This window comes from Dietzia sp. ANT_WB102 (genome assembly GCF_008369165.1).
Taxonomy (GTDB): Bacteria; Actinomycetota; Actinomycetes; order Mycobacteriales; family Mycobacteriaceae; genus Dietzia.
In genome coordinates this window covers 1,708,907-1,765,059 of sequence record NZ_VOBA01000001.1, presented here as the reverse complement: position 1 = coordinate 1,765,059, position 56,153 = coordinate 1,708,907, and the positions used below count along the sequence as shown (strand labels likewise).

Sequence of the window (56,153 nt, the reverse complement as noted above, 5' to 3'; positions counted from 1 at the left end):
CGACGCCACCGAGGACCTCGCGCGGGGGCGGGCCCGCCTCGTGCGCACAACAGCCCGCAACGTCGGCATCGCCCGCGCGCGCGGGTTCGACCAGGCGGAGCAGTCCTCGTCGTCGTCGTCGGCATCCTCGCCGCATCCCACCGGGCGGCGCTGGTACGCGACCACCGACGCCGACTCGCGCGTGCCCCGAACATGGCTGACCGACCAGCTGAACCTGGCCCGCTCCGGCGCCGAGGTGGTGGCCGGGCTGGTGCGAGTCGACGACTGGTCGGACTGGACCCCCGCCACCCGGCTGCGCTACCTCGAGGGCTACCACCCGGGCCCCGGCCACCGGCACATCCACGGCGCGAACCTCGGGATCTCCGCCCGCGCCTACCGCGACCTCGGCGGCTTCGACCCGCTCCCCGTCCATGAGGACGTCCAACTGATCCGGCGCGCGCAGGACGCCGGCCTGGCGGTGGCCTGGTCCACGGCCACACCCGTGACGACCTCGGCCCGACGGTCCGCCCGCGCCCCCGCGGGTTTCGCCGCACACCTCGCCGCCACGGAAGGGACCACCACACCATGACCGTGCCCCACGCTTCCCCGGCCACCCCCGACCCCACACGATCCGCCGCCCTGGCCCGCGACTGGGTGCGCGCGGGACGCGCCGACCTGCCGCTGCCCGCCCGCGGCGACACCCGCACCCGGTGGTCCGAGCTCACCGTGATGTGCGCGACCGACGTCTCCGCCGGCCGCCTGGCGGAGGCGCACGCCGACGCCGACGCGATCCTCGCCGAGATCGACGGCACCCGCGTGGGACGCGACGAACTGTGGGGCGTGTGGGCGGCCGAGCCGCCGACACCAGTACTCACCGCCCGCCGCGCGGACGGCGGGTGGGTGCTCGACGGGGTCAAGGCCTGGTGCTCCGGCGGCGACGTGTGCACGCACGCCCTGGTCACCGCGCTCGACGACGACGAGCCGCGCCTCTTCGCCGTCGACCTGCGCCAGCCCGGTGTCGCGCCCCGGGGCGGCGGCTGGGCGCACCCGGGGATGTCCGGAAGCCGCACCACCAGCGTGGAGTTCACCGACGCGGCGGCCCGCACCATCGGCGACCACCGCTCCTACCTCGACCGGCCCGGGTTCTGGCACGGCGGGATCGGGGTGGCCGCCTGCTGGCTCGGTGCCGGGATCGCCGTGGCCCGGCCCCTCCTCGCGCGGGCGACCCGGCCCGACGCCGAGGCCCACGCCCTGGCCCACCTCGGCGGGGTGGACGTGGCCCTGGGCGGGGCCTCGTGGGCGCTGGACGCGGCCGCTGCGGAGGTCGACCGCGACGGGCCCGGAGCGGACCTCGCCACCGCCCGCCACCGGGCCGTGCGCGTGCGGGCGCTGGTCGAGGCCGCGGTAGACGAGACCATCCGGCGCGTCGGCCGGGCACTCGGCGCCGGGCCACTCGCGATGGACCCGCGGCACGCACAGAACGTGCTCGACGCCCAGGTGTACATCCGGCAGTTCCACGCCGAGCGGGACCTGGCCGGACTGGGCGCCACCGCCGCCACCCACGGCGGGTGGGCGCGGTGACCGGCGGGGCGGCAGGAGCCGCCGGGGACGGTTCCACGGACTGGGCCGGCATCGGACCCGGCGACCGCGGCACGCCCCACGCCCGGTGGGACACCTGGCTGCGCGATCGGCCCCCGGACGCCGAGCTGGATATCCCGTCCGAGATCCGGCGGCTGGTCGTCGTCGCGCCTCACCCCGACGACGAGATCCTCGGCGTGGGCATCACCGCAGCCCGGTTCGCCGCCGCCGGGGTCGAGGTGGAGATCGTGGCCGTCACCGACGGCGACGCCTCGCACCCTGAGTCCCCCACCGTGTGCCCGCAGCGCCTCGCGTCCCTGAGGGTCTCCGAGAGCCGGCGCGCCTGCTCCGTACTGGGACTACCCGAGCCAGTGCGTCTCGGCCTCCCCGACGGCGGTGTCCGTACTCAGGAATCGCGTCTGACAGACGCGATCACCGACGTCATCGGCCGTGGTGGCGGCGCCGACTGCCTGGTGCTGAGCACCTGGAGCGGAGACGGCCACCCGGACCACGAGGCCTCCGGCCGCGCAGCCGCCCGGGCGTGCGCCACCACCGGGGCGCGCCTCGCGGAATACCCCGTGTGGACGTGGCACTGGGCCGCACCAGCCGATCCGCGCGTGCCGTGGCACCGCCGGCACCGTGTGGTGCTCACCGCTGCCGAACTCGCCGCCAAGCACACGGCCGTCAGCGAGTTCCGCACTCAGATCGCTCCCCTGTCCGACCAACCCGGGGATGAGGCGATCCTCCCCGACTGGATCCTCGACCGGCTGATCACCCGCGAGGAGACGATCTTCTTGTGAGCACCCCGGGCCATTACTTCCGGCAGATGTACTCCGGGGCGGACGACCCCTGGGACTTCGCCGGCTCCTGGTACGAACTGCGACGCTACGGACTGCTGCTCGCCTCCCTGCCCGACCAGCGTTACCGGGTGTGCTTCGAGCCCGCCTGCTCGGTGGGGGTACTCACCGAGATGCTTGCCGGGCGGTGCGACGAGGTCCATGCGGTGGACGTTATCGACACCGCCGCGGACCAGGCCCGCCGCCGCGCCGACGGGGCGGGGCTGGACCACGTCCACGTGCGTACCGCCGACGCGCTGGACCCGTGGCCGAGACAGTCCTGCGACCTGCTCGTGCTCTCGGAGTTCCTCTACTACACGCCGGTCGACGGACTCGACGAGCTCATCACCGCGCTACTGCAACTGGCAGAACCCGGCGGGACGGTCGCGGCGTGCCACTGGCTGGGGCGCTCGGAGGATCACGCCTGCCATGGAGAGGACGTCCACGCCGCACTGGCGCGCCGGACCGACCTCACTCGGCTCGTCCACCACCGGGAAGAGGGCTTCCTCCTGGACGTGTTCCGGCGCGACTGACCACTCGACCGGCGGGTCCGGTGCTGCGTTGAGCAGATGCCCGGCGTGTACAGCCAGTTACTGTAGTGATCATTACCGAAACCCGTGGCAGGGCCCGATCGCATCCGCGCACGCGCCCTGCCCGCCTCAGAAAGGTGGACCAATGATCGAAACCCTCGTCCGGAACTGGTGGGTGCAGCTCATCCGCGGCGCGCTGGCGATCGCCCTCGGCGCGACCGCTCTCGTTTCCCCCGGCACGAGTATGACTCTCGCGATATTCCTCGTCGCTGCATTCGCAATCGGGGACGGCGCCATGGCTGTGACGACGGGGCTGGCTATGCCCAACGGCGCCAACGGCCGCAATGGCATGATTTTCGCTGGCGTGGGCTTCATCATTCTCGGCCTGGTCGTCCTGTTCTGGCCCGGGCTCACAACCACCGCTCTGACACTGCTCTTCGCCGCCTGGCTGGTGGCCTCCGGCGTGCTTGTGATCGTCGGTGCCCGCACGTTGAGCGCCGAGATCTCCAACTCGTGGATGATGGCGGTCCTGGGAGCGGTCCTGGTCGTGCTGGGGATCGGACTCGCCCTGGTGGGCCCGGACGCGATCACCACCTTCGTCAACTTTGCCGGATGGTTCGGACTCGCCGTGGGCGCGATCATGGTCGCGGTGGCGTTCCGTCTCCGCGCCGACACCGGCCAGCTGGGAGCGCGCAGGACCGACGCAGCCTGAGACCCGTCGCCCAGAGGCCGGGTGCCGCCGAACGCGGCACCCGGCCTCTGCCTCGGCCTACGGTTGGCCCGGCCTCGGCCTACGGTTGGCCCGGCCCCGGGCGAAGATCGCGACCGGCCGAGATTCCGTCCTGATGGCTCTCCTCGGAATACTTGGCCAGCACCTCGCCCTCCAGCGACGGCGCCGGGTCGAGGTGCGACAAGCCGTTGAAGCAGAGATTGACGATGTGCGCCGCCACCGCTTCCTTGGGGGGCGTGCGGACGTCGAGCCACCACTGGGCCGTGCCTGAGACCATCCCCACCAGCGCCTGCGCGTAGACGCTCGTGGTGACGGGATCGAATCCGCGGACGACGAACTCTTCCTCGAGGATGTAGGTCACGCTCGCGGTGGCGTCATTGAGCAGGGTCGAATACGAGCTTCCGCCCGCCGGGGATGATTCGCGCACCAGGATCCGGAAGCCGTCCGTCCGCTCTTCGACATAACGCAGTAGCGCCATTGCCGCACGCTCGATGCGCCGCCGTGAACCCTCGCCCTGCAAAGCCTCGGTGATCTCCGCGCCCAGGTAGGCCAACTCGCGGTCGCATACCACCGCGTACAGCCCCTCTTTGCCGCCGAAGTGCTCGTAGACCACGGGTTTGGACACTCCCGCCGCCGCGGCGATGTCCTCCACCGTCGCGGCGTCGTAGCCGTTCTCGGCAAAGATCCGTCGCCCGACCTCCACCAGCTGCTGCCGCCGCTTGGCTGCCGGCATTCTCACCCTCGGCGCCGGCACATCCTCGCCCGTCATGTTCCACCCTTCCGCTGATCCCCCGAGCCTAGACGGGCCAATGGCCCGCACCGGTCACAGCCCGCTCCGGTCAGCACTCCCGCGTATGCCACACTGGTAGCGGCTCGTTCGCGGGCCGGTCCCCCGTGGTGTAATCGGCAACACTCCTGATTTTGGTTCAGGCATTTCAGGTTCGAGTCCTGGCGGGGGAGCTCCATTTTCACGCCGAGTCACTCTGTCCAGCCCCTGGCTCGGCGTCCCTGGGAAAACGCTGCACGCAGTGACTCCGCGCAGGGGCGGGAGAGCCGCGCGGGGCCGCAGGCCGGGCCGTGGGGGGCGGATCAGAAGATCCCGCCGAAGATGCCCACCGCCAGCACGAGCAGCAGCACGAGGCCGATGGCCAGGACCGTCAGCGCCGGCTGACGCGCGCGCCGCGGAACCCGCTCCACCTCGGCGTCGGGTCGGAAGTCCGGATCGTCCTCGGGCCGACCCGGTCCGTTTATTCCAGTCACGTGACTCGCTCCTGTTCCCTCCGGGTTGTCCACGTCGACCCGGTGCACTCGGCGCGTAGACGGCAGCACACCCGCCGCCACACGCTGTGCCCCATTCCGCTCGGCAGTCATCGTTGCCCTCACCGTAGGGGCTGCCTCCGGGCCCCTCCACCGGTCACTGTCGAGGAACTCGGCGCTCTACCCCTGTGCTCCCCGCTCGATCGCGCTGCGGACGGTGTAGCGCAGGAACGCCGGGAAGGCGATCGCGCAGATCACGACGCCGATCACCACCAGCACGCCGCCCCCGGCCGCGGCGGCCGCGGTGCCGAGTGAGGCCGCGGCGACACCATGGGCCACGTCGCCGAGCCGTGGGCCGCCGGCCACCACGACGATGAACACGCCCTGCAGGCGACCTCGCATCTCGTCGGTGGCCGAGTCCAGCAGGATCGCCTGCCGGAACGCAGCCGAGATCATGTCGACGGCGCCGCCGAACGCGAGCGCGGCCAGGGCCAGCCACAGCCACCAGACGGAGCCACCCGGTGAGGACGCGGCCACCACCACTCCGAACGCCACCATCGCCAGGCCCCACAGCGCCACGCACACCAGTACCGCCAGCCCCTGCCGGCGCACTCGTGGGATCCAGCCGGAGAACACGCCACCGAGTACGGCTCCCACGCTCATCGCGGCGAAGAGCAGCCCGAGGGCGGTCCCGCCGGTCGCGGGGTCGCCGAACGAGTCGGCGGCGATCTGCGGGAACAGTGCCCGTGGCATGCCGAAGACCATCGCGATGATGTCCACGAGGAACGAGGCCAACAGGATGCGGCGGGTGGCGAGGTAGGCGAACCCGTCGATCACCGACCTGAGCCCCACGGACTTGCCCTTCCCCGCGACCGGCTGCGGTGGGAGCCGGAACACCGCGTACAGGGTGGCCAGGAGCGCGACGGCGGTGAACAAGTACATCGTCGACAGTCCCAGGACAGGGATGAGGATGCCCGCAGACAGTGGCCCAACGATCGCGCCGAACTGCATCACGGTCATGTTCAACGCCGAGGCGGAGGCCAACTGGTCGGAGGGGACGATCCGCGGGATGATCGCCGAGCGGGTGGGTTGGTTGACCGCGAAGAACGCCTGCTGCACCGAGAGCAGCACCATCACCACCCATACGTTCCGGTTGCCGGCCGCGGCCTGCGCCCAGAACAGCAGCGAGGTGACGATCAGCCCGACGGTGGTGACCATGAGCAGGCGCCGCCGGTCGAGCGCGTCGGCCAGGGCGCCGCCCCACAAGCCGAAGACGACCAGGGGCACGAGAGCGAACACGCCTGTAAGCCCCACGTACGCGGAGCTGCGGGTGATCTCGAAGACCTGCTGCGGCACCGCGACGACCGAAAGTTGCGAGCCGATGACCGTGATGATGTTGGCGAACCACAGTCTGCGAAAGTCCGGCTCCTGTAGCGGTCGGGTATCTGCCAGCTGGCGCCTCAGAACTGACACGCCGGGCAGGCTACCCCGCAGCGAACCGATTCGGATCGTCGGAGTGACCCTCTATTCTGGGATGCGGTCCGCTCGCCGGACGCACCCGGAACATCTATCCGTCACCCGCCTCACCACCCACCCCATCACCCACCACCGTGCGCGCGGGGCGCGCCGAGGAGTATTGATGACGACACCGCAGACCGATCGCGCGCACACCGCGGTCATCGTCCTGGCCGCCGGTTCCGGCACCCGGATGAAGAGCGCCACCCCCAAGATGCTGCACAGCGTGTGCGGGCGGACGATGCTCGGCCACGCGCTGCACGCCGCGGCGGGGCTCGAGCCGGACGCGATCGTCGTGGTTGTCGGGCATCAGCGCGAGCAGGTCTCTGCGGCGGTCGAGCAGCTGTCGGTCGAGATCGGCGTGCCGGTTTCCACCGCGGTGCAGCACGAGCAGAAGGGCACTGGCGACGCGGTCGCCGCCGGGCTAGCCGGGCTGCCCGTCGATTTCTCGGGGACCGTCCTGGTCACCACCTCGGACATCCCCCTGCTTGACGCCGACACCCTGCGAGAGGTGGTGTCCCGGCACGACATGCGCCCGCGCGCCGCGGTCACCGTGCTGACGTCGACCGCTCCCGACCCCACGGGGTACGGCCGCATTGTGCGTAACGACGACGGCGAGGTGCTCAGGATCGTCGAGCATAAGGACGCCTCGCAGGACGAGCGGGCCATCGACGAGGTCAACTCCGGCATCTACGCCTTCGACGCGCAGGTCCTGCGGGACAAGCTCGGAAAACTGAGCACCGACAATTCGCAGGGCGAGCTGTACCTCACCGACGTCATCCAGCTGGCCCGGCGGGCAAACGGCCTCATCCGCGGACACCGCATCGAGGACGCCGATCTGGTTGCGGGCGTCAACGACCGCGTACAGCTGGCGGCGCTGGCAGGTGAGATGAACCGTCGCCTCTGCGAGTCGGCGATGCGGGCCGGAGCGACGATCGTCGACCCGGCCAGTACGTGGCTCGACGTGGATGTGCGTGTGGGCCGCGACGTGACGATCCTGCCCGGTACCCATCTGTCCGGCGCGACGGCGATCGGCGACGGCGCGACCGTCGGTCCGGACACCACCCTGCAGGACACTGTGGTCGGCGAGGGCGCGTCCGTCGTGCGTTCACATGCAGTGAACGCCATAGTCGGGGCCGGCGCGGAAGTCGGTCCGTTCGCGTACTTACGGCCCGAGGCGGACCTGGGCGAACAGAGCAAGATCGGCGCCTTCGTTGAGGTCAAAAAGTCGACGATCGGCTCCCACACCAAGGTCCCGCACTTGACCTACGTGGGTGACGCGACGATCGGTGAGCACACCAACATCGGGGCATCGAGCGTGTTCGTCAATTACGACGGGGTGAGCAAGAACCGTACAGTGATCGGCGATCACTGCCGCACCGGTTCGGACACCATGTTCGTCGCACCGGTGACCGTCGGAGACGGCGCCTATTCGGGCGCGGGTACCGTGATCAAGGACGACGTCCCTCCCGGGGCCCTCGCGGTCTCGGGCGGACGGCAGAGGAACATCGACGACTGGGTGATCGAGAACCGGCCGGATTCCGGTTCGGCGGAGGCCGCCCGTCGTGCCCGGAACGACTCCCAGAAGGACGGGTTCACGCAGTGAGCGAGTGGATCGACAACCAGAAGAATCTGATGTTTTTCGCGGGTCGCGCGCACCCCGAACTCTCCGATCAGGTAGCCGCCGAGTTGGGAGTCGAGGTCACTCCTCAGACTGCCCGAGACTTCGCCAACGGAGAGATCTTCGTCCGCTTCGAGGAGTCCGTCCGCGGGTGCGACGCGTTCGTCCTCCAGAGCGCCCCGGCTCCACTGAACAAGTGGATCATGGAGCAGCTCATCATGATCGATGCGCTCAAGCGGGGTTCCGCCAAGCGGATCACCGCCGTGCTGCCGTTCTACCCGTACGCGCGCCAGGACAAGAAGCACCGCGGACGCGAGCCCATCTCGGCTCGCCTCATCGCGGACCTGCTCAAGGCTGCCGGCGCCGACCGCATCATCACGGTCGACCTGCACACCGACCAGATCCAGGGCTTCTTCGACGGACCCGTGGACCACATGCACGCGCAGGGCCAGCTGTCGGACTACGTGCGTCAGCACTACGGCACGGACAACATCGTCGTGGTCTCCCCCGACGCCGGCCGCGTCAAGGTGGGCGAGAAGTGGGCCGACGCCCTTGACGGTGCACCGCTGGCGTTCGTCCACAAGACGCGCGATCCCAACGTGCCCAACCAGGTCAAGTCCAACCGCGTCGTCGGTGACGTCGAGGGCCGCACGTGCGTCCTCATGGACGACATGATCGACACCGGCGGCACCATCGCCGGCGCGGTCAAGGTGCTCAAGGATGCCGGTGCCGGTGACGTCATCATCGCCACCACCCACGGCATCTTCTCCGACCCGGCCGCCGAGCGTCTCGCCACCTGCGGCGCCAAGGAGGTCATCACGACCGACACGCTGCCGATCCCGCCGGAGAAGCGGTTCGAGAACCTCACCGTGCTGTCCATCGCGCCGCTGCTGGCCCGGACCATCCACGAGGTGTTCGAGAACGGCTCGGTGACCAGCCTATTCAACGGTGTTGCCTGAGGCGGTGACGATGGACGCGACGATCTACCACAACCCCCGCTGCTCCAAGTCCCGTCAGGCGCTGGAACTGCTGCGGGAGCGGGGTGTGGAGCCGACGATCATCAAGTACCTCGACACTCCCCCGGACGTCGAGCAGTTGCGCACACTCATCACCGACGCCGGCCTGACGGTGCGGCAGGCGGTGCGTGTCAAGGAAGCCGAGTTCACCGAACTCGATCTCATCGATGCGTCCGATGAGGATCTGCTCGCGGCGATGGTCGCGCACCCCCGGCTCATCGAGCGGCCTTTCGTCGTCACCGACAAGGGCACCCGCCTCGCGCGCCCCACGGCGGCGGTCGAGGAGATCCTCTGACGCCTCGACGCTGACATCGCGCTGCAGTGCTCGGCACCGGAACCCGCCGCCTCTATCCCGGGAGCGGCGGGTTCCGGCGATTTTGGGTGCAGCACCGCGCGGGGCTAGGCTGGGCGGGTCATCTCGGCGAGGGAGGACCCGAATCAACCCGGGTCGCTCCGTTATCGACGCGATCATTGTCGGCGTGGTCCCCGGTGGACCGCCCTCGGCGATCGTTTCGGTCACCGAGGAGGTCACCACCCGCAGAGCGTCACGCGCTCCCACCCCGACGAAAAGGCAGTCATGGCCAAGGAAATCAACAACCTCAAGACCATCACCCGCACCGAGTTCGGCAAGGGCTCCGCCCGCCGCGCCCGCCGCGAGGGCCAGGTCCCCGCGGTGCTGTACGGCCACCACACCGAGCCGCGCCACCTGCTGCTCAATGCGCTCGACTTTGCTGCCGTTCTGCGTAACCACGGCACCAACTCGCTCCTCACGCTCGAGGTCGACGGCAAGGAGCAGCTCGCGCTTCCCAAGCAGATCGATGTGCACCCGCTGACGCGCGTCATCGAGCACACCGACCTGCTCGTGGTGAAGAAGGGCGAGAAGGTCGTCGTCGAGATCGCCATCCTGGTTGTCGGCGAGGCCGCCCCCGGCACTCTCGTCACCACCGATGCCGACTTCATCGAGATCGAGGTCGAGGCGACCGACATCCCCGAGGACTTCGAGCTCTCGGTCGCGGGCGTCGAGGCCGGCACCCAGTTCACTGCCGCCGACATCACGCTGCCGTCCGGTGCCACCCTGATCTCCGACCCGGAGACCCTGCTGGTCAACGTCATCGAGGCCCCGACGGGCGACGACCTGGGCGACGATGAGGAGTCGGACGAAGAGGGCGAGTCCGCCGAGGACTCCGGCAAGGCCGGCGAGTAACACCGATCCCCGCGCGTGATACACGCGTATGCCGCCTGAGAGGCGGCGAGGGGCCGCGGGCCCGGGTCGACCACGGTGTCGATCCGGGCCCGTTCTGTATTTTTCCGACTTCCGTGCCCGCAGCCGCCCCGCATCCGCGGCGGCGCACTGTCGTCCGAGACTGCGCGGACTCAGCCGCGGACGAGACCGATCGCGAGAACGAGCATCATCACGGCGATGCCGGCGTCGAGCACCCGCCACGCCCCCGGGGTGGAGAAAAGCCCCCGCAGTGCCTTGCCCCCAAAGCCGATGAGCGTGAACCACAGCACGCCCGCGATAAAGGCCCCGGCCGCGAACACCCACCGCAGGTCGGCGCCCTGCTGATTGGCGAGCGTCCCGAGAAACACCACCGAGTCGAGGTAGGCGTGCGGGTTGAGCCAGGTGAACGCCGCGCATGCCGCCACCGCCCCGAGCGTCGACGGGACCCGTCCACCGCCATCAACCTTCAATCCGTCGCCGGGGCGGATCGCGCGCGACGCCGCGAACACCCCATAGGCCAACAGGAACACGACCCCGATCCACTTCATCACCGTGATCGCCCCGGGCGCCGTCTCGGTGAGCACGCCCACACCGGCGACCCCGAGCAGGATGAGCGCCGCCTCGGACCCCACGCAGAACGCGACGATCGGCATCATCGACACGTCGCCACGGATCGATCGTTGCAACACGTAGGCGTTTTGCGCGCCGACGGCGGCGATGAGCCCGAGGCCCATGCCGACGCCCATGAGAAGTGTGGAAGTAATGGTCACGGGTTCAGATTAGGAGCGCGAGACCCAGTAGTTCCACTACACGATTTGCACTAGCATTAGCTGTGCTTATGAACTCACTTCAGCTTGATCACCTCCGCACCCTCGTGGCCGTGGTGGACCTTGGCTCGTTCGAGGCGGCCGCGACCCACCTGCACCTCACCCAGTCGGCGGTGTCGCAGAGGATCCGGGCACTCGAGGAGTCGGCGGGGCGGATCCTGGTCCGCCGCGAGCGACCGATCACTGCGACGGACTCCGGCGAGATCGTGCTGCGCACGGCTCGCCAGATGCTTCATCTCGAGGAGTCGTTGGCCGGCGAACTCGACCCGTCCGCATCCGCCCAGGAGCACGTGTTGCTGGCCGTGGCGTGCAACTCGGACTCGCTGGCCACGTGGTTCCTCGACGCCATGACCGAGGTCCACGGGGCGGGCCGGGTGGTCTTCGATATCCGCCGCGAGGACGAGTCGCTGTCCAGCGAGCTGCTACGCCGCGGTGAGGTGATGGCCGCGGTGACCAGCCAGTCCCGGGTGGTCCAGGGGTGCCGCTCAGAACCGCTCGGCTCGATGCGGTATCGGGCGTGTGCGAGCCCGGGTTTCGTGTCGCGGCACCTGCGGGACGGGTCGATGACCGCCGCGCTCGGCCGGGCCCCCATCGTCGATTTCGACCGCAGCGACGGCCACCAGAACCACCACTACCGCCGCCTCGCCCGCCGCGAGCCCACCGGGCCGCGCCACTACATCCCCAGCTCACACGATCACGTCCGCGCGATCGTCGCAGGACTGGGCTGGGGCCTGATCCCCGAGCAACTCGCCACCCCATGGCTGGTCTCCGGAGAGATCGTCGACGTCTCCCCCGACCGCGTCCTCGACGTCCCGCTGTTCTGGCAGCACTGGAAACTGCAGTCGCCCGACCTCGACGCCCTCACCGCCGCGGTCCTCGACACGGCCCGCATCGAGCTGCGCAGTTGAGGCGACCCGGTGCACCCGGGCTGCCGGGCGGCGGCGTCTGGGATCATGGGCCGTGTGACTACCGCTGAGCCGTCCGGCCCCACGCTCATCGTGGGTCTGGCCAACCCCGGACCTGACTACGAGGCTACCCGCCACAACATCGGCTGGGACGTCCTGCGGGAGTTGGCGTCCCGCGCCCTGCCTATGCCGGCAAGTTTCTCCACGCACAAACGGACGAACTGCGAGATCGCCCAGACCCGCCTCGCCGACACGGCGGTGGTGCTGGCACGCCCCCGCAGCTACATGAACCTCTCCGGCGGGCCGGTCGCGGCCGTGGCCAAGTACTTTTCCGTCAACCCCACCGACATCATCGTGATCCACGACGAGATCGATATCGACTTCGGCCAGGTCCGACTCAAGCGCGGCGGCGGGGAGGGCGGGCACAACGGACTGCGCTCGATGTCCACCTCGCTGGGGACGAAGGACTACATCCGGGTCCGCGCCGGTGTCGGCCGACCGCCCGGCCGTATGGCAGTGGCCGACTTCGTCCTCAAGCGCTTCTCCAAGCTCGAGCAGCCCGATGTGCCGTTCCTCGTCCAGGACGCGGCCGATGCCGTCGAGCTCCTACTCAAACACGGGCTGGAGACGGCGCAGAACCAGGTCCACTCGGTGTGACGCGGTCCCGGAGGTTCGAGCACGAGGCCCACCTGGGCGCCGGGGCCGACCTCTTCGAACGCGCGAGCCGCGCCCTCGTCAACTGGGACATGCACCGCCGGGCGGGCCTCGTCGTCGTTGCCACCGGACCCGCGACCCCCGGCCGCACCGTCACTCTCCGACCCCGAACAGGTCCCGGCGCCTGGCTCCGACTCGCCGCCCCGTGCGAGGTCACCGCCGTGACCAACCGGCCCGACGCGCGCGGGTTCACCTATCGCGCCCTGCCCGGCCACCCCGAACGCGGTTGGGAAACTTTCCTCGTACAGCACGATCGCGCCACCGACGCCGTGACGCTGACCATCACCGGCGAGTCGGCGCACGCTTCGCTCCTGCCTCGACTCGCCGCGCCCGTCGCTCGCGCCGAGCAGAAGCGGATCACCCGCCGATACCTCGACGCACTCCGCGAGGAGCGCTGAGGGGGCGCGTGCGGCGTCCCGCCGACACAGTCACTCCCCGTACAGTTCCCGCAGCCGGTCGAGGAGCGCCACGAGCGCCCCGTTCTCCAGCGCCGCCGCGACGTCACCTGCGCCGAACCTCTCGGATCGCATGATCCAGGTGAGCAACGCGACGATGAGATCCTCGTCCGAGTCGCGCGCCAATGCTACGAAGTCAGGTGCCTGACTCCCCAGACCGTGCCCACCATGACGTTCCAGCGTTCGCCTGTAGTCGAAGTCGGTCAGCGCTCCCCCATTGCAGACCTCCATGACCTTCTGCGTGTCGCGGTCGTAGATCGGATACCGGAAGGTGAACGAGCCGTCCTCCTGCTGGTCACCCCCTGACCACTCGACCTCGCCGTGCCCGCGCAACCGCTCGATCGCCGGGACCAGGTCCCGAAGCGCCGCCCTCCGCTCCTGCCGTACCCGTCCGTCCTCGACTACTGATCTGTCCCTGCTCGCGCCCATACGCCGTCTCCGCTCCCGCGCGTCCCGTGACGCTGCTGGTGCGCACCGTAGCGCCCGAGTCCGACAGCGCGCCCGTGTGACCTCGACTTTCCCGCGCGTGCGCCGTCTCCGCGCGGTGCACCGCCGGATTGGGTGGTCGAACGTGCGCGCACGTACCCTGGAAAGACGACGGCGAGGCGCCGGCGGAGCTGGAGGAGGACGCGTGACGGAGACCGCCGAGGACACTGGGGCGACCGGACTAGCTGCAGGTCCGAACGGGTCCGGGGCCGGCACCGACGTACGCTCCGAGGTCGCCAGGCGCCGCACCTTTGCCGTGATCGCTCACCCGGACGCCGGTAAGTCCACGCTCACCGAGGCGCTCGCGCTGCACGCCCGCGTCATCACTGAGGCCGGCGCAGTCCACGGCAAGTCCGGGCGGCGCTCCACGGTGTCGGACTGGATGGAGATGGAGAAGGCCCGCGGCATCTCCGTCAGCTCCACGGCACTGCAGTTCACGTACGCGCCGGAGGGCTCGGATCCCCACGACGACCCGTACGTCATCAACCTGGTCGACACCCCCGGGCACGCCGACTTCTCCGAGGACACCTACCGTGTCCTGACCGCGGTGGATGCGGCGGTCATGCTCATCGACGCTGCCAAAGGCCTGGAGCCGCAGACGCTCAAGCTGTTCCAGGTATGTAAGCACAATGGCCTACCGATCATCACGGTGATCAACAAGTGGGACCGCCCCGGCCAGGCACCGCTCGAACTCCTCGACGAGATCACCGAGCAGATCGGCCTGGTCCCCACCCCGCTGTTCATGCCAGTGGGCATCGCGGGCGACTACCGCGGGCTGCTACGGCGCGGCCCCGACGGCGCACCCGAGGAGTACGTTCACTTCACCCGCACCGCCGGCGGGTCGACAATCGCGCCCGAGGAGCACTACGACCCGGACACCGCCGCCGCCCGCGAGGGAGACGCGTGGGAGACCGCGGTCGAGGAGTCCGAACTGCTGTCGGCGATGGGCCAGGACCACGACCAGGAGCTCTACCTGGCCGGCGAGACCAGCCCCGTGATCTTCGCCTCGGCGATGCTCAACTTCGGCGTGCACCAGATCCTCGACGCGCTCGTCGAGCTGGCCCCGCCGCCCCGCGAATGGCCAACCATCTCGGGCGAGCCGCGCCAGACCACCGACCCGTTCTCTGCCATGGTGTTCAAGGTGCAGGCTGGCATGGACGCCGCCCACCGCGACCGCCTGGCGTTCATGCGAGTGGTCTCCGGGGAATTCGAGCGCGGCATGGTGGTCCAGCACGCGCAGACGGGCAAGCCGTTCACCACCAAGTACGCATTGACGGTGTTCGGCCGCGACCGCACCACCGTCGAGACCGCCTACCCCGGCGACGTAGTGGGACTGGTCAACGCCACTGCCCTGGCCCCCGGCGACACCCTCTACAGCGGCAAGAAGGTGCAGTTCCCGCCGATCCCGCAGTTCGCTCCCGAGCACTTCGCGGTGGTCCGCGCCCAGTCGCTCGGCAAGTACAAGCAGTTCCGCAAGGCCATCGACCAGCTCGCCGCCGAGGGCGTGGTGCAGATCCTGCGCAACGACACCCGCGGCGACGCCAACCCGGTCATGGCCGCGGTCGGTCCCATGCAGTTCGAGGTCGTCACTGCCCGGATGAAGGCCGAGTTCAACGTCGAGGTCCTGGTGGACAACCTGCCGTATACGATCGCCCGCCGCACCGACGCCGACTCCGCAGACGAGCTCGGGCGCCAACGCGGAGTCGAAGTCTTTCAGCGCACCGACGGCGAACTGCTGGCCCTGTTCGGTGACAAGTGGCGCCTGCAGTACATCACCAAGGAGATGGACCACCTCACCATCGAGCCACTGGTCGCCGACACCAACTGACGGCTGGCATGCTGGACGTCATGCCAGCCGATCCCACCCCGCACCACGCCGATACCGCGGTGAGCCTCCGCGTCTTCGTCGAGCCGCAGCAGGGCGCGACGTACGGGGACCAACTCGCCGTCGCCCGCGCCGCCGAGGACCTCGGATACGAGGCCTTCTTCCGCTCGGACCACTACCTCAAGATGGGCGACGTCAGCGGTCTGCCCGGGCCCACCGACGCGTGGCTCACCCTGGCAGGCCTGGCACGCGAGACCTCCTCCATCCGGCTCGGCACGTTGCTCACCTCGGTGACATTCCGCCACCTCGGACCGCTCGCAATCTCGATGGCCCAGGTCGACGAGATGTCCGGTGGGCGCCTCGATGTGGGCCTCGGTGCCGGCTGGTACTCCGACGAGCACACCGCGTACGGCATCCCCTTCCCGCCGCTCGGTGAACGGTTCGACCTGCTCGAGGACACCCTCGGTGCGCTCGAGACCCTCTGGTCCACCCCGGCGGGTGAGACCGTCACCGTTCCCGGAAAACGGGTGTCGTTGACGGACTCTCCCGGACTGCCCAAACCGGTGCAGCAGCGGCCGCCGGTCATCGTGGGCGGGCACGGAAAGCGCCGCACCCCCGCGTTGGCCGCCCGGTTCGCCGACGAGTTCAACGTGCCATTCGCAGACGTCGACACCGTCGCGACCCAGTACCGCCGCGTCGACGAGGCGTGCGCCGCCCGCGGACGGGCACCCGAAGAGATCGTCCGCTCGGCCGCGCTCGTCCTGTGCTGTGGACGCGACGAGGCGGAGCTCTCCCGCCGCGCGGACGCCATCGGCCGCGAGGTCGACGAGCTGCGCGCGAACGGGGCCGCCGGGACCCCGGAGGAGGTCGTGGACACGATCGGCAGGTACGCAGCGGTCGGCGCACGGCGCATCTACCTGCAGGTGCTAGACATGTCCGATCTCGACCACCTCGAGCTCGTCGCCTCCGAGGTGGCGCGACAGCTCTAGCGCTCGCCCGGCGCGCGAAACCGCCCCGACCGTCGGACCTCCGGATTATGGTCAGGCCATGGCGGCTCCCGGTGCGACGACAGCACGATCGGCACACTCCGGAACGTGGGCGAGGGCGGCGATGGCGGTCCTCGCCGTCGTCGCCCTGGCAACACCCCTCACCGCGGCGGTCACCACCGTCGGTTCCCCGCCTGCCACGGCGGCCGAACCGAACAGCGGCACTCCCATCAACGGCGCTCCCATCGGCAGCACTCCGATCAGAGGAATGGTGGACGCCCACACCCATATCGCGGCATCGCAGGCGTTCGGCGGTGCCCTGCGCTGCGGCGAACCGTTCGCGCCGGGAGGCCTCGCGGAAGCGATGGCGGACTGCCCCACCCACTCGGGCACCGGGCCCTTCTCACTGCTCGAATCCATCCTCGGTGGCACCGCGCTACCCGGCGGGACGCAAGGGTTCCCCACGTTCGAGCAGTGGCCGACACACGACTCCCAACTCCACGAGCAGGCCTACTACACCGGTATCGAGCGGGCCTGGCGGGGCGGCCTACGGGTACTCAACAACCATCTCGTCGCCAATCGAGTGCTGTGCGAGACCCTCGTCGGCCTCGGGGTCCCCGCGCGGTCCTCGTGCGACGAGATGGCCCAGCTGCGCCGACAGGTGGACTATCTCAACAGGATGGAAGCCCACATCGACGCCGAGAACGGCGGGCCCGGGCAGGGGTGGTTCCGGATCGCCCGCTCCCCGGCCGACGTCCGGACGATCGCCGCCGAGGGAAAACTCGCCGTGACGCTGGGAGTGGAGGCATCCGAGCCGTTCGGCTGCCGAGAGGTCGACGACGTGCCGATGTGCACAGCCGAGGACATCGACCGCGGACTCGACGAATTCGCCTCATGGGGTGTGTCCACGGTGTTCCCGGTCCACAAGTTCGACAATGCCCTCGGCGGCGCCCGCATGGACGAGGAACTGGCCGGGCTGGCGGTGAACATCGGCAACAAGCTCGGCACGCAACGCTTCTGGGAGACCGAACCGTGCACCGGCCCCGACGCCGACCACGATCAGCCCCTGGCCAGCACGCCCGTCGCCGACGGACTAGCCACGGCATCCTCGGGAGCTCCGGCGGGCGTGGCGCTGCCCGTCTATCCCGAGACCCCGCTGTGCAACGTCCGCGGCCTGACCCCGCTGGGTGAACACGCGATCCGCGGGTTGATGGCGCGCGGCATGGTGATCAACATCGACCACATGGGCGTCAAGACCGCCCACCGCACCCTCGACATGGCCGCAGAGGCCGGATACACCGGCCTCGTTGTGGACCACAACTGGGCTACCCAGGGCATCACTCGCCGGGTGCACGAGCAGGGCGGGTTCGTCGCCGCGTTCGCCTGGCCCGCCGAGGCCACAGAGAACTTCGAGACCGGCTTCCTCGAGCAGTGGCGGGCCACCACCGCCGGCGCCACCCGACCGTTCGACGGCTACGGATTCGGTTCGGACGTCAACGGTCTTGCGCCACTCGCCGAGCCGCGGCCGAGTGCGGCCGGTGACCCGCTGGTCTACCCGTTCACCGCCCTCAGCGGCGAAGTGATGGACAGGTGGCGGTTCGGCGAGCGCACGTACGACCTCAACACCGACGGGGTGGCGCAGTACGGCCTCTACGCCGACTGGGCCGCCGACCTGTTGCACCGGGCCGGTGCTGACCGCGCCGAGTTGGAGCGCCAACTCATGGGCGGCGCCGAGGCGTGGACTGCCAACTGGGAACAGGCCAGATGAGCAGAGGCGGGGCCGCACCGGCCGCGCCCGTCACCGACCGTCCGGTCGGGGCGATCTGGATCATCGCGCTCACGCTGGGCGTGGTGGCAGTATTCGCCTCCTGGTTCGGCCCGCTGCAGATCCTGCTTCCCGCCCAGGCCGACCAGATCGCCGGCCCCGGCGACCGGGAGAAGCTGCTCGCCCTGGTGGTCGGCGTCGGCGCCGCGGTCGCGCTGGTCGCCACCCCGCTGTGGGGATTCGTCTCCGACCGCTGCCGCACCCGGTTCGGCACCCGCATGCCCGTGGTCTACGTGGGCACCGCCGTCGGGGTCGCCGGCCAGATAGTGCTGTTCACCGCGACCACCGGCCCCGCCACCCTCGCCGGCTGGGTGCTCGTGCAGCTGGGGCTCAACGGACCGTTCGCCGTACTGGCCGCCCTCATCGCCGACCGCGTCCCGGGCAGCCAGCGAGGGACCGTCGGCTCCCTGTTCGGGGTCGGGCAGATCGTCGGCGTCATCGCCGGGACCGTGGTTGCAGAGGCCGTGGGTGCCAGCACCGTCGGCTACCTCGTGCTGGCCCTGCTCACCCCCGTGCTGCTCGCCGCGATCGTGCTGGTCCACCACGGTCACCCCGCGCCACCACCGGAGGCTCCACGCGGCCGCGGGGTGCAGAACTTCCGCCCCACCCACGACTATCTGTGGGCGTGGATGCTGCGGTTCCTCATGAACCTCACCAACGCGATCCTGCTCATCTACCTGTACTTCTTCCTCGAGGAGGTGGTGCAGGCCGACGACGTCGCCGCCGCGGTCCTCCTCGTCACCGTGATCACCCTGACGCTGTCCGCGTTGTGCGCCGGGCTGACCGGCACCATCTCCGACCGGCTGGCCCGGCGACGCGTGTTCGCACTGGCCGGGGCACTCCTCACCGCCGGTGGGCTGGTCCTGCTCGCCGTGGCCGCGACGATGCCGATGGTCCTGGCCGCCGCCACGGTCCTCGGTCTCGGGTGGGGCCTGTTCATCGGCGTCGACATGGCGATCATCACCTCCACACTCGCCGACGACACCACCTCCGGCACGCTGCTGGGGCTCGCCAACATCGCCAACTCGCTGCCCCAGGTCGTTGCGCCCACACTCGCCGCGCCCATCGTCCTGTCCGCCGCCGGATACCCGGCCTTGTACGTAGTCGGCGCGATGATCGCCGTGGCCGCCGCCCTGTGCACCCTGCCCCTACGATCCATCAGATAGGACCCATGTCGACCGCCTCGTCTGTCACCTCGCCCGCCGACCCCATGCCGGTCGCGCCCCCCGACCCGGTGCTGCCCTCCGGCTTCCGCTGGGGCACCGCCACGGCCGCCGCCCAGATCGAGGGTGCCGCCGAGACCGATGGCCGCGGACCCAGCATCTGGGACATCTTCGCCACCGAACCCGGCCGGATTCGCGGCGGCCACACCCCCGCAGTGGCCTGCGACCACTACCACCGGTCCGCCGACGACGTCCGAGACCTGGCCCAACTGGGGATCGACGAATACCGCTTCTCGATCTCGTGGTCGCGGGTGCTGCCCGAGGGCCGCGGCACCGTCAACCAGCGCGGCATGGACTTCTACTCACGGCTCGTCGACGAACTGCTGACCGCCGGCATCCGACCGGTGCCGACCCTGTACCACTGGGATCTGCCGCAGGCCCTGCAGTCGGCCGGCGGCTGGCTGGAACGGTCGACCTCCGATGCGCTGGCCGACTACGCCGCCATCATGGTTGACGCCCTCGGTGACCGGGTGCACCAGTGGTGGACGCTCAACGAGATGAACGTTCACACCCTGTACGGGCACGCGCTCACCGACCATGCCCCTGCCCTCGGGATGGGCCTGGACTGCATGCCCGTCGCCCATAATCTCCTGCGTGCACACGGGCTCGCCGTCCACGCCATCCGGGCAGCCGGAGACCACCACGAGGTGGGGGTGGTCCAACAGCACTTCCCGGTCCACCCGGCATCGGACTCCCCCGAAGACGTAGAGGCCGCCGACCTGTTCCGCATCCTCACCAACTGGACGTTCGCCGACCCCGTCCTAGCTGGCCGCTACCCGGATGACTTTGTCGCCGAACTCGTCGCGACCTCCGCCGGCCTGACCGCTGGCCAGCTCGAGGACGACCTCGGGGTGATGTCCGAGCCCCTGGACCACTACGGCGTCAACTACTACGAACCGACGGTGATCGAAGCCCCGAAACCCGGCAAGGACTACTCGGGCATCCTCGAGGTGGACTTCCCCGCCGACATGCCGTTCTCCCCCGTCCGGATCGAAGGCGTCGAACGGACCGACTTCGACTGGCCCGTGGTGCCGTCCGGGCTGACCGAGATCCTGCGCACCCTGCACGAGCGCTACCCCGGCCTACCGCCCGTCACCATCACCGAGAACGGCTGCTCGTACGACGATGGGCCCGGCCCCGACGGCGCGGTCCACGATGTCCGGCGGATCGACTACCTGCGGGCGCACCTGACCGCGGTCAGCGAGGCGATCGCTGCCGGGGTGGACGTTCGCGGCTACTACGTGTGGTCGGCGATGGACAACTTCGAGTGGGCGGCCGGGTACGGCGAGCGGTTCGGCCTCGTCCACGTGGACTTCGACACCCTCCAACGGACCCGCAAGAATTCGTGGTACTGGTACCGCGACCTCATCGACCGGGTCAGACACAGCCGGTGAGGACCACCATCACGTAGGGCACGTGCACGATGCCGGCTAGCACCGTCAGAGCGAGCAGGCAGCCCACCCCGGTCACCGTCGCGACCACGCCCGCGGTGCCGCGACCCGGTTGCACAAGGTGGCGAATCCGGTCCGGACCGAGTGCGTGCAGGACACCCTCGACGTCGTGTCCGGCAGCATCATCGGCGTCGAGAGGCCGACCGTGCTGCCCCAGCACCAGCAGAGCGGAGGCGAGCGCCGGGGTGCCGGACACGCGACGGGCGTCGGCGTCCGCGGCGATCTCCAGATAGTGGCCGAACGCGTCAGCGGCCGCACCCAGCAGTGGGACCCACCGCAGTCTCGTGGTCAGCCCATCGACCAGTGCGGTGAGGAGGTGGTGGCGTTGCCGCAGGTGGGCGTCCTCATGGGCCAGGACCGCCCGGAGCTCGTCGGTGCCGAGCAGAGCCACCGCCCCCGTCGACACGACGATGCCCCCGTGACGGCGCGGGAGACTGAGCGCGAACGGGTGCCGGTCCTCCACCAGCAGCACGTCGTAGCCGGCCACGGAGCGGCGGCGTGCCCGCTCACGAAACTGGCGCGCCGACCGCAGCGTGCCCCGGTGACGCCGACGTACCTGCCCGCCGAGCGATCCCAGCGAGAGCACAGTAACCGCGATAGGCGCCGCCAGCAACAGAGCCGCCGGGACGCCCGCGTCGACCGTCCGACCGCCGAAGGGGTTGGCCGCGGCCAGGCACTTCTCGCACACCTGCGCCGCGCCGGACGGCAGAAGCACCGGGCCGGTCAGCACCCAGGCCAGCACGGGCCCCACCGCGAGCATGCTCAGCACCCACGCGAGGGTCCCGGCCAAGAGCAGCCCCACCGCCAGGCGCGGCACCCGCATGAGCAGGGGCGCCGCGGCGCGCAGCACGCGCGGGCCCGCCACTGCCGTGACCACCAGTCCGCCGATGAGCAGCGCGGCCAGTACCCCGTGCGTCACGCTCGGCTCCCATGGTCGCGGCGGTTCAGATAGTCACGCAGCAGGTCCAGCTCGCTGTCCGGGATGCGTTCAGCGAAGTGCAGAATCGACGCCGCCCGGTCCCGGCTCGTCCCCAGCGCGTGGTTCATCACCGAGGCGACGTGCTCCTCCCGTGTCCCGCGTGCGCAGTAGACGGTCGACCTCCCGCGTTTGCCCGCGTCCACCAGCTCCTTGCGGTGCAAGTTGGACAGCACGGTGGCGATGGTCGTGTACGCGAAATCGCCGGGTAGCCGGTCGATGAGGTGCCGGATCGTCGACGCGCCCTCATCCCACAGCAGGTCCATGACCTGGGTCTCCAGCGGTCCAAGCCGGGGCGGCTCGCTCCCGGACCCGATCGTGACGTCCCCGGAGTCTGCGGTCATCGGGTCGCCACCGTGGTCCGAGGCGCAGGCAGCACACAGGCGACCTGCCCGCGCAGCCGGATCGCCAGCGCCACCCCGGTCAGCGCCAGCGCCAGGATCGCCAGGACGGGCTGCACAGGCGCGAACCAGGTGATCGCGCCCGAATATCCCAAGGCCAGCAGCGCGAGCTTGTTGCACACGGGACATCCCACCGCGAACCACGCGAGGACGGCCCCGACGACGCCGACCCGACTCGTCCGGCGGGCCTCGTCGTCGTCATCTCCCACGGCTCCTCGTCCGCCCGCCGCCTCCGCAGCCCCGCCCTCGTCACCCCGCACGTACGTGGCGACCAGCATCCCCGACAGCACCGAGGTGAGGATCCACACCGGGTAGTTCCACCACACCGGCGGGATCTCCCGGGTGAACACCGGGTTGGGGATGAGCACCGTCGCCAGCCCCAGCAGGAGCCCGAAGGCGACCGACACACCGGCGGCGACCAGAACCTGGCGGGGGCCCCACGTCCGCAGGCCCTGCGCGGCCAGGGTCAGAGTCCGGGCTGGAGACGAAAGTGAACGTCGGGGGCGGTCCATGGCGACCATGATGCCACCTATCGACTACGTGCGATAGTCGACTATGTGCCATAGTCGTGTGGTCCGGTGGACGACTGACCCAGGAGAGGGCCGATCATTGAGTACCCCCAACACCCCGTCACGCCACACACTGGAGGCCAACTACCGGCGATCCCGAATCCTGAACTGGGTCCTCAGCGCCGTCGCCGTCTTCCTCGCGGTGGTGGTCGTCGCCCAGATGGTCGAGGGCTCCTCCGCTGCCGAGGAGCCAGCCGCGGTGACCACCGACACCGGCGAGTCCGGTGAGCCGGCCCAGAGCGCCGCCGGCGACATGGAGTTCGTCCGCCGCGACGCGACGGACCCGAAGGCGATCGGCAACGTCGACGCGCCCGTCGTCATGACCGAGTGGATCGACCTACGTTGCCCCTTCTGCGCCGCCTTCAGCCGCGACACACTGCCGGGGCTGATCGCCGACTACGTGGACACCGGCAAGGTGCGCATCGAGTTCATCGACGTCGCCTACTTCGGCGAGCAGTCCGTGGACGCCGCCGTCGCGGCGCAGGCCGCCGCAAACCAGGATCGCTACGTCGAATACACCACCGCCATCTTCGGCGACGCCCCCGAGAAGGGCCACGCCGACCTCACCCGCGACGTGCTCATCGACTTCGCCGAGCAGGTCGGGGTCCCCGATATCGCGCGCTTCACCGCCGACCTCGACGACCCGGCGCTCGAGCAGAAGGTCCGCGCGGGCACGCAGCAGGCCCAACAGCTCGGCGTGACCGCGGTGCCGTTCTTCGTCGCCGGCCAGACCGCGCTGTCCGGAGCCCAGCCCGCATCGACGTTCCGCGAGTACCTCGACGAGGCCGTCGCGGCCGCCGGCTGACCCCGTGGACATCGGACTGTTGGGGGCGTTCCTCGGCGGGACGCTGACACTGCTCAGCCCCTGCTCGGCAATGCTGTTGCCCGCGTTCTTCTCCTACGCGTTCGTGAGCCCACGTGCGCTACTGGCCCGAACCGGAGTGTTCTACCTGGGGCTCATCACCACCCTGGTGCCGCTCGGCGTGCTCGCCGGGACGCTCGGGGCGTTCGTCAACACCCACCGGTTCACGGTCGTGACCGTGGCCTCGGTGATCGTCATCGCGCTCGGCGCGGTCATGCTGCTCAACGTCCCCGTGCCATTCCTGCGCACGAACGGCCGCGCCAGTGGTTCGGGCGGGGCCGAGGGTGGCACTTCCGTCACGGCCGTCTACGCGCTCGGCACGGTCTACGGGCTGGCCGGTGTCTGCGCGGGCCCGCTGCTCGGGGCGGTGCTGACCGTGGCAGCGGTGTCGGGGACGGCACTCACCGGTGGGATCATCGTACTGGTGTTCGCCGCCGGCATGGCATTACCGCTGGTGGTCCTCGCACTGCTGTGGGGACGCCTGCCGGCGGTCCGCACCCTCGTCCGACCGCGCCAGGTGAGGATCGGGCGCTGGACCAACACCTGGACCGGGCTGATCGGCGGCGCGCTGACCATCGCCGTCGGCGTCCTGCTGCTGGTCACCGCCGGCACCACCGAGCTCGGCGGAATCCTCGGCGCATCCGATCAGGCCGCACTGGAGGGAGCCGTATTGCAGGAGGCCTCCCGGGTCCCCGACTGGGCCGTCGTCGCGGTGGCCTCGGCGGTGGCTGGACTCGGCTGGCTCATCGTGCGCCGCCGCCGGCGGACCCGCCCCGAGGCGGGCGGGCTGCAGCTACCCGAGACCCCGACGCTCCGGACCGGGAGCGACGCGTGAGCGGACCGCGCAAAGTCAGCAGTGCCACCGTCCGGTAGACGGCCGTTGGGACTCCCACGCGAGCCTGATCCGGAGTCATCCTAGGTGCGACTAATCTGGGGTCATGACCAGCGATTCGGCCGCGCCGGGCGTGCGGAGACGTCACCTGCCGGGGCGTTCCTCACGGATCGTGGCCGCCGGTGTCGCCGTGGCGCTGACCGCAGCCGCGTGCGGCAGCCCCCTGCCCAAGCCCGAACCCGGCCAGAGTCCCGCGGCGTACTCCGGACTGGAGGTCTCGGAGGACCGCATCGAGTACGCGATCGGCAAGGTCGCCGACATCGTCGAGGAGGAGCTCGAGGCCTCCGGCGTGCCGGGTGCTGCCGTCGCGGTAGTGCACGACGGCGAGGTGTCGATGGCCGAGGGCTTCGGCGTGCGCAGCGTCGAGACCGGCGAGAACGTGAACGAACGCACGGTCTTCCCGCTGGCCTCGATCTCCAAGTCGGTCAGCGCGACGGTCGTGGCCGCCGAATCCGCCGCGGGCGAGGTCGACTGGTCGACGCCCGTGCTCGAGTACCTGCCGTGGTTCGCACTGTCCGATCCGCGCGTGACGGCCGAGGTCACGGTAGGTGACCTGTTCGCGCACCGATCAGGTCTGCCCGAGCACGCGGGAGATGACCTCGAGGACGTCGGATACGAGCGGCCGGCGATCCTCCACGGCCTCCGACGCCTGCCGCTGGAGCCTTTTCGCACCTCGTACGCCTACACCAATTTCGGGCTGACCGCGGGGGCCGAGGCCGTGGCCGTCGCCGCCGGGACCCCCTGGGCGGAGCTTGGCCGCCAACGGATCTTCGACCCGCTCGGGATGCGGGACACCTCGTTCTCCCACGAGGACCTGGTCGATCGCGAGAACCGCGCCGTCGGCCACGTCCGGGCCCCCGCAGCCGAGTCGGGCGAGTCGTCCGGCGAGTGGGTCCCGGCCGACCCCGCCCGCGATCCGGACGCCCAGGCCCCCGCGGGTGGACTGAGCTCGTCGGTGACGGACATGGCCCGGTGGATGGCGATGGTGCTCGACGACGGCAAGGCGCCCGGTGGCCAGCAGGTGGTCCCCTCCCCCGCTCTCCGACAGGCGCTGACCCCGCAGGCAGTGTCCGCACCCCCGCGGTCCGCGGCGGACCGCACCGGAAGCTACGGCTACGGGTTCGACATCTCGACCAGTTCGTCCGGTCGGGTCCAGTGGAGTCATTCCGGGGCGTTCACTCTCGGCGCAGGCACCGCGATGCTCATGATGCCGGCGCTGGATCTGGGCATCATCACCCTGACCAACGCCTCTCCGGTCGGGGTGGCCGAGACGATCAACGCACGAATCGCCGACTACGCACAGTACGGCGACCCGACCCTGCAGTGGCGGGATCTGTACGCGGAGGCGTTGGGCCCGCTCATGGCCCCGGTGGGCGACCTGGTCTCCACGCGGCAGCCTTCCGCACCGACGCCGCCCCGGCCGGTCGACAGGCTGGTAGGCACGTACCGCAACGACTACTTCGGCGAGATCGAGATCCGCCGCGTCGCTGGGGCACCCGGGCAGAAGCCGGTCGACGACCCCGCCGCCGGTCCCGCTCTGGCCGTGGCCGTGGGCCCGGGCCCACTCGTGTGGCCACTCGAACACTGGGACGGTGACAGCTTTGCCGTGCGTCCCCTCGGCGAGAACTGGCCGCCGGGATCCCGCAGCAGCGTCACCTTCGACGGCGACAGGGTGACCGTGGAACTGCTCGACAGCAACGGCCTCGGCACCTTCACCCGCGTCGACGTCGACGAACCCGGCGCCTGACTTCGACCTCGACTACGGCCGCCGGGCCGCCTGCAATCGCATCGCGCGGCGCCGATCACGCTTTGATTCCGCGTCCGGAGCTGTGAGGAAAATCGACAGCCAGGACAGCCTGGAGTCGGCGTCCACGAGGAGCGCCTTGACTGCGAGGGTGAGCGGGACCGCGAGGATCGCCCCGAGCGCGCCCGCCACGACGGACCAGAACACCAGCGACAGGAACGTGACACTCGGGGTCAACCCGACGGCGTCCCCGGTGAACTTGGGTTGGATGAAACTCTGCATGACGAGATTGACCACGCAGTAGATGACCACGACCCAGATGGCGTCCACGGGGCCGCCGGTGAGAAGCGCGAACAGCGCCGGAGGAACCAGACCCAGCACGAAGCCGATGTTGGGGATGTAGTTCGTCACGAACGCCAGCACGCCCCACACCAGGGCGAGCGGGACGCCGAGGACCAGCAGGGCGATCACATCCATGACAGCCACGATGAGGCCGAAAACGGTGGAGACGATCCAGTACGACTTGACACCGTCACTGAACGCGCCGAGGGCGTCGGCGAGACGCGGTCTCTGCCGGGCGATCACGGCGCGGCGACTCGAGATCCCCGGGAGGTCAAAGACGAGGAAGGTCAGTGCGATCACCAGAATGGCGAGCTGACCGCCCGCCGCGGACAGCTGCCCCGCCACGTTTTGCACCGCCCCGATGACGGTGCCGGGGTCCAGCACGCCCTGAAGGCTCGCCGCCACCTGGTCGGCACTCACGCCGAACGTGGCCAGAAACGCGAGGGACTGGTCATAGAGATCGACGAACTTGTCCTGGTATTGCGGAATCTCGTCAGCGGCAACCCACAGCGCCCACACCAGCATCCCGACCAGCGCGACCAGGAGCAGGTAGAGGACCACCAGGACGACGATCATCGCGCCCCACCGGGGCAGCCCGGCCCGCTCCAGCAACCGCTGCAGGGGCTGGGCCGCGATGACCAGGTTGAGCGCCAGAAACGCCGGCATGATGATGTGGGAGTACGAGGAGATCCCCCACAGCACCACGAAGAAGGCTGCCAACGACACCACCGTGACACCGGCGATTCCCCAGCCTTTGGGCTCTTCGTGGGGCGCGAACACCTCCGGGTCGCGCGTACCGTCACCGATGGTGGCCATGGCTCTCCTCACAGGTGGCGGCGTCCCATGCGCCGGACGCTGCTCAGAGTAGCCCGATCAGCTCCTCGCGAGCGCCGAACGGATTCCATCAACGTCCACGGCGTCAAGGTCCGCGGGAACCCAGGTGGGATTGCGGTCCTTATCGATCACCACGGCGCGCACACCCTCGACGAAATCCGGGCGAGCGGTAATCCACGCACCCAGGGCCAGCTCGCCTGCCAGGCATTCCCGCAGGTCCTCGGCCTTCGCGCCAGCGCGCAGCAACTCGATGGTGGCGATGACCGACGTCGGGCAGTGCGATCGCAGCATTTCGAGCGTGGAGGTGGCCCACTCGTCCTGCTCTCCGGCCTCGAGCGCCGCGATCATCTCCTGCACGGTGTCGCGGGAGAAGACGTCCTCGATGCGCTCGATGTTCGCCTCGACGGCGGACTCCCCTGCTGCGGAGTGGTCCAGGGTGAATCGATCCAGCGCGTCTGCCACGCCGTTGGCTGCAATGGCGTCGACGAAGGCGTTGCGCTCGTCGTCGTCGATCAGGTGGGTGGCCAGGCCGGTGTAGAGGGCGTCGGCGGAGTTCATCCGCACGCCCGTGGTGCCCAGGTAGATCGCGACCGCCAGGCCACGCGGGCCCCCTCCACACAGGCGAGGCAGGAAGTGGCTGGCACCGACGTCGGGGATGAAGCCGATCGCCGTCTCCGGCATGGCCATCATGACCTTCTTGGTGACGACGCGGTGCGAACCGTTGATCGAGATGCCCAGACCGCCGCCCATCGCTACCCCGTGGATGACGGCGACGGTGGGAACGCGGTGGTAGTGGTACGCGGCGTCCATCGCGTACTCCTCGGAGAAGAATTCGTGATTCTTCTCGTGCTCGCCGGCCACCGCCGCGTCCCGTAGCGCACGGATGTCGCCCCCCGCGCAGAACGCCTTCTCCGAGGTGCTGGTGGTGACGACGGCCTCGACGCCCGTGTCGGCAGCGGCCTCGTCCAGCGCGGTGTGCAGGGCCCGGCACATGGGCAGGTCCAGCGAGTTCAGGGCCTTGGGGCGGTCCAAGATGATGTGCTGTATCCGGCCTTCACGCCGGCTGATGACGTAATCGCTCATGGCTCCATAATGTCAGGCCGTGCCCAGGCCAGCGCGCAGATACTAGGATTTCCTACTTCGTTGCCCCCGGCGCGTCCGGCACGGGCGACACTGCGCGGGCACTGCGCCAGCGGTGCGCGGACACTGCGCGGGCGGTCACTCCTCCAACAACTGCGAGGCCACGTCCGGCACATACTTAAACTCCTCGCGCGGCGGACGCTCGTAGTTCGACCCCTCCGGCCGCTCAGGGATATCGAACTCGGGCGGCTCGAGCTGCTCCCACGGCACCGTGGACAGCAGGTGCGAGATGACGTTGATCCGCGAACGCTTCTTGTCCTCCGACTCGACCGTGAACCACGGCGCCTCGGGGATGTCGGTGTGGACAAACATCTCGTCCTTGGCTCGGCTGTACTCCTCCCACCGGTTGATGGACTCCAGGTCCATCGGCGAGAGCTTCCACCGTCGCATCGGGTCCTCGTGCCGCGACTGGAAGCGGCGCTCCTGCTCCTCGTCGGACACCGAGAACCAGTACTTGCGCAGCATGATCCCGTCTTCCACCAGCAGTCGCTCGAAGATCGGCGCCTGGTGCAGGAACCGGCGGTACTCGTCGGGCGTACAGAAGCCCATCACCCGCTCCACGCCGGCCCGGTTATACCAGGACCGGTCGAAGATCACGATCTCCCCGGCCGCCGGCAGGTGCTCGATGTAGCGCTGGAAATACCATTGCGTCTTGTGCACGTCCGTCGGGGCCGGCAGCGCCACGACCCGGGCGTGCCGCGGGTTGAGGTACTGCGTCATCCGCTTGATCGCCGAGCCCTTGCCTGCGGCATCGCGCCCCTCGAACACGACGACCAGCCGGTTCCCGGTCTCCCTGAGCCAAGCCTGCATCTCGACCAGCTCTGCCTGTAGCCTTTCGAGTTCGTTCTCGTACGCCTTCTTCGGGAGCTTCTCCAGACCGCTGGGGAGCAGGTCCTTTTTCTTGGGGCCGCTCTTGTTCGGGCCGCTCTTGGACGCGGAGGCCTTTGAGTGCTTGTCTGACTTGCCGTTCTTGCCAGCCGGCTTCTTGCTGCTCATGGCCCGATCCTACGAGCCCCACCCGTCTCTCCGGTCCGGACGCGGAAGATGACAGTTCTCGTACATCCTCTCCCGCGGCTCCTGTGGGGGCGACGCGGGCGCGGAGCGGGCGCGGAGCGGGCGCGGAGCGGGCGCGGAGCGGGCGCGGAGCGGGCGCGGAGCGGGCGCGGAGCGGGCGCTGGTCCCGCGGGCGCGGGGCGTTCCGTCCCTTGTGAGGCACTCGCACACGGAGTCCGGAATACTGGCGGGGTGCGACCCCGCGACCCCGTCCTCTACGCCACCTGCTCGTCACCTGGCTGTCCCCGCTAGTGGAGGCGTTCGAGAAATGACCACCGTACTGGTTTTGTGGGATCTGGACCTTACCCTCCTCGACCCGGCTGGCTTCGGCGCTCGCATGATCGCGCCGACACTCGCCGACTTCCTCGGCCGCGACCCCGTCATGGGGGCGTCCTTCGCCGGGCGGACCGACCGGGCGATCCTCACCGACCTGCTCGAGAGGAACGGGGTGGAGCTGCACGACGACGAGATGGTCTTCGCCCTGATGGAGGCTGTTGCCCGGAGGTGCGAAATCTTCGGGCACGATCTCCTCGCCGGTGGTGGCGGTCCCCTACCCGGCGCCCACGAGGCGGTCGCCGCTCTGGCCGAGTACCCGCGGTTGCACCAGGGGATCGTCACGGGCAACATGCGCCGGACCGCGCTTCTCAAGCTGCGGCTCTGTGGTTTCCACGGACTTCCCGATCCCGGCCTTGGCGCGTTCGGTGATCATCACGCCGACCGCGCCCTCCTCGTCCGGGACGCCATCGCTGCCGCCCGGACCCGCGGCCTCGACGTCAGCCCCGAGCAGGCCGTGATCGTCGGCGATCACGTCCACGACGTTCGCGGCGCACTCGACGCGGGCGCCGCGTGTGTCGCCGTGGCCACCGGCAGGGTCTCCGCCGACGACCTCCACGCCGCCGGGGCCCACGCAGTCCTGCCGGACCTCACCGACCCCGACGCGCTGCTGACCGCGATCCACGCCACCGTCTGACCTGCGGCCCCTCCCCGCGGCCGCCCTCTGCGCCGCCCACGCGGCCCCAACCGCCCCTGTCCCCCGCCACCCACTCCGCACTCAGCAGCCCAGGCACCACGCCGCCCACGCCCCACGCCATATCTGACATTCGCTATGTGATGCCTTCTGCCTGATAGCAAATACGCCGAGTTTGGGAGCAGCCAGATCGCGCTATCAGGTATCGCGCCGCCCTGACTGCGACCAAATTGAACAGTCTCCTCCCGAGTCGCGCTCAAGCTACGGCGCGGCCCGCCCACGACACAATGCCGCCTCGATCTGACGGATGACCGTGGCGTGGCTACGCAGCATCTGCGCCGTGACGCGGATGACCTGCCAGCCCAGTTCAGCCAACTCGGCGTTGACTCGCGCGTCGTGCTCCCAGGTGGACTGCCGACGGTGGACCTCCCCGTCGTAGAAGATCGCTACCCGCGATTCCGGATACCCGAAGTCCGCGACTGTCACCCTCACCCCGTGCTCGTTGTAGATGGCCAACTGCGGAATCGGGTTCGGCAACGTGGATCGGTTGAGGATGAGCCTCAGCCTCGTCTCCCGCGGCGAGTCCGCACTGTGATCGCACTCGCGCAGGAGGTCCCGCACTCGACGCAGTCCGTGCAGTCCGCTCAGTGTGGACGCGAGTGCCCGCACCTCGGACACGTTCATCCGAGCCCTGTTGCAGACGGCGTCGACCTTCGCGATTGCCCTCTCGTCGTCGTCCTCCCACCTCGCGATGTCAATCGCCGTCCTCGCGACTGAGGTGCAGGCGATGCCGGAGCGCACGTCACGCTGCCCCTGGGGCAGCGAACTCCTGAGTCTGCGTGTACGCACTCCGGGAGGCGAGTGTGTAGGGCCGACTGTATAAATGTCGACCTCGCCTAGCAGCGACTCCGGGGAGTACCACCGCTCACCATGCAGGTGCGCGGCCGCCAGTCCACAGACGATCGACCCGGGCGGCGCCCATAGCGCTGCCGCGCGGACACGGGTCAACGCGTCTATCGGAGCGGACGCTTCGGTGTACACGTCCGGAAAGATTCTGCTGTACGAGGAGCGCAAGGCATGTTTTGTCACACGGCCCGCTGCCAGCGCGTAGCTGCCGATAAAGGGTCGTGCCGGATCATTCGAGGTCACATGATGAGCTTCCCGCGGGGAACGCTCTCAAATCCGGCCGGTGCGATGACTGTGAAAAGGGATGACGACCATCCACAGACGCTCAGGTGAAATTGGTAGCACTCAGTGGGGCAAGAAGCCTGAGGGGGCTACGTGCACGCCACCAATATGTCCGTGATTGCTACCAAAACACCATGGCTGGACGTGCGGCGAGCTGAACGGGCGGCGAGCGGGACGGGCGGCGAGCGGGACGGGCGGCGAGCGGGACGGGCGGCAAGCGGGACATGCGACGAGCGGGATGTGCCGCGAGCGGGATGGCGGGCGATCAGCCCTCGATCTGCTCGCCCAGCTCCATCCACCGTTCCTCGAGGGAGTCCTTCTCGGCGGCGACGTCCTTGAGCTCCCGGTCCAGGTCGGCCAGCTTCGCGGTGTCCATGGCGCCTTCGGAGACTGCGGCCATGGACTTGTGAAGTTCGGCCTCGCGCTTGTCGAGCTTGCCCATCTGGCGCTCGATCTTGGACATCTCCTTGGTCAACGCACGCTCCTCGGCCGAGCTCAGGCCCGAGCCGGAGCCTGGAGTGACAGAGCCCGACCCGGACGCAGCGCCGGCTCCCGCGGGGCCGGTAAGCCCCGGCGCGGATGCTCCTGTGCCGGCGGCGCCACCACCGACCGCGCCACCAACCGCGCCTCCACCGGCGCCTGCGTCCGCGACAGGAGCCGACCGGGAGACCTTGCCCGAGTCGCCCGCGGCCCCCGCCACCCGGCGGCGCTCGAGGTACTCGTCGATGCCGCGTGGCAGGTTGGTGAGCTGGCCGTCGCCGAAAAGTGCCCACACCGAGTCACAGATCCGCTCGACGAGGTAACGGTCATGGGAGATCACGACCATCGTGCCGGGCCAGCCGTCGAGCAAGTCCTCAAGTTGGCGCAGCGTGTCGATGTCCAGGTCGTTGGTGGGCTCGTCGAGCAGCAGCACGTTGGGCTCGGCCATGAGCACGCGCGTGAGCTGCAGCCGTCGTCGTTCGCCACCGGACAGGTCGCCGACGGGCGTGCGCTGCCGGGCTGGCGAGAATCCGAGCCGCTCGGCCAGCTGGGAGGCGGTGAGCTCGTCGGCGCCGAACGACACGCGGGTGGCGACGTCCTCGATCGCCTCGAGCACCCGCTGGTCCAGTGGCAGGTCGTCGAGTTCCTGGCGCAGCCACCCGATCCGGACGGTCTTGCCCTCCTTGCGCGTACCCGCCGCCAACGGGGCCTCTCCTGCCAAGGCCCGCAGGAGCGTGGTCTTGCCGGAGCCGTTGACACCGACCAAGCCCACACGCTCGCCGGGCGCCAGCCGCCAGGTGAGGTCCTCGACGAGGGTGCGGCCGTCGGGTGCGTCCAACCGCACGTCTTCGAGTTCCACCACGACCTTGCCCAGGCGTCGCGCCGCGAAGCTCGACAGTTGTAGCGAATCGCGGGGCGGCGGCACGTCCTTGATGAGGGCCTCGGCGGCCTCGATGCGATAGCGGGGTTTGGAGGTTCGTGCGGGCGCGCCGCGGCGGAGCCAGGCGAGTTCCTTGCGCATGAGGTTCTGGCGGCGCGACTCGGTGGCCGCAGACTGGCGATCGCGCTCGGCGCGGGCGAACACCCAGTCGTTGTAGCCGCCCTCGTACTGCTCGACGTGGCCGTCGACGACCTCCCAGGTGCGGGTGGCGACCGTGTCGAGGAACCAGCGGTCGTGTGTGACGACGACGAGGGCACTCGATCGCGCGACGAGGTGGTCGGCCAACCACTGGACGCCCTCGACGTCGAGATGGTTGGTCGGCTCATCCAGCACGAGCAGGTCCAGGTCCTGCACGAGGGCCGCCGCGAGCGACACCCGGCGTCGTTCACCGCCGGACAGGTCCGCCACCGGGGTGTCTAGTCCGAGGTCGTGGATGCCGATGCCGTCGAGCACCGCGCGGACTCGTGCGTCGCCGGCCCACTCGTGAACGGCCAGGCCGAGCCTGCCGACCACTGCCTCCCCCACGGTGTCTGCGGCGAGTTCGGTGCGCTGCGTGACCACGGCGATCCGCAGGCCGCTCACCTGCGAGACACGCCCGGAGTCGGGCTCGGTCACGCCGGTAAGGATCTCCAGCAGGGTGGTCTTGCCACCACCGTTGAGGCCGACGACGCCGATACGGTCGCCGGCGTTGACGCCCAGTGAGACGTTGTCGAGCACCTGCCTGATCCCGAAGGAGATCGAGCACTGCTCGAGGTTGATGAGGTTGGTGGGGGCCATCTCTACTTTCCTGTGGGGTCGTCGACGATGCGTGCGCCGCCGACCGGGCCGCGGGTCACGCGGACCTCGCGGGCGACGCCGTGCTCGCTGATCTCGGCGGCGACGGCGATCGCGTGGTCTCGGTCGGTGCAGAAAAACAGGCAGGTGGGTCCGGAGCCGGACACCATGCCGCGGAGGGCTCCCGCCTCCCGGCCCGCGCGCAGCGTCCTACGCAGGGCGGGCATGAGCGCCAGCGCCGCGGGCTCCAGGTCATTCGCCAGGAGCCCGGCCACGGCGGCCGGGTTATCGCCGGCGAGGGCCTCGACGAGCGGCTCGACCCCGGCCGCGCGCGGCAGGCCGCGGCCGGGCGCGCCCGAGCGGGCAGGGGCGTCACCCGCGTGGATCGGGTCGACCTCACCGCGCTCGGCGCGCAGTCGGTCGAGTTCGGCGAACACCGTCGGGGTGGACAGTCCGCCGTCTGCCAGGGCGAGCACGATGTGCTGTTCGGCGCGGGCGTGCAGCAGCGTGGCCACCTTCTCGCCGCGCCCGGTGCCCAGCGCCGTACCGCCGCGGATACAGAAGGGCACGTCGCTGCCCAGGTGGGCGGCCCGCTCCTCCAACGCCGCCCGACCCAATCCCAGACCGAGCAGCCGGTCCGTGGCCACGAGTGCGGCCGCGGCATCCGCGCTCCCGCCGGCCATCCCGCCGGCCACGGGGACGCCCTTGTGGATCCGGATCGCGATGCGGGCGTCCGACCCGGCTTCCTCGCGGAGCAGATCGACCGCCCGCGCGGCGAGATTGCTCCGGTCCGTGGGCACCTGCGGGGCGCCGGGTCCGGTGACGATGATGGTGTCGTCGTCGCCGTCGTCGACCCCGCCGCGCTCTGCCGCGACCGTGTCGCCACGGGCGCCGGACCTACGCTCACCGACGAGCTCGACGGTGACCTGCTCCCACAGGTCCACGGCCCGGTACACGGTGAGCAGGTCGTGGAAACCGTCGGCGCGCACGTCCCCCACTGCGAGGTGGAGGTTGATCTTGGCGGGGGCGACGGCCGTCACGGCGCGCGCGCCGGCGGAGGTGGAGGCGTCGCGGGACATGACCACCAGCCTACGGCTCGCGGTGCGCCGGACCGATCCCGAGCCGCACCGCCGCCTCCGCGATACGGACGAAGTCGGCGGTGGTGAGCTGCTCTCCCCGGGCCTTCGGGTCAACCGCGGCCTCGGTCAGCGCGAGTTCGGCGTCGGCGCCGGAGCCCGCCCACCCGGACAGGGCGGCACGCAGGGTCTTGCGGCGCTGGGCGAACGCGGCGTCGACCACCGCGAACACCCGCCGACGGTGATTGGCGCCCAGGTCCCACGGCGCCTCGGGGTACGCGTCGATCCGCACCAGACCCGACTCGACGTTCGGCACGGGCCAGAAGACGTTGCGGCCAACGGTCCCCGCCCGGCGGACGGTGCCGAAGAACCCGGCCTTGACGCTCGGCACGCCGTAGACGCGGGAGCCTGGGGCGGCGGCCAGTCGATCGGCCACCTCGAGTTGCACCATCACCAGCGCAGTACGCAGGGTGGGCACCTCGGCGAGCATGTGCAGCAGCACTGGCACCGACACGTTGTAAGGCAGGTTGGCCACCAGCGCGGTGGGCGGCGGGTCCCCCAGATCAGTGCCGGCGACGGCCAGGGCGTCGGCGCCCACGACGGTCAACGCGTCGGCCAGCAGCGGCGCCCGCTCGGCGACAGTCCGGGGCAGCCGCCCGGCCAGCACCGGGTCGATCTCCACGGCGACCACGCGACCAGCGGCGTCGAGCAACGGCAGGGTGAGAGAGCCGAGGCCGGGCCCGACCTCGATCACCGTGTCGTCGCGGCCCACACCGGAGGCCGTGACGATCTTGCGGACCGTATTGGCGTCGTGGACGAAGTTCTGCCCGAGAGCTTTGGTGGGCTTGATGCCCAGTTCCTCCGCGAGCGCGCGCACCTCCTGCGGGCCGAGTGGCTCGGCTTGCCCGCGGAAGGTCGCGTCCGGGCCGGTCAGCGCAGGCCCAGCTTCGCGGTGCAGGCCGGCCAGGCGCCCCACCCCTGTGCTGCCTGGACCTTCTCGGCGATCGCGATCTGCTGCTCACGGCTGGCCTGGTCGGCGGTGGGTGCGTATTGTCCGCCGCCGTACGCGAGCCAGGTGCTGGCCGCGAACTGCAGCCCGCCGGTGTACCCGTTCCCGGTGTTGATGCTCCAGTTGCCGCCCGACTCACACGCGGCGATCGAGTCCCAGACCCCACCGTTGGAGGGCTCCGGCACGGCCGGACGGGGCTTGGTGCCCACGCGGACGACGGCGGGCCGGGCCTCGGTGAGGATGTTCTCCGAGCTGCGCTCGCGCCCGGTCTCGACGCCGTTGACGCGGGTGACGGAGTATTGCACCTCGCGCTCGCCGGGGACGCCGGACTCGGTGACGGTGCGCTCGCCCTCGACCGCCTCCGGGTCGTCGATGGTCCGCTCGGGAGCCTCGAAGGGCTCGACGACCTTCTCTACCGCGGTCGTCACGCGGGTGATGGTGATGGGGGTGCCCGGCTCGGCGGGGGCATCGGGGGCGGGGGTGACGGTGTCCTGCGGGCCGAGGGTGATGCGGGCACGTTCGAGGAACTCGCCGACTGTCTCGCCGGGCGAGGACATCGGAGTGGCGGGGCCGCCGTTGTCGGACAGCAGTAGTTCGCGCGGGGTGACCACGGAAACGCTGGCGCCGTCGAGCGGGACCGGCGAGTCGATGCGTGGGGTGACGTAGCTACGGGGTGGGACGTCGCCACGCTCGGCCACCAGGTCGGCCACGGTGGTGGCGGTGGTCCACACCTGCTCGCTTCGTCCGTCGACCTCGACCGTGACGGGCCGTGCGCGCAGGAGGGTGACGGTGTCGCCGTCGCCGAGGCGGTCGCTGGGGGCGATCACAACGTCACGCTCGTCGACGGTGTACCCGGCGTCGGCGAGTGCGGCCCGGACGTCGGAGCCGAAGGTGACCAACTCGAGCTGCTCGCCGTCGACCTCCAGGGTGTACTGGGTGCGCTGGTTCACTGCCGCGACGCCGCCCACGACCAGCGTGGTGAGCATCCCTGCCACGGACAGTCGCAGCATCGTCGAGCGGGACCGGTGGATCCGCTGAATGGGGGCGAGCAGGCCCTTGGTGCCCTCGGGGGTGTCGGTCCGTGCGTCGTCAACCACTGGTCGGTTCTCTCCTCGGATAGTCCCGTGAGCGGCCGTACAGCCGATCGCGTTTCATCACGGTAGCGTAACGAACCGGTCGTGCGGCGGCAACGTGACCCGCCTGACATGCGCGAACGAGCCGACGATGACGACACATTCAGGTCACGTTCCGTTACATTCGCCACTCGGGCCTCTCGAGCACCACTCGCCACAGGGTCTCTGGCCGGTGGCGCGGGTCGCCCGTCAGACGGTCAGGCCGAACACGGCGCGGGCGGTGTCCGCCACCTCCGCGACGAACTCCTCGGGCGTCTGCCCGCGCACCTCCGCGATCGCGCGGGCGGTGTAGCCGACCAGGCCGGGCTCGTTACGGGCCCCACGAAACGGCTCGGGCGCCATGTACGGGGCGTCGGTCTCCACGAGCAGCTGCCCCGCCGGGGCCAGGCGTGCCGCCTCGCGCAGGTGATCGTTGGCCTTGAAGGTCACGTTCCCGGTGAAGGACAGCACGTACCCGCGCTCCAGCGCCTCCACCGCGACCTCGAGGGGGGAGGAGAAGCAGTGGAGCATCACGCTCGGCACGCCGGATCCCGGCCCGGCGACCTCGGAGAGCACCCGCATGAGGTCCGCGTCGGCCTCGCGGTTGTGGATCATCAGGCACTTGCCCAGTTCCGCAGCGAGCCCGGCGTGCCAACGCAGGGACTCCTCCTGCTCGGCCGGCTCGGCGCAGCCGTCCATCGTGCCGACCCAGTAATGATCCAGTCCGGTCTCCCCCACCGCGACGACGCGCGGGTGGGCGGCGAGTTCACGCAGGCGCGTCCGCACCTGCTCGCCGCGCTCGGGGTCGGTGACCTCGCGGGCGCGGGTGGGGTGGACGGCCACGGCGGCGTACACCCGCTCGTCGGCCTCGGCGGCTGCCACCACGGCCTCGGACTCGGCCAGGTCGTCGCCCACGGTGACCATCGCCGCCACGCCCGCGAGCGCGGCGCGGTCGGCCGCGGCGCGCACCTCGTCCGCCGTGCGGTGTCCACAGGAGTAAAGGTGCGTGTGCGCATCGACGAGCCCGGGTAGCGGCTCGGGCAGGACCGGGGTGGGGCGGGATTTTCGCTTACCCATACGGTCTGTCAGTCCTCCTGCTGGATCGGCGCCCAGCTGGGACCGGTCTCGGCCAGCTCGGGGTCAACCTTGGCGAACAGCGGGCTGGGCTTGGCCAGCGGCCTGCCGGGGGTGATCTCCGTGCGCGCCCACCGGGCCTGCTCGGATGCGTAGTCCCCCATGATCACGGGGTAACTGCGGCCGGCGTCGGGCAGCCCGGAACCGACGAGTTCGACCGGCATGTCATCGGTCACCTCGTGCACCTGCGGGGCCGCTGCCCACACGCCCTGCCCTCCGATCGCGCCGTGGATCTGCTGCGCTGCCGACGGCAGGTACGGGGTGAGCAGCGTGTTGGCGTCGGAGACCACCTGCAGTGCGGTGTGCAGGACGGTGCCCAGACGGTCGCGCTGATCTGGCTCCTTGGCCAGTTTCCACGGCTCGGTCGCGGCGATGTAGCGGTTTGCGGCGCCGACGATGCGCATCGCCTCGGTGGCACCAGCCTTGAACCGTGAGCGCTCCAGGTGCGCTCCCACGGTGGCGAACGCGGACTCGGCGTCGCGCAACAGCTCGGCGTCGAGATCGGTCAAGGTGCCGGGGCGGGGGATCTCCCCGAAGTTCTTGTGCGCCATGGACACGGTGCGGTTGACGAGGTTGCCCCACCCGCCGACCAACTCGGAGTTGGTCCGGCGCACGTACTCGTCCCAGGTGAAGTCGGTGTCGTGGTTCTCCGGCCCGGCCACGGAGATGAAGTAGCGCAGCGCGTCCGGCCCGAACTCGGCGAGGAAGTCGCGCACGTAGATCACTACGCCGCGGGAGGAGGAGAACTTGGACCCGGACATAGTGAGGAACTCGCTCGAGACCACCTCGGTGGGCAAATTGAGTGCGCCCAGCGCCCCCGGCTCGCCGCCGTGGGCGCCCCGGCCGTCGTAGCCGATGAGCTCGGCCGGCCAGATCTGCGAGTGGAACGTGATGTTGTCCTTGCCCATGAAGTAGTGGGAGACCGCCTCGGGGTCCGTCCACCAGCGCCGCCACGCCTCGGGCTCGCCGGACCGCCACGCCCACTCGATCGAAGCGGACAGGTAGCCGACTACGGCGTCGAACCACACGTACAGCTTCTTGTCGCCGCGGTCCTGCCAGCCCTCCACCGGGATGGGGATGCCCCAGTCGATGTCGCGGCTCATCGCGCGCGGACGCAGGTCCTTGAGCAGGTTGAGGGAGAATTTCAGGACGTTGGGCCGCCAGTCCTCACGCCCCTTCAGCCAGTCCCCGAGCGAGTCCGCGAGCGCGGGCAGGTCCAGGAACCAGTGCTCAGTCTCGATGAACTTGGGGGTCTCACCGTTGATTTTGGAGACGGGGTTCTTCAGGTCCGCCGGGTCGAGCTGATTGCCGCAGTTGTCGCACTGGTCGCCGCGGGCACCGTCGTATCCGCAGATCGGGCAGGTGCCCTCGATGTACCGGTCCGGCAGTGTACGTCCGGTGGACGGGCTCACCGCGCCGGTGGTGGTCTTGGCCACCATGTACCCGTTGCTGTGCAACCCGCGGAACAACTCCTGCACCACGGCGTAGTGGTTCCGCGTGGTGGTGCGGGTGAACAGGTCGTAACTCAGCCCGAGCCCGGCGAGATCGTCCACGATCACCCGGTTGTAGCGGTCCGCCAACTCTTGGACGGACACGCCCTCCTTCTCGGCCTGCACGAGAAGGGGCGTGCCGTGTTCGTCGGTGCCCGAGACCATCAGAACGTCGTTGCCGGCCATCCGCTGGTAACGCGAGAAGACGTCCGACGGCACCCCGAATCCCGAGACGTGTCCGATGTGCCGAGGGCCGTTCGCGTACGGCCATGCGACCGCGGTGAGGACTGTCTTCGCCATGCCTACAGACTAGGCGGTGGTGGACCCGTCACCTGAGGAGGTGGTCCCCCCGGCCCCGGAGCCGGTGGTGTGCGGCTCGTCGCCGCCCCGGACGGCCCACGGCGCGGACCGCTTGTCCAGCCGGTCCCGCTCGGACTTGGGCAGCAGGTAGACCTTCTCGGTGATGAACGGATCCTGCGACAGTGCCTTGACGATGGACACGCACAGCGCGCCCAGCACCAGGACGAACGGTGACGCGGCGATGATCGTGAGGTTTTGGAGGCTGCTCAGCGCGCTCTCCGGCTCCCCGGACCGCAGGCCGGGCAGCAGCATGAGGATCGCGACTGCCGCGGTGAGTGCGCCCCACAGGACGACCAACCAGCGCTTGGGGTTCTCCGCTCCGTTCTGCGACATCCCGGCCATGACGATCGACGCCGAGTCGGCACCGGTGACGAAGAAGATGGAAATGAGGACGACCGCGACGAACGACAGGATCGTGGTGAAGGGCAGCTCGCGGAACATGGCGAACAGCTGCAGTGTCGAGTCGCCGTCGCCGTAGATGCTGCGCCCGCTGAGCTCGAGGTTGAGGGCTGCGCCGCCGAAGATCGCGAACCACAGGATGCTGAGCACGCTGGGCACGATGAGGACGCCCACCACGAACTCGCGGACGGTGCGGCCGCGCGAGATGCGGGCCAGGAACATCCCCACGAACGGCGACCAGGAGATCCACCACGCCCAGTAGAAGACCGTCCAGCCGGAGAGCCATTCGCCCGCAGTGCCGTCAACGCTGGCCCCGGTACGCGAGGCCATGTCGAAGAAGGAACCGATGTAGCCGGCCAACGAGGTCGGAACCAGGTCGAGCATGAACACCGCCGACCCGGAGGCGACCAGGACGAAGAGGGCCAGAGCTACTGCGAGGACCATGTTGATGTTGGACAGCAACTGGATACCGCGGTCGATTCCGGACACCGCCGAGAGCACGAAGCACATGCCCAGCACGATGATGATCCCGACGGCGACCGCAGCGCTCTCAGCCGATACGGTCCCGGTCTCGGCCAGGCCCGCGCGGATCTGCAGGGCACCCAGGCCCAGCGAAGCCGCGGTGCCGAAGACGGTCGCGAAGATCGCCAGGACGTCGAGGACCTTGCCCTGCCAGCCCTGCGCGCGTCTTTCGCCCATCAGGGGCACAAACGCGCTGGAGATGAGGTGACGCCCGCCGTACCGGTACGCGGTGAGCGCGAGCGCCAGTCCCACCACCGCGTACACGGCCCAGGCGTGGGCGGTCCAGTGGAAGGTGGTGGTGGCCATTGCCGTGGTCACCCCGGGCCGGGCGCCCGGCGGCGTGTCGATGTAGTGCGACAGCGGCTCGGACACGCCGTAGAACATCAGACCGATGCCCATGCCGGCCGCAAACATCATCGAGATCCAGCTGGTGGTGCGGAATTGCGGCCGCTCCCCGTCCGGGCCGAGGCGCACGTTGCCGTATTTACTCAGCGCGAGCCACAGGATGAACGCCACGAACAGCGTCGCCGCCAGGACGAAGAGCCAGTCCACGCTCCTGGCTGTCCAGTCGAACGCGGCCGTGGCCGCGCTCTGGAAGGATTCGGTGAATCCCAATCCCCACACGAGCACGATCCCGACCAGGACCAACGCGGGGATGAACACCCCGTAGCTGATCGCGAGCGACGGTGATTCGGCGCCTGTCGCTGGACTGTCTGGTCGCTCGGGTCGCGAGGGCGGGGAGGACTTCTCAGGTGTGGTGGTCACCTAGACAGCATTAGCACGGAACCGGAACCCGGGCCGGTTAATGTCTCCTTCACGATCGCCCGGGTTGGACCCCGAGGGCCCCTGTCTGCCAGGTTATTGGGGTGCACAACTGGGCGGAGTTGCCGCCGGATCCGCTCGCCGTCCTCCACGCCTGCGCGCGCCGCGCCGAGCGCGAGGAACTCCCGCCGCCAGCGGCTCTGTTCGGGGACTGGCTCGGCGCAGCCGCAGTGATCGCCCCGTCAGTCGATCTGTCACCCGTCGATCCTGCGCACGTCTTCGCAGGTGACCACCTCGTCGTCGATCCCGACCGTGGCTCCCCCACCCGCCCCGGCGGCCCCATGGCCGACGAGGCGCCCTTCACGGTGGGATTCCGTTCCTATCCGGACGTCCCGCCCGGCGCCCGACGGCTGTTGCCCGAAGCCGTATCCGGACGGGCCGACGGGATCCTCATGCTCGGACATGACGGCCACTGGAGCGCGCGGGGTACGGTCCCCGCCCCCGGGGATCTGGACGTCCGACCGAGAGAGGGCGACGACGACGAAGTCGCCACCCCCGACTGGGCCGCCCCGGATCGGTCCGCCCACCAGGCAGCGGTCACGTCCTGCCTCGAGGCGATCAGGGCTGGCGAGATCTACCAGGCCTGCCTGTCCACCCGGCTGGACGGCCGCCTGCACGGCGAGCCGATCGCACTGTTCAGCGCATTGTGGCGGCGAACTCGAGCCCGGCGGGCGGCGTTCCTGGCGGGACCGTGGGGGGCGGTCGTCTCGCTCTCCCCGGAGACGTACTTGACCCGCCAAGGCCGCGACGTGCGGTCCGCGCCCATCAAGGGCACCCTGCCCCTGGCCGCCGACCCCGAGCTGCTGCGCGCGTCGGAGAAAGACGTCGCGGAGAACATCATGATTGTCGACCTGGTCCGCCACGACCTCGGGCGCACCGCCGACCTGGGTTCGGTGACCGTTCCCGAACTGCTCGCCGTCCGGGAGGCACCCGGAGTGTGGCACCTGGTCTCGACCGTCGCCGCGCGGACCGGCGTGCCGCACGCCGAGCTCGTGGACACCACGTTCCCGCCCGCCTCCGTCACCGGCACCCCCAAGCTGCGCGCCCGCGAGCTCATCGCCGAGTGGGAGCCGCGGGCCCGGGGCCTGCACTGCGGCGCGATCGGCATCGCCGGTCCCGGGGAGCTCGACCTGTCGGTGGCGATCCGCACTCTGGAGGTGGCGCCGGACGGGCGGGTGGAGATGGGCGTGGGCGGCGGCATCACCATCGACTCCGACCCAGACGCCGAATGGGAGGAGTGCGTCCACAAGGCGGCGTTCACCTGGGGTGGTGGCCCGGCACCCTGGCCGGCATGAGCCGTCAGCCGCGTGAGTCGAGTACCGCCTGGTACAGCTCCCGCTTGGTCACCGTCGCCCCCTCGGCGACAACAGCGCACGCGTCCTTGAGTCGCTCGCCGGCCTCGACCCGCTCCTCCACGATCTCCACGAGATCCTCAAGCGTCGCACCCGACGCGGCAGACTCGGCGCCCTCGACGACCACGACGATCTCCCCCAGCACGCCCCCGGCCGTCCGCTCCGCGAGCTCGCCCAGGGTGCCCCGCAGGACCTCCTCGTAGGTTTTCGTCAGCTCCCGGCACACCGCGGCCCGGCGATCCGCGCCCAGTACCTGCGCGGCCTCGGCGAGCGTGTCGGCCAGGCGGTGCGGCGACTCGAAGAACACGCACGTGCGCTCCTCCGCCGCCAACCGGGCCAGCCACGTGCGGCGCCGACCGGCCCGCCGCGGCGGGAAACCATCGAAGCAGAAACGGTCGACCGGGAGCCCGCTGAGCACCAACGCGGTGGTGACCGCCGACGGACCCGGCAGACACGTCACCGGCAGCCCAGCCTCGATACAGGCAACGACCAGCGAGTACCCCGGGTCCGACACCGCCGGCATCCCGGCATCGGTCACCACCGCCACCACGTCCCCGGCGCGGACCCTCTCGATCAACTGGGGTACACGTCCCGCCTCGTTGTGCTCGAAGAAGCTCATCACGCGGCCGCCGATGGTGACCTCGAGGGCCGTAGCCAGGGAGCGCAGCCGGCGGGTGTCCTCCGCGGCCACCACATCGGCTGTCGTCAGGACCTGGCGCAGCCGGTCCGAGGCGTCGGCCGGGTTGCCGATGGGGGTGGCCGCCAACACGACACGTCCGGACGTCATGACGACCACCCTATCCCCGGGCGGGCGCGTCCCCGCCCGTCGCGGGGCCCCCACTATGCTCGGCCTGTGACCTCGACCATCGGCGTGCGCTCACCAGGACGCCCGCTGCCCGCCCCGGACACCGGTCCGGTCGACACGACCCGCGACTGGATCGTCACCGGCGTCATCCTGGCCCTGGCGTTCGTCTCCCGCTTCTGGGGCCTGACCTCGGCCACGGACAAGGGCACCCCGGTGTTCGACGAAAAGCACTACGCACCGCAGTCGTACAACGTCGCTCAGCTCGGGATCGAGGAGAACCCCGCCTACGGCCTGGTCGTCCACCCCCCGGTCGCCAAGCAGATCCAGTCCATCGGCGGGATGCTCTTCGACTACACCCCGATGGGCTGGCGGTTCACCGCGGCCCTGGCCGGGGTTCTCGTCGTGCTCATGGTCATGCGCATCACCCGCCGACTGACCAGATCGACCCAGCTCGGCCTGGTCGCCGGGCTGCTGCTCTGCCTCGACGGCGTCACCTTCGTGACGTCCCGTATCGGCATGCTGGACATCTATCAGGTGCTGTTCGTCGTCGCGGCCGCCGGCGCCTTGCTGGTCGACCGGGACCGGATGCGCACACGTATGCACCGCGCCGCCGTCGAGGGCCGACTTCACCTGTCACCCCTCGGGCCGCGCCTGGGATTCCGCTGGTGGCGGTTCGCGGCCGGCGTCATGCTGGGCCTGGCGCTCGGTGTCAAATGGTCCGGCCTGTACTTCATCGCTTTCTTCGGCCTCATGAGTGTGGCCTGGGACTGGGCGCTGCGCAGCCGATACGCGATACAGCGGCCTCTCGCCGGTGCGTTGCTCCGCGACGCGGTGCCGGCCTTCCTCACCCTCGTGGTGTGGCCGGCGCTTCTCTACATGTTCACGTGGCTGCCCTGGTTCGCCGACGAGAACTCGGTCTACCGGCATGTCGTGGGAGACAAGGTCGAGGACAACTGGATTCCCGACGCGCTGCAGTCGTGGATGTATTACCAGTCGTCGGTGCTGGACTTCCACTCCTCGCTGACCACCTCGGCCGGTAACCGGCACCCCTGGGAGTCCAAGCCGTGGACCTGGCCCATGAGCTTGCGCCCGATGCTCTATTACGTCGAACAGGGCGACGACGTCGCCGGATGCGGGGAGGCCTCGTGCGTCCGGGCGATCATGCTCCTGGGCACGCCCGCCATCTGGTGGCTGGCGGTCCCTGTTCTGGCGTGGGCATTCTGGCGCGCGGTGGTCTGCCGCGACGGCCGCTACGCCTTCGCACTGGTGGGCTACACAGCCGGGTACCTACCGTGGTTCTTCCAGCATGATCGGCAGATGTACTTCTTCTACGCCGCGGTCATGGCGCCGTTCTTCGTGATGATGATCGCCCTGGCACTGGGCGAAATCGCGGGTAAGGCCACCGACTCGTCCGGGCGGCAACTGATCGGTCGCAGCATCGTGTGCCTGTACCTGGCGCTGGTCGCGGTGAATTTCATCTACGCGCTACCCATTCTCTCGGGCATGCCCATCACCCAGACCGAGTGGAGTCACCAACTCTGGCTGCCCTCCTGGCGCTGACGGGCCCACGTGCCGGCGGGCGTCAGCCGCCCAGCACCCTGTCGATGCTGAACCGGCCCGCGCCGACCGCCGCGACGAGCAACGCCCCCACGCCGAGCGCCACCACGAGTTCCCATCCGTTCTGCGTGATGAACGGCCCGTTGGTCGCGTGGACGAAGTAGAACGCCCCGGCCATGTCGACGCCGAGCAGGATTCCGGCCAAAGGCGTGAGGAGGCCGGCGATGAGGGCGGCCCCGGCGACCAGTTCCACGCCGGCCACGATCGCGGCGGTGACGGCCGGCTGTGGGATGCCGTAGCCCGCGAACTGCTCCCCCACCCGGTTCAGACCGAGCGTGAAGAACTTCTGCCACCCGTGGGCCGCGAACACCACCCCGAGGCCGACGCGGGCCAGGAGGATCGCGGCGTCGCGGAGGGTCTCCATCCCCCTCACGGGAGGATGCCCCGGCCGGCCGTGGTGATCCGGCGGTTGAGGAACGTCATCGCGAGAGAATAGAGCGGCGGGGCGAACCTCTGGGCAGCGAATCCGATGCGGATGTCCGGCGAGGTGTAGACGATGTAGCGTCCCTTGCGCACGCCCTCGAGCATCTTCTCCGCGGCCTCGTCGGGGGTCACCGCGTGGCGACGGAACTGCTCGACGGTCCTGGCCACCTGGGGGTCGGAGCGATCGACGCCCGCGATCTCCACCGTCTCCACGAGCGGGGTGTCCACTCCGCCGGGACAGACGAGGTGCACGCCGATGTCGTACGGCGCGAGGTCGAATCGCAGCACTTCGGCGATCCCGCGGATACCGAACTTGGCGGCACTGTACGCGGCGTGCCACGGCAGTCCGAGCAGCCCGGCAGCAGAGGAGACGAGGACGAGCGCGGCGGGCGTGCGCGCCGCCATCATCGCGGGCACGAATGCCTCGATCACGTGGATCGTGCCCATGAGGTTGACCTCGACCATCGACCTCCAGGTCCGATGTTCGAGCAGATCCGGACGGCCCCACGCCGAGTTCCCCGCCACGTGGAAGACGGCGTGGGGCGCGCCGATCTCGGCCACGACGTGCTCACCGAACGCGATCACGGCCTCGTGGTCGGTGATATCCACGGACTCCGAGACCAGTACCAGCGCGCCAGCATCCCGACAGTCCCGCTCGGTGGCAGCCAATCCCTCGGTGTTGATGTCGGTGAGCACCAGCCGGGCGCCCTCGCGCGCGAGTCCCAGCGCCGCCGCCCGGCCGATCCCGCTGGCCGCGCCGGTCACCACGCAGGTCTTGCCCAGGTAGCTCCTGATCCGTCGCCTCGACATTCGCTCCCCTAGTCCGGGCCCGGGTCGTCAGCGGCGGGCCACCTGATGAGATCACCGTAGCGGCCCGCCGGGGGACGTGAGGCCGGTGTCGCCGGGCGCGTCCGATCTACACGGGCGGCGTGAGGCGGGTCGCCTGCAGGGTGTCCTGGCCCCCGCGCGCGGGAATCGGCGGCACGTACTCGCGCAGCACGCAGCGGCTACCGCTGTAGATGGTGGCCATGCAGCGGTTGCAGTGCACGCAGAGCGATCGACGCCGGTCGTCTTCCTTGAGCTTGTTGGGAAGGTCCGGCTCCCGCAGCAGCCCACGGCCCATGGCGACAAACTCGAACCCGGCGTTCATCGCCTTGTCGATGGACGGTCGGTCGACGATGCCGCCGAGCAACATCATCGGCAGGTCCACGGCCTCGCGGATCTGGCGGGCATCGTCGAGCATGTACGCGTCGGTGTACGGGTATTCCTTGAACATCTTCGGGCCCACGACCTTCATGCCCATCTTGATGACCGCGGGCTGGGTCGCGGCGAACTCCTCGAGCGGTGCGTCGCCCTTGAAGAGGTAGATCGGGTTGAGCAGGGAACTTCCGACGGTCATGACCAGGGCGTCGGCGGAACCGTCCTGCTCGAGCCACTGGGCGACCTGGCGGGCTTCGTCGATCCAGAAGCCGCCGGGGACGCCGTCGTCCATGTTGAGCTTGATGGTCACGGCTATCTTGTCGCCCATGGCGTCGCGGATGGCGCGACCGATGCGGCGGGCGAAGCGGGCGCGGTTTTCCAGCGATCCGCCGTAGGAGTCCTTGCGCCTGTTGAGCTTGGGGCTGAGGAACTCGCTGACGAGATAATTGTGGCCGAAGTGCACCTCGATGGCGTCAAAGCCGGCCTCGTATGCCCCGCGGGCGGCACGGACGTGATCCGACACGATCCGGTCTATGTCGGCCTCGGTGCACGCCTTGGTGATCGCCAACCCGGTGGGGGCCGGAATCCGGGACGGCCCGAGCGCGGGCAGACCGTTGGAGCGGCCGTTGGCGACGGCCCCGGCGTGGCCGACCTGGGCCGAGATGGCGGCGCCCTCGGCGTGCACGGCGTCGGTGAGTTTGCGAAGCATCCCGCCGTCGTCCATGCCCCAGTGGTATTGGTGCTTGTCGGTGCGCCCCTCGGGGGAGGTCGCGAGGTAAGCGACGGTCGTCATCCCGACACCGCCGCGGGCGTACTCGGCGTGGAACTCGATGAGCTCGTCGGTGATGCGCCCCCGCGGACAGCGGCCCTCGAAGGTCGCGGCTTTGACGATGCGGTTACGCAGCGTCACATTGCCGATTCTGCCGGGACTGAAGACGTCGGGGGCGGGCGTTCCGGGCGTAAGGGTCATGGGCAAAACTATAACTTGTTCCACCTCGTTGGTCCCGGGTCTGGCCAGCGGTTATGTCTCGCGAATGACAGCCGCGCCGCCCGGTGGCCCCCTACCGCCCGCCACCTGCGGGCCATAGGTTCGCCTTACCCGCTCAGGCTGCCACGCCGATCTCGACAAGAAGTACGCCACAGGCGATCAACACGATCCCCGCGCCCATCGTCGGTGTCAGGGGCTCCCGGAAGAGCAGTCGGCTGAAGACGGCGGCCAGGGCCACGCCCGCGGCCGTCCAGATGCCGTAGGCCACCCCGAGTGGAGTCCCCGCGGCCAGAGTGAGAGACAGGAACACGAACGCCAGCAGGTACCCGGGTGCGACGGCGGCGTACCACCGCCGGTCGTCGACCGCGTTGCGCAGCGAGAGGGTCGCGGCGAGTTCACAAGCGATCGCGACGGCGAGGTAGCCCCATCCCATCACGTGGCTGCGGCCGCCTGTGCGCGAGCACGCTGGGATCCCATCTCGACGCACAGGACACCGGCGATGATCACCGCGATACCGGCGGCCATCAGGAGGGTCAGTGGCTCGTTGAAGATCTGTGCGGACAGGACCGCGGTGAGCGCGACGCCGGTGGCTCCCCAGATGCCGTAGGCCACCCCCAGCGCCAGGCCGGCCCTCAGCGTCTGCGCGAGAAATACGAACGCGCCCAGATAGCCGAGCGCCACCACGGCGTAGAGGACGGGATGGTCGAGAGCGCCCTTGAGCGAGAGCGACCCCACGACTTCGAGGAGGATCGCCGCGCCGAGGTACAGCCACTTCACGGTTCCGGCCTGCACGGGCGGCCCCCTTCCTGTCGGGTCAGACAGAGGACTCCAAGTGAAAAGGCCGTCCCCGCCTCAGCGGAAACGGCCCCTGACCTCGCGGTACGTGGGTGGAGCTAAGGGGAATCGAACCCCTGACCTTCTCGATGCGAACGAGACGCGCTACCAACTGCGCTATAGCCCCTCCGCAACCCTTGCGGGATGCGGCCGCCGCCCTCTCGAGCAGCGTGGAAAACCTTACCAGTACCCCCGGCCTGCCGACCAAACCGGGAGGGTGCCCCACCCGATCGGGCCGCAGACACCGCCCCTGCCCGCCTGGCTCCGGCCCGCTGGGGCCACCCCTCACGCGGCGGCGGTGTGGGTGTGCATTCTCATTTCTTCGTCGTTGAAGACGCTGATCAACTGCGCGGGCCTGGCCCCGGCGGCGGACAGACTGTGCGGGACTCGGGTCGTGCCGGTGTCCATGTCCGCGGGCGCGATGGCTGGCGGGATGGTCAACGCGGACCTGGTGACCAAGGAGTTCGACAGCCGAGGAACTCGTCGCACTCGCGCTGGCCCCGTCCCGCTGGAATGCTGTACGGGAGGAAATCCGTCCGCGGGAGATGCCCTCCCCGGACGGCACCCGGCCAGCCACTGCCAAGGACGGCGTGCTCCTGCGTCAGCGCCGCGGTTGAGACACCACGGGCGGGCCGGTGTCAGCCGACCGCGCGACGAAGCGGCTCCCGCTGCCGACGCCGGTGATCGTGATGTCCGGGCTCGGTGTCCAGACCCTCGTCGAAGGAATCAAGTACGTCGAACGCCGGGTCCTCGTCGTCGATCTCCAACACCACCGCACCGGGGCGGCGTAGTCGGGGCGGCACGATAGACAGCTCGTCGTCTTCGCGGGATTCCACGCCGAGCCGGGCGCGACGCATCCGCTCGACGCGGCGACGGCGCAAACTCTCCTCGAGCATGACCTGGCGGCGGAGGTAGGTCAGGTAGGCCGCCAGCAGCAACACGGAGCCGCTGGCGAACCACCAGACAGCGGGCACGGTGAGCAGTGCGGCGAGTACCGCGACCACGGACAGCGCCACGAGGATGAGTGCTGTGCGCTGCCGCGCGTGGGCCCGCTTTTCGGCCGCCGCGCGATCCGCCATCGGGTCGTAGGCCCCGCGCCCGCGGCGCCGCTCGGCGAAGTCCAGATCGGCGTCGGTGAGCTCGACGTCGGGCTCGGCCGGGCGTCGGCGTCCCCGGTGGGTGAGCACGGCCTCCTCGTCGATGCCCGCGGCGTCCTCGGCATGATCGGTCCGCGCTCCCGCACGCTCCCCTGCCGGGCGTTCGACGAGTTCGCCGTCGACGACCACCGGCCGTTGGGTCTCGTCATCGTGCTCTACTCCGGAGACGTCCCGGTCCACCCCGTCCACGCGGGCATCGCCGACCTCGAGCGCCACGGTCGATGCGCTGCTCTCGTCGACCGACGCGACCGCCCATACCGAGTCCTGCTCGTCGACCACGACGACCGCCGGGATCTCAGAGGTGATCTCCTCGGATGCCGGGTCGCCCGTCGCTGCGGCACGCCGTTCTTCCATGGCGCGGCGGACTGCCTCGCCGCGGCGGCCGGCGGCCTCGCGGCGCAGGGTCTGCTCCAGCAGGTGCTCCCACGTCTCGGTGTCGAGCAGCTCGGCGTCCGTCGAACCCGCCCCGGTGGGCAGCCCGAACACCGATTCCTCGGACTCGGCCTGGACCGGGTCGGCGGCGGCGCGGCCGCGACTCGGCACCAGGCGGCCGGAGCCGCCGGAGTAGAGCGTGCGCGTCTGGGCCAGTGCGTCACCGGTGCGGCGGATGGGATTGCGCGACCGGATGAGCATCGGCGCGAGGACGAACAGCCAGACCACCACCAGCAGGATGATCAGCAGCGAGCTCGACATCGATCAGGCCTCCTCGAGCGTCTACCCCGACACGGGACGTCGTGGTGAGGCCCCAACCGTAACGGCGGGTGCGCTGCGTCCGGTGGCGACGCGCCGCAGGTCACGATGCTCAGGACATACTCAGATGCGCGTTCACACGCGCTGCGCCAGACCCGACGTCACGAGACCCGCGACGGCGCCCCGCCCGTGCTCCTCGCGGGTACGCGCCAGCAGGAGATGATCCCGCCACGCCCCGTCGACGTGGAGGTAGCGTTGCAGCAGTCCCTCCTCGCGGAACCCGCACCGGTCCAGCACGAGCCGGCTGGCTGCGTTCTCAGGCCTGACAGTGGCGTCGATTCGATGCAGTGCTCCCGGGCCCAGCGCGTGATCGACCCCCAGCGCCAGGGCCGCGGTAGCCACTCCGCCACCGATGAACGGCCGTCCCACCCAGTAGCCGATCCATCCCGAGTGGAGTGCGCCGCGCACGATGCCGCCCACGGTAAGCTGCCCGCAGAAGCGGCCGTCCAGTTCGATCGCGGCGGGCAGGGTCGCCCCGGCCCGGGCGTACCGCTTGAGCTGGGAGTGAATGGACGCCCAGGCCCGCGCGGAGTTGTTCTCGCGCCACCGGCCGTCGACAGTCGGTTCCCACGGCTCGAGATGATCTCGCTCGGACAGCCGCAGCGCCGCCCACTCACGCGCGTCGCGACGGCGGACAGGCCGCAGGGTCACCACTCCGGCCCTCACGCGTAGTGGTCCCGCCTCGATTGGCCACCCGGGGTGGGCCGCCGTATCGGCTGCGAAAGCGTTCCACATGCCGCTCACGTCGGCTGCCCGATCACCCGCGCTGGGCGAGGAACATCACGTCGACCTCGTCGCCCGTACGAACCGTCGTGACGACGGGATCGATCACGACGAGACAGTTGGCCTCGGCCAGCGAGGCCAGCAGATGGGTGGAAGAACCTTGGGCACCGCCGAGTGCGCGGACTAAATACTCGCCCGTATCGGTGTCGCGCATCAGTTGTCCGCGCAGGTAGCCGCGACGACCCTCAACAGATGAGATCGGTGCGACGGTCCGTGCACGGACGGTGCGGCGCATGGGCTGACGTTTGCCGAGTGCGATCCGGATAAGTGGCCGGACCATGATCTCGAACACCACCAGCGCGCTCACCGGGTTCGACGGAAGCAGGAAGGTGGGGACCTCGTCTCGCCCGAGTCGACCGAAACCCTGGACCGAGCCCGGGTGCATGGCAACCCGGTTGACCTCGATCTGCCCGAGCTCGGCCATTACCTGGCGGATGCGTGTGGTGGCCTCGCCCCCGGCGGCACCCGAGACCACCACGAGTTCGCTGCGCACCAGTTGCCCCTCGAGCACCTCGCGCAGGCGGGACGGTTCGGTACTGGCGATGCCCACGCGATGGACGTCGGCGCCGGCATCGCGCCCGGCCGCTGTGAGGGCATAGGAGTTGACGTCGTAGACCTGACCTGTGCCGGGGCGCCCGTCCACGTCCACCAGTTCGTCGCCGACGGAGATGACCGCCATCCGCGGCTTGGGGTGTACGAGGACCTTCGCCCGGCCGACCGAGGCGAGTAGGCCGACCTGCGCCGGCCCGATGATGCTGCCCGCGCGGACCGCCACGTCGCCGGGCTGCACATCGTCGCCGATGCGGCGGACGTAGTCACCGGTGCGGACGGCGCGGGTGGGGGTCAGCTGGCGCCCCTCGGCGGTGGCCCACCCGATCGGCAGGACCGCGTCCGCGAGCGTAGGCAGCGGCGCTCCGGTGTCCACGCGGACGGTCTGGCCGGGCTGGAGACGTGCCGGTTGACGAGATCCCGCTGTGATCTGACCGACCACGGGCAAGGTCACCGGTCCGGCGGGACCGTCCCCGCCCTCCGTAGACGCCCCACCGACGCGAACGTCGACGCTGCGTACCGCGTATCCGTCGATCGCGGCCTGGTCGAACGCCGGCAGCGGCCGCTCGGCCACGACCTCCTCGGCGCACAGCAGACCCTGCGCCTCCGAGATCGCCACTCGGACCGGGCGCGGCGCGACCGCGGCCGCCGTCACCAGAGCCAGTTGTTCCTCGACGGAGCGCACCAGGTGTCCCCTTCCCGTACCCGTCACCGCCCGTTGACCGGGCCAGCCTCGCCTACCGCGCTATCAGGACCCCAGTCGACCCGAGAGCCATTCGTGGAGGTCGTCCGCGTACGCCGGATTACCCAGCGCGAAGTCGACGCAGGCCTTGATGTACCCCCCCGGGTTGCCCAGATCGTGTCGTTGTCCGTCGTGGACCACCACGTGTACGGGGTGCCCCTCGTCGATGAGTAAGTCGATTGCATCGGTGAGCTGCAGTTCTCCACCGGCCCCCGGCTCGATCCTGCGCAGCGCGTCAAAGATCGCGCGGTCGAGTATGTACCTGCCGGCCGCAGCGAGGTTGGACGGTGCGTCTTCGACGGCGGGCTTCTCGACCATGCCGATCACCTTCTTCACCGACGGGTCGTCGGTGTCCTCGACCTCGAACACGCCGTAGGAGGACACATCCTCCGGGGCGACCTCGAACGCACACAACACGCTGCCACCGCGGGCCTCGCGGACGGCCGACATGCGCCCGAGGATCCCGAACGGCAGCACGAGGTCGTCCGGCAGCAGCACGGCGACGGCCTGCTCGTCGTCCCCGAGCACGGACTCCACCTGTGCGACCGCGTGACCGAGCCCCAGGGGCTCGTCCTGGCGAACATCCACGACTTCGATGAGCCCCTGCGCACGCTGGACTTTGTGTAGCAGGACGTCCTTGCCGCGGTCGGTGAGCGTGCCCTCGAGAACACTGTCCTCGGCGAAGTGCGCCATCACGCCGACCTTGCGTTCCGACGTGACGATCGCGAGCCGCCCGGCCCCAGCCTCTGTGGCCTCCTCGGCGATGAGCTCGATACCCGGGGTGTCCACGACGGGCAACAGTTCCTTGGGCACGGTCTTGGTGGCGGGCAGGAACCTGGTCCCCAGCCCGGCCGCCGGCACGACGGCGGTCCGGAATTGCGGGTCGACAGAGGTGCTGGACGTCATGGCGACCACCTTAGACCTCGCACCCGGCACCTCGGGGTGGCGCCACGCGCGGCAGACTGGGGTCATGCAGCAGGCTCAGCCTGGTCGCGCGGACGCGACCGTCTCCACCGAGGTCGCCAAGACGCGGTTACGCCGTGAGGTCCTCGCCCGTCGCGCCGCGGTGCCGGCGTCGGTGCGCGCCGAGCGGGACCGGAGAATTGTCGAGCGTCTAGCCGGGATAGTCACCGCGGGGATGGTGGTCTGCGCGTATGTCCCCGACGACGACGAGGCCGGCGGGCGGGGCCTGGCCGACGAGCTCGTCCGGTCCGGAGCTCGGGTGTTCCTGCCGGTCTCGCCTGCGGCCGGTCCGTTGGAATGGGCCGCATACGCGGGGCCGGCGGACCTGGTGCCCGGCCGGTTCGGCATCCCCGTCCCGTCGGCGCCCCCCGCCGGGCCCGAGTTCATCGCGAGTGCGGATCTCGTCCTGGTGCCCGCAGTAGCCGTGGACAGGACCGGCTGCCGACTCGGCCGTGGCGGCGGGTACTACGACCGGTCACTTGCCCTTGCGGGGCCGAACCCGAGGATGCTCGCCCTACTCGACGCCGAGAACGTCGTCGACCACGTCCCCTCCGAGTCACATGACCGACCCGTCGACGGCGTGATCACCCCGGACGCGGTTCTCGACTTCGGAACTTGGCACTCGCCGGAGTAGAGTGCCAAGCGTTCTCAGATTCTCCTCGGGAGGCCAGATGCCCACCTACTCCTACCGGTGCCGTGACTGCAACGTCGCCTTCGACATCCAGCAGTCCTTCAACGAGGATTCGTTGACCGTCTGCCCCGAGTGCAACGGAGCACTGCGCAAGCTCTTCAACACGGTCGGCGTCGTCTTCAAGGGCTCCGGCTTCTACCGCACCGATAGTCGCGCTGCGGGAGACAGCAGGTCGGCATCCCCGGCAGCCACATCCAGCAGCGACTCGTCGGGCGGTGGGTCCTCGAGCAGTGGATCGTCGACGTCCGGGGCCTCGGGATCCGGCTCGGGCTCCGGTTCGACCGCGGGGTCGAGTTCCTCTTCGGGGTCGTCGACCTCGTCGTCGTCCTAACGGGTCGGCTCCCCCACGCCCGCCCCGACACTGCGGCGGGGCAACACTGCAGCACTGTAGGCAGAACGTCGAATATCGCTCGCGGCTATCCACACCCCCGGCCGTCTCCACAGGCCGCAGACCTCCGAGACGTGAGTCGAGGTGGCTGCCCCCAGAGCCGCTACGGTCTGATCGACACCGCGCCGGCCCGCCCGGCGCACTCCGATCCGGCGCTCGACACCGAGCGCATCGACCCACGGGGGACCCCATGCGCCGCACCATCGCCTCCGTGACCACACCCGGGCGATGGCGGCGACGGCGCACAGCACGGATAGGGCTCGCGGCCGCGCTCGTGGCGTCGGCCCCGTTCGTGGACCGGCCCGGCACCGTGAACTCCACTGTCCCCGCTGCACCCCCTGGCGCTATCGGGGTCCGCGCTGATGAGGTCGGCGCAGATGGCTTCGGAACAGTCCCCTCACGCGACCCGGTGCGGGTGGTCCCTGTGCCTCTCGCCGACCCCGCCGTGGCCGACCTGCTCCACCCCGGCGACCTGGTCGACCTCGTCGACACGGCCGAGTTCGCCCCCGGCCAGGCTCCTGCGCTCGTCGCCCACGGCGCCCGTGTGCGAGACGTCCCTGCGGGACGGACAGGCAGGCGCTCGCTCCTCGTCGAGGTCCCCGAGGCTGACGCCGCCCAGCTTGCCGCGATCGCTGCAGGGATCCCGCTCGCCATCGTGGTCCACGGATGAGGTAAGGGACCGCATCGAACAGCTAATATTATCCGTGCGATCCATCTCTGAGATCCCACTCTGAGATTCAACTTTGAAAGAGGTGCACTAATGCTCAAGGGCTTCAAAGACTTCATCATGCAGGGCAATGTGATCGATCTGGCGGTCGCCGTCGTGATCGGCACGGCCTTCGCG

The 56,153-nt window shown here is 69.9% G+C and carries 57 protein-coding genes and 2 tRNA genes (2 of these 59 running past the window's edge); 28 read left to right on the top strand and 31 right to left on the bottom strand.

Annotation, left to right across the window (positions count from 1 at the left end; translation table 11 throughout):
- From FQ137_RS08205 to FQ137_RS08185, 5 genes are all read left to right on the top strand, one after another.
- A protein-coding gene (locus FQ137_RS08205; protein WP_255583807.1) for a glycosyltransferase family 2 protein crosses the window boundary here: on the top strand, positions 1–568 show its 3' portion. 143 nt of this gene lie to the left of the window's left edge; 568 of the gene's 711 nt are visible here — the last part of the coding sequence; its start codon lies beyond the left edge, outside the window; it ends in the stop codon at positions 566–568.
- The gene (locus tag FQ137_RS08200; RefSeq protein WP_149291949.1) at positions 565–1,560 is read left to right on the top strand and encodes an acyl-CoA dehydrogenase family protein; all 996 of its coding nucleotides are present in this window, start codon (positions 565–567) and stop codon (positions 1,558–1,560) included. The genes FQ137_RS08205 and FQ137_RS08200 overlap by 4 nt, the downstream gene beginning before the upstream one ends.
- On the top strand, positions 1,557–2,357 hold the full coding sequence (locus FQ137_RS08195; protein ID WP_255583806.1) for a PIG-L deacetylase family protein: 801 nt from the start codon (positions 1,557–1,559) through the stop codon (positions 2,355–2,357). Before FQ137_RS08200 ends, FQ137_RS08195 begins: the two co-directional genes overlap by 4 nt.
- Complete coding sequence (locus tag FQ137_RS08190; RefSeq protein WP_149291948.1) at positions 2,354–2,926, top strand: bifunctional 2-polyprenyl-6-hydroxyphenol methylase/3-demethylubiquinol 3-O-methyltransferase UbiG; 573 nt, start codon at positions 2,354–2,356, stop codon at positions 2,924–2,926. Before FQ137_RS08195 ends, FQ137_RS08190 begins: the two co-directional genes overlap by 4 nt.
- A 142-nt stretch (positions 2,927–3,068) precedes the next feature.
- Positions 3,069–3,635, top strand: a complete 567-nt coding sequence (locus tag FQ137_RS08185; protein WP_149291947.1) for an HdeD family acid-resistance protein — start codon at positions 3,069–3,071, stop codon at positions 3,633–3,635.
- A 79-nt stretch (positions 3,636–3,714) separates the two neighbouring features.
- On the opposite strand, the gene FQ137_RS08180 is transcribed toward FQ137_RS08185, so the two are convergent.
- Positions 3,715–4,422 (bottom strand): TetR/AcrR family transcriptional regulator, encoded by a 708-nt coding sequence (locus tag FQ137_RS08180; RefSeq protein WP_149291946.1) that lies wholly within the window; start codon positions 4,420–4,422, stop codon positions 3,715–3,717.
- Positions 4,423–4,541: 119 nt separating this feature from the next.
- Here FQ137_RS08180 and FQ137_RS08175 point away from each other — a divergent pair.
- A tRNA-Gln gene (locus tag FQ137_RS08175) sits at positions 4,542–4,613 on the top strand.
- Positions 4,614–4,742: 129 nt separating this feature from the next.
- On the opposite strand, the gene FQ137_RS15375 is transcribed toward FQ137_RS08175, so the two are convergent.
- Together FQ137_RS15375 and FQ137_RS08170 are read right to left on the bottom strand one after the other, a co-directional pair.
- Positions 4,743–4,913: a hypothetical protein gene (locus FQ137_RS15375; protein WP_188064839.1), complete on the bottom strand. Its 171-nt coding sequence runs from the start codon at positions 4,911–4,913 to the stop codon at positions 4,743–4,745.
- A 177-nt stretch (positions 4,914–5,090) separates the two neighbouring features.
- Complete coding sequence (locus FQ137_RS08170; RefSeq protein ID WP_149292723.1) at positions 5,091–6,374, bottom strand: MFS transporter; 1,284 nt, start codon at positions 6,372–6,374, stop codon at positions 5,091–5,093.
- 175 nt (positions 6,375–6,549) lie between these two features.
- Between FQ137_RS08170 and glmU the strand changes: the two genes are divergently transcribed.
- From glmU to FQ137_RS08150, 4 genes are all read left to right on the top strand, one after another.
- A complete protein-coding gene (gene glmU, locus FQ137_RS08165; protein ID WP_149291945.1) occupies positions 6,550–8,031 on the top strand; it encodes a bifunctional UDP-N-acetylglucosamine diphosphorylase/glucosamine-1-phosphate N-acetyltransferase GlmU in 1,482 nt (493 codons plus the stop codon).
- Positions 8,028–9,005, top strand: a complete 978-nt coding sequence (locus tag FQ137_RS08160) for a ribose-phosphate diphosphokinase (protein ID WP_149291944.1) — start codon at positions 8,028–8,030, stop codon at positions 9,003–9,005. Before glmU ends, FQ137_RS08160 begins: the two co-directional genes overlap by 4 nt.
- 10 nt (positions 9,006–9,015) lie before the next feature.
- Positions 9,016–9,357 (top strand): arsenate reductase (glutaredoxin), encoded by a 342-nt coding sequence (gene arsC, locus FQ137_RS08155; RefSeq protein WP_149291943.1) that lies wholly within the window; start codon positions 9,016–9,018, stop codon positions 9,355–9,357.
- A 282-nt stretch (positions 9,358–9,639) separates the two neighbouring features.
- Positions 9,640–10,266 (top strand): 50S ribosomal protein L25/general stress protein Ctc, encoded by a 627-nt coding sequence (locus tag FQ137_RS08150; RefSeq protein ID WP_149291942.1) that lies wholly within the window; start codon positions 9,640–9,642, stop codon positions 10,264–10,266.
- Between the two features lie 170 nt (positions 10,267–10,436).
- Here the strand turns inward: FQ137_RS08150 and FQ137_RS08145 are convergent, their stop codons facing one another.
- A complete protein-coding gene (locus FQ137_RS08145; protein WP_149291941.1) occupies positions 10,437–11,054 on the bottom strand; it encodes a LysE/ArgO family amino acid transporter in 618 nt (205 codons plus the stop codon).
- 68 nt (positions 11,055–11,122) lie between these two features.
- Between FQ137_RS08145 and FQ137_RS08140 the strand changes: the two genes are divergently transcribed.
- From FQ137_RS08140 to FQ137_RS08130, 3 genes are read left to right on the top strand one after another with little or no spacing between them, the layout of a single operon-like run.
- Positions 11,123–12,019: a LysR family transcriptional regulator ArgP gene (locus tag FQ137_RS08140; protein ID WP_149291940.1), complete on the top strand. Its 897-nt coding sequence runs from the start codon at positions 11,123–11,125 to the stop codon at positions 12,017–12,019.
- Between the two features lie 45 nt (positions 12,020–12,064).
- Positions 12,065–12,673 carry an aminoacyl-tRNA hydrolase gene (pth, locus tag FQ137_RS08135; RefSeq protein ID WP_149291939.1) on the top strand — a complete coding sequence of 203 codons (609 nt, stop codon included), beginning with the start codon at positions 12,065–12,067 and terminating at the stop codon, positions 12,671–12,673.
- Positions 12,670–13,128, top strand: coding sequence for a DUF1990 domain-containing protein (locus FQ137_RS08130; RefSeq protein ID WP_149291938.1), 459 nt, complete (start codon positions 12,670–12,672; stop codon positions 13,126–13,128). Before pth ends, FQ137_RS08130 begins: the two co-directional genes overlap by 4 nt.
- A 30-nt stretch (positions 13,129–13,158) precedes the next feature.
- Here FQ137_RS08130 and FQ137_RS08125 read toward each other — a convergent pair whose 3' ends face one another.
- A complete protein-coding gene (locus FQ137_RS08125) occupies positions 13,159–13,614 on the bottom strand; it encodes a DUF6508 domain-containing protein (RefSeq protein WP_149291937.1) in 456 nt (151 codons plus the stop codon).
- A 202-nt stretch (positions 13,615–13,816) separates the two neighbouring features.
- Between FQ137_RS08125 and FQ137_RS08120 the strand changes: the two genes are divergently transcribed.
- From FQ137_RS08120 to FQ137_RS08100, 5 genes are read left to right on the top strand one after another with little or no spacing between them, the layout of a single operon-like run.
- A complete protein-coding gene (locus tag FQ137_RS08120) occupies positions 13,817–15,499 on the top strand; it encodes a peptide chain release factor 3 (protein ID WP_149291936.1) in 1,683 nt (560 codons plus the stop codon).
- Between the two features lie 20 nt (positions 15,500–15,519).
- Positions 15,520–16,485, top strand: a complete 966-nt coding sequence (locus tag FQ137_RS08115; RefSeq protein WP_149291935.1) for an LLM class F420-dependent oxidoreductase — start codon at positions 15,520–15,522, stop codon at positions 16,483–16,485.
- 58 nt (positions 16,486–16,543) lie between these two features.
- Positions 16,544–18,250, top strand: coding sequence for a hypothetical protein (locus FQ137_RS08110; RefSeq protein WP_255583805.1), 1,707 nt, complete (start codon positions 16,544–16,546; stop codon positions 18,248–18,250).
- On the top strand, positions 18,247–19,473 hold the full coding sequence (locus FQ137_RS08105; protein WP_149291934.1) for an MFS transporter: 1,227 nt from the start codon (positions 18,247–18,249) through the stop codon (positions 19,471–19,473). The genes FQ137_RS08110 and FQ137_RS08105 overlap by 4 nt, the downstream gene beginning before the upstream one ends.
- A 5-nt stretch (positions 19,474–19,478) precedes the next feature.
- Complete coding sequence (locus FQ137_RS08100; RefSeq protein WP_255583804.1) at positions 19,479–20,924, top strand: GH1 family beta-glucosidase; 1,446 nt, start codon at positions 19,479–19,481, stop codon at positions 20,922–20,924.
- Here the strand turns inward: FQ137_RS08100 and FQ137_RS08095 are convergent.
- Genes FQ137_RS08095 through FQ137_RS08085 form a run of 3 tightly spaced genes read right to left on the bottom strand, consistent with a single transcriptional unit; the run spans position 20,908 to position 22,870 of the window.
- The gene (locus FQ137_RS08095) at positions 20,908–21,900 is read right to left on the bottom strand and encodes a M56 family metallopeptidase (protein ID WP_149291933.1); all 993 of its coding nucleotides are present in this window, start codon (positions 21,898–21,900) and stop codon (positions 20,908–20,910) included. The genes FQ137_RS08100 and FQ137_RS08095 overlap by 17 nt on opposite strands.
- A complete protein-coding gene (locus FQ137_RS08090) occupies positions 21,897–22,301 on the bottom strand; it encodes a BlaI/MecI/CopY family transcriptional regulator (protein WP_149291932.1) in 405 nt (134 codons plus the stop codon). The genes FQ137_RS08095 and FQ137_RS08090 overlap by 4 nt, the downstream gene beginning before the upstream one ends.
- Positions 22,298–22,870 carry a hypothetical protein gene (locus FQ137_RS08085; RefSeq protein ID WP_149291931.1) on the bottom strand — a complete coding sequence of 191 codons (573 nt, stop codon included), beginning with the start codon at positions 22,868–22,870 and terminating at the stop codon, positions 22,298–22,300. Before FQ137_RS08085 ends, FQ137_RS08090 begins: the two co-directional genes overlap by 4 nt.
- Positions 22,871–22,967: 97 nt before the next feature.
- Between FQ137_RS08085 and FQ137_RS08080 the strand changes: the two genes are divergently transcribed.
- The 3 genes from FQ137_RS08080 (at position 22,968) to FQ137_RS08070 (ending at position 26,428) form a co-directional block, all read left to right on the top strand.
- A complete protein-coding gene (locus FQ137_RS08080) occupies positions 22,968–23,732 on the top strand; it encodes a thioredoxin domain-containing protein (protein WP_255583803.1) in 765 nt (254 codons plus the stop codon).
- 4 nt (positions 23,733–23,736) lie between these two features.
- The gene (locus FQ137_RS08075; protein ID WP_149291929.1) at positions 23,737–24,624 is read left to right on the top strand and encodes a cytochrome c biogenesis CcdA family protein; all 888 of its coding nucleotides are present in this window, start codon (positions 23,737–23,739) and stop codon (positions 24,622–24,624) included.
- Positions 24,625–24,727: 103 nt separating this feature from the next.
- Positions 24,728–26,428 (top strand): serine hydrolase, encoded by a 1,701-nt coding sequence (locus FQ137_RS08070; protein ID WP_149291928.1) that lies wholly within the window; start codon positions 24,728–24,730, stop codon positions 26,426–26,428.
- A gap of 12 nt (positions 26,429–26,440) precedes the next feature.
- Here the strand turns inward: FQ137_RS08070 and FQ137_RS08065 are convergent, their stop codons facing one another.
- From FQ137_RS08065 to ppk2, 3 genes are all read right to left on the bottom strand, one after another.
- Positions 26,441–27,583, bottom strand: coding sequence for an AI-2E family transporter (locus FQ137_RS08065; RefSeq protein ID WP_149291927.1), 1,143 nt, complete (start codon positions 27,581–27,583; stop codon positions 26,441–26,443).
- A 57-nt stretch (positions 27,584–27,640) separates the two neighbouring features.
- Positions 27,641–28,684 carry an enoyl-CoA hydratase/isomerase family protein gene (locus FQ137_RS08060; protein ID WP_149291926.1) on the bottom strand — a complete coding sequence of 348 codons (1,044 nt, stop codon included), beginning with the start codon at positions 28,682–28,684 and terminating at the stop codon, positions 27,641–27,643.
- Positions 28,685–28,819: 135 nt separating this feature from the next.
- Entirely contained in the window at positions 28,820–29,737 is a 918-nt protein-coding gene (gene ppk2 / locus FQ137_RS08055) for a polyphosphate kinase 2 (RefSeq protein WP_223146495.1), read from the bottom strand.
- Between the two features lie 325 nt (positions 29,738–30,062).
- Between ppk2 and FQ137_RS08050 the strand changes: the two genes are divergently transcribed.
- Positions 30,063–30,764 carry an HAD hydrolase-like protein gene (locus tag FQ137_RS08050; protein ID WP_149291925.1) on the top strand — a complete coding sequence of 234 codons (702 nt, stop codon included), beginning with the start codon at positions 30,063–30,065 and terminating at the stop codon, positions 30,762–30,764.
- A gap of 258 nt (positions 30,765–31,022) precedes the next feature.
- Here FQ137_RS08050 and FQ137_RS08045 read toward each other — a convergent pair whose 3' ends face one another.
- From FQ137_RS08045 to FQ137_RS08010, 8 genes are all read right to left on the bottom strand, one after another.
- A complete protein-coding gene (locus tag FQ137_RS08045) occupies positions 31,023–31,610 on the bottom strand; it encodes an endonuclease domain-containing protein (protein ID WP_149291924.1) in 588 nt (195 codons plus the stop codon).
- 604 nt (positions 31,611–32,214) lie between these two features.
- Positions 32,215–34,146, bottom strand: a complete 1,932-nt coding sequence (locus FQ137_RS08040) for an ABC-F family ATP-binding cassette domain-containing protein (RefSeq protein ID WP_149291923.1) — start codon at positions 34,144–34,146, stop codon at positions 32,215–32,217.
- A 2-nt stretch (positions 34,147–34,148) separates the two neighbouring features.
- Positions 34,149–35,222: a 4-(cytidine 5'-diphospho)-2-C-methyl-D-erythritol kinase gene (locus FQ137_RS08035; protein WP_149291922.1), complete on the bottom strand. Its 1,074-nt coding sequence runs from the start codon at positions 35,220–35,222 to the stop codon at positions 34,149–34,151.
- Between the two features lie 10 nt (positions 35,223–35,232).
- Positions 35,233–36,153: a 16S rRNA (adenine(1518)-N(6)/adenine(1519)-N(6))-dimethyltransferase RsmA gene (rsmA, locus tag FQ137_RS08030; RefSeq protein ID WP_149292719.1), complete on the bottom strand. Its 921-nt coding sequence runs from the start codon at positions 36,151–36,153 to the stop codon at positions 35,233–35,235.
- Positions 36,150–37,325: a resuscitation-promoting factor gene (locus FQ137_RS08025; RefSeq protein WP_149291921.1), complete on the bottom strand. Its 1,176-nt coding sequence runs from the start codon at positions 37,323–37,325 to the stop codon at positions 36,150–36,152. Before FQ137_RS08025 ends, rsmA begins: the two co-directional genes overlap by 4 nt.
- A gap of 225 nt (positions 37,326–37,550) precedes the next feature.
- Positions 37,551–38,417, bottom strand: a complete 867-nt coding sequence (locus FQ137_RS08020; protein ID WP_149291920.1) for a TatD family hydrolase — start codon at positions 38,415–38,417, stop codon at positions 37,551–37,553.
- Between the two features lie 8 nt (positions 38,418–38,425).
- Positions 38,426–40,264 carry a methionine--tRNA ligase gene (metG, locus tag FQ137_RS08015; RefSeq protein ID WP_149291919.1) on the bottom strand — a complete coding sequence of 613 codons (1,839 nt, stop codon included), beginning with the start codon at positions 40,262–40,264 and terminating at the stop codon, positions 38,426–38,428.
- A 9-nt stretch (positions 40,265–40,273) separates the two neighbouring features.
- Entirely contained in the window at positions 40,274–42,010 is a 1,737-nt protein-coding gene (locus tag FQ137_RS08010; RefSeq protein WP_255583802.1) for a BCCT family transporter, read from the bottom strand.
- A gap of 101 nt (positions 42,011–42,111) precedes the next feature.
- On the opposite strand from FQ137_RS08010, the gene FQ137_RS08005 reads away from it, so the two are divergent.
- A complete protein-coding gene (locus FQ137_RS08005; protein WP_149291918.1) occupies positions 42,112–43,362 on the top strand; it encodes an aminodeoxychorismate synthase component I in 1,251 nt (416 codons plus the stop codon).
- A 4-nt stretch (positions 43,363–43,366) separates the two neighbouring features.
- Here the strand turns inward: FQ137_RS08005 and rsmI are convergent, their stop codons facing one another.
- Entirely contained in the window at positions 43,367–44,206 is an 840-nt protein-coding gene (gene rsmI, locus FQ137_RS08000; RefSeq protein WP_149291917.1) for a 16S rRNA (cytidine(1402)-2'-O)-methyltransferase, read from the bottom strand.
- Positions 44,207–44,272: 66 nt separating this feature from the next.
- Between rsmI and FQ137_RS07995 the strand changes: the two genes are divergently transcribed.
- Entirely contained in the window at positions 44,273–45,784 is a 1,512-nt protein-coding gene (locus tag FQ137_RS07995; RefSeq protein ID WP_149291916.1) for a dolichyl-phosphate-mannose--protein mannosyltransferase, read from the top strand.
- Between the two features lie 22 nt (positions 45,785–45,806).
- On the opposite strand, the gene FQ137_RS07990 is transcribed toward FQ137_RS07995, so the two are convergent.
- From FQ137_RS07990 to FQ137_RS07940, 11 genes are all read right to left on the bottom strand, one after another.
- Positions 45,807–46,205, bottom strand: a complete 399-nt coding sequence (locus FQ137_RS07990; RefSeq protein WP_149291915.1) for a DoxX family protein — start codon at positions 46,203–46,205, stop codon at positions 45,807–45,809.
- A gap of 5 nt (positions 46,206–46,210) precedes the next feature.
- Positions 46,211–47,074 carry an SDR family oxidoreductase gene (locus FQ137_RS07985; RefSeq protein ID WP_149291914.1) on the bottom strand — a complete coding sequence of 288 codons (864 nt, stop codon included), beginning with the start codon at positions 47,072–47,074 and terminating at the stop codon, positions 46,211–46,213.
- 106 nt (positions 47,075–47,180) lie between these two features.
- Positions 47,181–48,434 (bottom strand): NADH:flavin oxidoreductase, encoded by a 1,254-nt coding sequence (locus FQ137_RS07980; protein WP_149291913.1) that lies wholly within the window; start codon positions 48,432–48,434, stop codon positions 47,181–47,183.
- A gap of 133 nt (positions 48,435–48,567) precedes the next feature.
- Entirely contained in the window at positions 48,568–48,885 is a 318-nt protein-coding gene (locus FQ137_RS07975) for a multidrug efflux SMR transporter (protein WP_149292717.1), read from the bottom strand.
- The gene (locus FQ137_RS07970; RefSeq protein ID WP_255583801.1) at positions 48,885–49,244 is read right to left on the bottom strand and encodes a multidrug efflux SMR transporter; all 360 of its coding nucleotides are present in this window, start codon (positions 49,242–49,244) and stop codon (positions 48,885–48,887) included. The genes FQ137_RS07975 and FQ137_RS07970 overlap by 1 nt, the downstream gene beginning before the upstream one ends.
- Before the next feature lie 96 nt (positions 49,245–49,340).
- A tRNA-Ala gene (locus FQ137_RS07965) sits at positions 49,341–49,413 on the bottom strand.
- Positions 49,414–49,571: 158 nt separating this feature from the next.
- Positions 49,572–49,727, bottom strand: a complete 156-nt coding sequence (locus FQ137_RS07960; protein ID WP_188064837.1) for a hypothetical protein — start codon at positions 49,725–49,727, stop codon at positions 49,572–49,574.
- A gap of 197 nt (positions 49,728–49,924) precedes the next feature.
- Positions 49,925–51,136, bottom strand: coding sequence for a gephyrin-like molybdotransferase receptor GlpR (gene glpR, locus FQ137_RS07955; protein WP_149291912.1), 1,212 nt, complete (start codon positions 51,134–51,136; stop codon positions 49,925–49,927).
- 132 nt (positions 51,137–51,268) lie between these two features.
- A complete protein-coding gene (locus tag FQ137_RS07950) occupies positions 51,269–51,928 on the bottom strand; it encodes a GNAT family N-acetyltransferase (protein WP_149291911.1) in 660 nt (219 codons plus the stop codon).
- A 22-nt stretch (positions 51,929–51,950) separates the two neighbouring features.
- Positions 51,951–53,210: a gephyrin-like molybdotransferase Glp gene (gene glp / locus FQ137_RS07945; RefSeq protein WP_149291910.1), complete on the bottom strand. Its 1,260-nt coding sequence runs from the start codon at positions 53,208–53,210 to the stop codon at positions 51,951–51,953.
- 63 nt (positions 53,211–53,273) lie between these two features.
- Positions 53,274–54,173 carry a UTP--glucose-1-phosphate uridylyltransferase gene (locus FQ137_RS07940; protein WP_149291909.1) on the bottom strand — a complete coding sequence of 300 codons (900 nt, stop codon included), beginning with the start codon at positions 54,171–54,173 and terminating at the stop codon, positions 53,274–53,276.
- On the opposite strand from FQ137_RS07940, the gene FQ137_RS07935 reads away from it, so the two are divergent.
- The 4 genes from FQ137_RS07935 to mscL form a co-directional block, all read left to right on the top strand.
- On the top strand, positions 54,172–54,864 hold the full coding sequence (locus tag FQ137_RS07935) for a 5-formyltetrahydrofolate cyclo-ligase (protein ID WP_255583800.1): 693 nt from the start codon (positions 54,172–54,174) through the stop codon (positions 54,862–54,864). The two genes, FQ137_RS07940 and FQ137_RS07935, sit on opposite strands and share 2 nt — an antisense overlap.
- Before the next feature lie 37 nt (positions 54,865–54,901).
- A complete protein-coding gene (locus FQ137_RS07930) occupies positions 54,902–55,252 on the top strand; it encodes an FmdB family zinc ribbon protein (protein ID WP_149291908.1) in 351 nt (116 codons plus the stop codon).
- Between the two features lie 268 nt (positions 55,253–55,520).
- Entirely contained in the window at positions 55,521–55,979 is a 459-nt protein-coding gene (locus FQ137_RS07925; RefSeq protein WP_255583799.1) for a hypothetical protein, read from the top strand.
- 90 nt (positions 55,980–56,069) lie between these two features.
- Positions 56,070–56,153: the beginning of a large conductance mechanosensitive channel protein MscL gene (gene mscL / locus FQ137_RS07920; protein WP_149291906.1), read on the top strand. The gene runs 345 nt beyond the window's last position; the window shows 84 of its 429 coding nt (coding positions 1–84); the start codon lies at positions 56,070–56,072; its stop codon lies beyond the right edge, outside the window.

Bases quoted from the DNA above. Each gene is read 5' to 3' on its own strand.
- FQ137_RS08200 (WP_149291949.1), top strand. From the start codon at position 565: ATGACCGTGCCCCACGCTTCCCCGGCCACCCCCGACCCCACACGATCC.
- FQ137_RS08185 (WP_149291947.1), top strand. From the start codon at position 3,069: ATGATCGAAACCCTCGTCCGGAACTGGTGGGTGCAGCTCATCCGCGGC.
- FQ137_RS08180 (WP_149291946.1), bottom strand. From the start codon at position 4,422: ATGACGGGCGAGGATGTGCCGGCGCCGAGGGTGAGAATGCCGGCAGCC.
- glmU (WP_149291945.1), top strand. From the start codon at position 6,550: ATGACGACACCGCAGACCGATCGCGCGCACACCGCGGTCATCGTCCTG.
- arsC (WP_149291943.1), top strand. From the start codon at position 9,016: ATGGACGCGACGATCTACCACAACCCCCGCTGCTCCAAGTCCCGTCAG.
- FQ137_RS08150 (WP_149291942.1), top strand. From the start codon at position 9,640: ATGGCCAAGGAAATCAACAACCTCAAGACCATCACCCGCACCGAGTTC.
- FQ137_RS08140 (WP_149291940.1), top strand. From the start codon at position 11,123: ATGAACTCACTTCAGCTTGATCACCTCCGCACCCTCGTGGCCGTGGTG.
- pth (WP_149291939.1), top strand. From the start codon at position 12,065: ATGGGCCGTGTGACTACCGCTGAGCCGTCCGGCCCCACGCTCATCGTG.
- FQ137_RS08125 (WP_149291937.1), bottom strand. From the start codon at position 13,614: ATGGGCGCGAGCAGGGACAGATCAGTAGTCGAGGACGGACGGGTACGG.
- FQ137_RS08115 (WP_149291935.1), top strand. From the start codon at position 15,520: ATGCCAGCCGATCCCACCCCGCACCACGCCGATACCGCGGTGAGCCTC.
- FQ137_RS08110 (WP_255583805.1), top strand. From the start codon at position 16,544: ATGGCGGCTCCCGGTGCGACGACAGCACGATCGGCACACTCCGGAACG.
- FQ137_RS08105 (WP_149291934.1), top strand. From the start codon at position 18,247: ATGAGCAGAGGCGGGGCCGCACCGGCCGCGCCCGTCACCGACCGTCCG.
- FQ137_RS08100 (WP_255583804.1), top strand. From the start codon at position 19,479: ATGTCGACCGCCTCGTCTGTCACCTCGCCCGCCGACCCCATGCCGGTC.
- FQ137_RS08090 (WP_149291932.1), bottom strand. From the start codon at position 22,301: ATGACCGCAGACTCCGGGGACGTCACGATCGGGTCCGGGAGCGAGCCG.
- FQ137_RS08085 (WP_149291931.1), bottom strand. From the start codon at position 22,870: ATGGACCGCCCCCGACGTTCACTTTCGTCTCCAGCCCGGACTCTGACC.
- FQ137_RS08070 (WP_149291928.1), top strand. From the start codon at position 24,728: ATGACCAGCGATTCGGCCGCGCCGGGCGTGCGGAGACGTCACCTGCCG.
- FQ137_RS08065 (WP_149291927.1), bottom strand. From the start codon at position 27,583: ATGGCCACCATCGGTGACGGTACGCGCGACCCGGAGGTGTTCGCGCCC.
- FQ137_RS08060 (WP_149291926.1), bottom strand. From the start codon at position 28,684: ATGAGCGATTACGTCATCAGCCGGCGTGAAGGCCGGATACAGCACATC.
- ppk2 (WP_223146495.1), bottom strand. From the start codon at position 29,737: ATGAGCAGCAAGAAGCCGGCTGGCAAGAACGGCAAGTCAGACAAGCAC.
- FQ137_RS08050 (WP_149291925.1), top strand. From the start codon at position 30,063: ATGACCACCGTACTGGTTTTGTGGGATCTGGACCTTACCCTCCTCGAC.
- FQ137_RS08040 (WP_149291923.1), bottom strand. From the start codon at position 34,146: ATGGCCCCCACCAACCTCATCAACCTCGAGCAGTGCTCGATCTCCTTC.
- FQ137_RS08035 (WP_149291922.1), bottom strand. From the start codon at position 35,222: ATGTCCCGCGACGCCTCCACCTCCGCCGGCGCGCGCGCCGTGACGGCC.
- FQ137_RS08020 (WP_149291920.1), bottom strand. From the start codon at position 38,417: ATGGGTAAGCGAAAATCCCGCCCCACCCCGGTCCTGCCCGAGCCGCTA.
- metG (WP_149291919.1), bottom strand. From the start codon at position 40,264: ATGGCGAAGACAGTCCTCACCGCGGTCGCATGGCCGTACGCGAACGGC.
- rsmI (WP_149291917.1), bottom strand. From the start codon at position 44,206: ATGACGTCCGGACGTGTCGTGTTGGCGGCCACCCCCATCGGCAACCCG.
- FQ137_RS07990 (WP_149291915.1), bottom strand. From the start codon at position 46,205: ATGGAGACCCTCCGCGACGCCGCGATCCTCCTGGCCCGCGTCGGCCTC.
- FQ137_RS07985 (WP_149291914.1), bottom strand. From the start codon at position 47,074: ATGTCGAGGCGACGGATCAGGAGCTACCTGGGCAAGACCTGCGTGGTG.
- FQ137_RS07980 (WP_149291913.1), bottom strand. From the start codon at position 48,434: ATGACCCTTACGCCCGGAACGCCCGCCCCCGACGTCTTCAGTCCCGGC.
- FQ137_RS07975 (WP_149292717.1), bottom strand. From the start codon at position 48,885: ATGGGATGGGGCTACCTCGCCGTCGCGATCGCTTGTGAACTCGCCGCG.
- glpR (WP_149291912.1), bottom strand. From the start codon at position 51,136: ATGTCGAGCTCGCTGCTGATCATCCTGCTGGTGGTGGTCTGGCTGTTC.
- FQ137_RS07950 (WP_149291911.1), bottom strand. From the start codon at position 51,928: ATGTGGAACGCTTTCGCAGCCGATACGGCGGCCCACCCCGGGTGGCCA.
- FQ137_RS07935 (WP_255583800.1), top strand. From the start codon at position 54,172: ATGGCGACCACCTTAGACCTCGCACCCGGCACCTCGGGGTGGCGCCAC.
- FQ137_RS07940 (WP_149291909.1), bottom strand. From the start codon at position 54,173: ATGACGTCCAGCACCTCTGTCGACCCGCAATTCCGGACCGCCGTCGTG.
- FQ137_RS07930 (WP_149291908.1), top strand. From the start codon at position 54,902: ATGCCCACCTACTCCTACCGGTGCCGTGACTGCAACGTCGCCTTCGAC.